General features: G+C 67.0%; 45 protein-coding genes, 1 tRNA gene, 1 other RNA gene and 3 pseudogenes. 30 read left to right on the plus strand and 20 right to left on the minus strand.

From position 1 onward, the window contains the following. The 4 genes from ACLP4W_RS15300 to ACLP4W_RS15315 all read right to left on the minus strand — a co-directional run. A partial coding sequence (locus ACLP4W_RS15300) for a cutinase family protein (protein ID WP_442387263.1) occupies positions 1-544 on the minus strand: 544 nt, incomplete at its 3' end. Next, complete coding sequence (locus ACLP4W_RS15305) at positions 541-1,608, minus strand: NAD(P)H-dependent amine dehydrogenase family protein (protein ID WP_442387265.1); 1,068 nt, start codon at positions 1,606-1,608, stop codon at positions 541-543. The genes ACLP4W_RS15300 and ACLP4W_RS15305, both read right to left, overlap by 4 nt. Before the next feature lie 116 nt (positions 1,609-1,724). Beyond that, complete coding sequence (locus ACLP4W_RS15310; RefSeq protein ID WP_442387267.1) at positions 1,725-2,897, minus strand: hypothetical protein; 1,173 nt, start codon at positions 2,895-2,897, stop codon at positions 1,725-1,727. Continuing rightward, a complete protein-coding gene (locus ACLP4W_RS15315) occupies positions 2,894-4,225 on the minus strand; it encodes a hypothetical protein (protein ID WP_442387269.1) in 1,332 nt (443 codons plus the stop codon). The genes ACLP4W_RS15310 and ACLP4W_RS15315 overlap by 4 nt, the downstream gene beginning before the upstream one ends. Positions 4,226-4,395: 170 nt before the next feature. Here ACLP4W_RS15315 and ACLP4W_RS15320 point away from each other — a divergent pair, with 170 nt between their 5' ends. Further along, positions 4,396-4,743, plus strand: a complete 348-nt coding sequence (locus ACLP4W_RS15320; protein WP_442387342.1) for a hypothetical protein — start codon at positions 4,396-4,398, stop codon at positions 4,741-4,743. A gap of 3 nt (positions 4,744-4,746) precedes the next feature. Here the strand turns inward: ACLP4W_RS15320 and ACLP4W_RS15325 are convergent, their stop codons facing one another. The 3 genes from ACLP4W_RS15325 to ACLP4W_RS15335 form a co-directional block, all read right to left on the minus strand. Further along, positions 4,747-6,117 (minus strand): CHAT domain-containing protein, encoded by a 1,371-nt coding sequence (locus tag ACLP4W_RS15325; RefSeq protein WP_442387270.1) that lies wholly within the window; start codon positions 6,115-6,117, stop codon positions 4,747-4,749. Continuing rightward, entirely contained in the window at positions 6,114-7,853 is a 1,740-nt protein-coding gene (locus tag ACLP4W_RS15330; RefSeq protein ID WP_442387272.1) for a hypothetical protein, read from the minus strand. Before ACLP4W_RS15330 ends, ACLP4W_RS15325 begins: the two co-directional genes overlap by 4 nt. A 95-nt stretch (positions 7,854-7,948) precedes the next feature. Beyond that, positions 7,949-8,428, minus strand: a complete 480-nt coding sequence (locus tag ACLP4W_RS15335) for a lipoprotein LpqH (protein WP_442387274.1) — start codon at positions 8,426-8,428, stop codon at positions 7,949-7,951. A gap of 147 nt (positions 8,429-8,575) precedes the next feature. Between ACLP4W_RS15335 and ACLP4W_RS15340 the strand changes: the two genes are divergently transcribed. Both ACLP4W_RS15340 and ACLP4W_RS15345 read left to right on the plus strand, forming a co-directional pair. Next, entirely contained in the window at positions 8,576-8,953 is a 378-nt protein-coding gene (locus ACLP4W_RS15340) for a hypothetical protein (RefSeq protein ID WP_442387276.1), read from the plus strand. Between the two features lie 39 nt (positions 8,954-8,992). After that, complete coding sequence (locus ACLP4W_RS15345; RefSeq protein ID WP_442387278.1) at positions 8,993-9,739, plus strand: enoyl-CoA hydratase/isomerase family protein; 747 nt, start codon at positions 8,993-8,995, stop codon at positions 9,737-9,739. Positions 9,740-9,761: 22 nt separating this feature from the next. Here the strand turns inward: ACLP4W_RS15345 and ACLP4W_RS15350 are convergent, their stop codons facing one another. Both ACLP4W_RS15350 and ACLP4W_RS15355 read right to left on the minus strand, forming a co-directional pair. Then, positions 9,762-10,541, minus strand: a complete 780-nt coding sequence (locus ACLP4W_RS15350; protein WP_442387280.1) for a hypothetical protein — start codon at positions 10,539-10,541, stop codon at positions 9,762-9,764. A gap of 96 nt (positions 10,542-10,637) precedes the next feature. Beyond that, positions 10,638-10,726, minus strand: a tRNA-Ser gene (locus tag ACLP4W_RS15355). A gap of 69 nt (positions 10,727-10,795) precedes the next feature. On the opposite strand from ACLP4W_RS15355, the gene ffs reads away from it, so the two are divergent. From ffs to ACLP4W_RS15370, 3 genes are all read left to right on the plus strand, one after another. Continuing rightward, positions 10,796-10,890, plus strand: an RNA gene (ffs, locus tag ACLP4W_RS15360) — signal recognition particle sRNA small type. 46 nt (positions 10,891-10,936) lie between these two features. Then, positions 10,937-12,229 (plus strand): aminotransferase class I/II-fold pyridoxal phosphate-dependent enzyme, encoded by a 1,293-nt coding sequence (locus tag ACLP4W_RS15365; protein ID WP_442387282.1) that lies wholly within the window; start codon positions 10,937-10,939, stop codon positions 12,227-12,229. A 165-nt stretch (positions 12,230-12,394) separates the two neighbouring features. Beyond that, positions 12,395-14,200, plus strand: a complete 1,806-nt coding sequence (locus ACLP4W_RS15370) for a DNA polymerase III subunits gamma/tau (RefSeq protein ID WP_442387284.1) — start codon at positions 12,395-12,397, stop codon at positions 14,198-14,200. Positions 14,201-14,204: 4 nt separating this feature from the next. On the opposite strand, the gene ACLP4W_RS15375 is transcribed toward ACLP4W_RS15370, so the two are convergent. After that, the gene (locus ACLP4W_RS15375) at positions 14,205-15,515 is read right to left on the minus strand and encodes a class I SAM-dependent methyltransferase (protein WP_442387286.1); all 1,311 of its coding nucleotides are present in this window, start codon (positions 15,513-15,515) and stop codon (positions 14,205-14,207) included. Next, positions 15,512-16,900: an FAD-binding oxidoreductase gene (locus ACLP4W_RS15380; protein ID WP_442387288.1), complete on the minus strand. Its 1,389-nt coding sequence runs from the start codon at positions 16,898-16,900 to the stop codon at positions 15,512-15,514. The genes ACLP4W_RS15375 and ACLP4W_RS15380 overlap by 4 nt, the downstream gene beginning before the upstream one ends. An 82-nt stretch (positions 16,901-16,982) precedes the next feature. On the opposite strand from ACLP4W_RS15380, the gene ACLP4W_RS15385 reads away from it, so the two are divergent. Further along, positions 16,983-17,420, plus strand: coding sequence for an SRPBCC family protein (locus ACLP4W_RS15385; protein WP_442387290.1), 438 nt, complete (start codon positions 16,983-16,985; stop codon positions 17,418-17,420). Positions 17,421-17,425: 5 nt separating this feature from the next. Here ACLP4W_RS15385 and ACLP4W_RS15390 read toward each other — a convergent pair whose 3' ends face one another. Further along, positions 17,426-18,187, minus strand: coding sequence for an Rv3717 family N-acetylmuramoyl-L-alanine amidase (locus ACLP4W_RS15390; protein ID WP_442387292.1), 762 nt, complete (start codon positions 18,185-18,187; stop codon positions 17,426-17,428). Positions 18,188-18,285: 98 nt separating this feature from the next. Here ACLP4W_RS15390 and ACLP4W_RS15395 point away from each other — a divergent pair, with 98 nt between their 5' ends. From ACLP4W_RS15395 to ACLP4W_RS15405, 3 genes are all read left to right on the plus strand, one after another. Then, the gene (locus ACLP4W_RS15395; protein ID WP_442387294.1) at positions 18,286-18,636 is read left to right on the plus strand and encodes a YbaB/EbfC family nucleoid-associated protein; all 351 of its coding nucleotides are present in this window, start codon (positions 18,286-18,288) and stop codon (positions 18,634-18,636) included. Between the two features lie 13 nt (positions 18,637-18,649). Further along, positions 18,650-19,261, plus strand: coding sequence for a recombination mediator RecR (gene recR, locus ACLP4W_RS15400; protein WP_442387295.1), 612 nt, complete (start codon positions 18,650-18,652; stop codon positions 19,259-19,261). 124 nt (positions 19,262-19,385) lie between these two features. After that, a complete protein-coding gene (locus ACLP4W_RS15405; protein ID WP_442387343.1) occupies positions 19,386-20,216 on the plus strand; it encodes a DUF559 domain-containing protein in 831 nt (276 codons plus the stop codon). Here ACLP4W_RS15405 and ACLP4W_RS15410 read toward each other — a convergent pair. Then, the gene (locus ACLP4W_RS15410) at positions 20,213-20,929 is read right to left on the minus strand and encodes a type 1 glutamine amidotransferase (RefSeq protein WP_442387297.1); all 717 of its coding nucleotides are present in this window, start codon (positions 20,927-20,929) and stop codon (positions 20,213-20,215) included. The two genes, ACLP4W_RS15405 and ACLP4W_RS15410, sit on opposite strands and share 4 nt — an antisense overlap. Next, positions 20,922-22,151, minus strand: coding sequence for a MurT ligase domain-containing protein (locus ACLP4W_RS15415; protein WP_442387299.1), 1,230 nt, complete (start codon positions 22,149-22,151; stop codon positions 20,922-20,924). Before ACLP4W_RS15415 ends, ACLP4W_RS15410 begins: the two co-directional genes overlap by 8 nt. A 106-nt stretch (positions 22,152-22,257) precedes the next feature. Between ACLP4W_RS15415 and ACLP4W_RS15420 the strand changes: the two genes are divergently transcribed. Genes ACLP4W_RS15420 through ACLP4W_RS15430 form a run of 3 tightly spaced genes read left to right on the plus strand, consistent with a single transcriptional unit; the run spans position 22,258 to position 24,307 of the window. Continuing rightward, the gene (locus ACLP4W_RS15420) at positions 22,258-23,250 is read left to right on the plus strand and encodes a DEDDh family exonuclease (protein ID WP_442387301.1); all 993 of its coding nucleotides are present in this window, start codon (positions 22,258-22,260) and stop codon (positions 23,248-23,250) included. A gap of 44 nt (positions 23,251-23,294) precedes the next feature. Further along, the gene (locus ACLP4W_RS15425; protein WP_442387302.1) at positions 23,295-23,744 is read left to right on the plus strand and encodes a hypothetical protein; all 450 of its coding nucleotides are present in this window, start codon (positions 23,295-23,297) and stop codon (positions 23,742-23,744) included. Then, entirely contained in the window at positions 23,744-24,307 is a 564-nt protein-coding gene (locus ACLP4W_RS15430; protein WP_442387304.1) for a TetR/AcrR family transcriptional regulator, read from the plus strand. Before ACLP4W_RS15425 ends, ACLP4W_RS15430 begins: the two co-directional genes overlap by 1 nt. Here the strand turns inward: ACLP4W_RS15430 and leuA are convergent. After that, entirely contained in the window at positions 24,304-26,160 is a 1,857-nt protein-coding gene (gene leuA / locus ACLP4W_RS15435) for a 2-isopropylmalate synthase (protein ID WP_442387306.1), read from the minus strand. The genes ACLP4W_RS15430 and leuA overlap by 4 nt on opposite strands. A 32-nt stretch (positions 26,161-26,192) precedes the next feature. Next, positions 26,193-26,462 (minus strand): helix-turn-helix domain-containing protein, encoded by a 270-nt coding sequence (locus ACLP4W_RS15440; protein WP_442387308.1) that lies wholly within the window; start codon positions 26,460-26,462, stop codon positions 26,193-26,195. Between the two features lie 276 nt (positions 26,463-26,738). Between ACLP4W_RS15440 and ACLP4W_RS15445 the strand changes: the two genes are divergently transcribed. The 14 genes from ACLP4W_RS15445 to egtE all read left to right on the plus strand — a co-directional run bounded on the left by ACLP4W_RS15445 (position 26,739) and on the right by egtE (position 41,291). Beyond that, positions 26,739-27,734 (plus strand): hypothetical protein, encoded by a 996-nt coding sequence (locus ACLP4W_RS15445; RefSeq protein WP_442387309.1) that lies wholly within the window; start codon positions 26,739-26,741, stop codon positions 27,732-27,734. Between the two features lie 23 nt (positions 27,735-27,757). Next, a complete protein-coding gene (locus ACLP4W_RS15450) occupies positions 27,758-28,513 on the plus strand; it encodes a hypothetical protein (RefSeq protein ID WP_442387311.1) in 756 nt (251 codons plus the stop codon). Positions 28,514-28,737: 224 nt separating this feature from the next. Then, entirely contained in the window at positions 28,738-30,003 is a 1,266-nt protein-coding gene (locus ACLP4W_RS15455; protein ID WP_442387313.1) for an aspartate kinase, read from the plus strand. Further along, positions 30,004-31,050, plus strand: coding sequence for an aspartate-semialdehyde dehydrogenase (locus ACLP4W_RS15460; protein WP_442387315.1), 1,047 nt, complete (start codon positions 30,004-30,006; stop codon positions 31,048-31,050). Between the two features lie 7 nt (positions 31,051-31,057). Continuing rightward, positions 31,058-32,197 (plus strand): DUF4185 domain-containing protein, encoded by a 1,140-nt coding sequence (locus ACLP4W_RS15465; RefSeq protein WP_442387316.1) that lies wholly within the window; start codon positions 31,058-31,060, stop codon positions 32,195-32,197. A gap of 107 nt (positions 32,198-32,304) precedes the next feature. Then, positions 32,305-32,709, plus strand: a complete 405-nt coding sequence (locus ACLP4W_RS15470) for a hypothetical protein (RefSeq protein ID WP_442387345.1) — start codon at positions 32,305-32,307, stop codon at positions 32,707-32,709. A gap of 210 nt (positions 32,710-32,919) precedes the next feature. Continuing rightward, positions 32,920-33,351, plus strand: coding sequence for a hypothetical protein (locus tag ACLP4W_RS15475; protein ID WP_442387318.1), 432 nt, complete (start codon positions 32,920-32,922; stop codon positions 33,349-33,351). 183 nt (positions 33,352-33,534) lie between these two features. Beyond that, a complete protein-coding gene (locus tag ACLP4W_RS15480; RefSeq protein ID WP_442387320.1) occupies positions 33,535-34,986 on the plus strand; it encodes a catalase in 1,452 nt (483 codons plus the stop codon). Between the two features lie 98 nt (positions 34,987-35,084). After that, positions 35,085-35,732 carry a sensor domain-containing protein gene (locus ACLP4W_RS15485; RefSeq protein WP_442387322.1) on the plus strand — a complete coding sequence of 216 codons (648 nt, stop codon included), beginning with the start codon at positions 35,085-35,087 and terminating at the stop codon, positions 35,730-35,732. A 157-nt stretch (positions 35,733-35,889) separates the two neighbouring features. Beyond that, positions 35,890-37,170 (plus strand): ergothioneine biosynthesis glutamate--cysteine ligase EgtA, encoded by a 1,281-nt coding sequence (egtA, locus tag ACLP4W_RS15490; protein ID WP_442387324.1) that lies wholly within the window; start codon positions 35,890-35,892, stop codon positions 37,168-37,170. Next, positions 37,167-38,480 (plus strand): ergothioneine biosynthesis protein EgtB, encoded by a 1,314-nt coding sequence (gene egtB / locus ACLP4W_RS15495; protein ID WP_442387326.1) that lies wholly within the window; start codon positions 37,167-37,169, stop codon positions 38,478-38,480. The genes egtA and egtB overlap by 4 nt, the downstream gene beginning before the upstream one ends. Then, positions 38,480-39,187 (plus strand): ergothioneine biosynthesis protein EgtC, encoded by a 708-nt coding sequence (egtC, locus tag ACLP4W_RS15500; RefSeq protein ID WP_442387328.1) that lies wholly within the window; start codon positions 38,480-38,482, stop codon positions 39,185-39,187. The genes egtB and egtC overlap by 1 nt, the downstream gene beginning before the upstream one ends. Further along, complete coding sequence (gene egtD / locus ACLP4W_RS15505) at positions 39,187-40,152, plus strand: L-histidine N(alpha)-methyltransferase (RefSeq protein WP_442387330.1); 966 nt, start codon at positions 39,187-39,189, stop codon at positions 40,150-40,152. The genes egtC and egtD overlap by 1 nt, the downstream gene beginning before the upstream one ends. Next, entirely contained in the window at positions 40,149-41,291 is a 1,143-nt protein-coding gene (gene egtE / locus ACLP4W_RS15510; protein ID WP_442387332.1) for an ergothioneine biosynthesis PLP-dependent enzyme EgtE, read from the plus strand. Before egtD ends, egtE begins: the two co-directional genes overlap by 4 nt. Positions 41,292-41,395: 104 nt before the next feature. Here the strand turns inward: egtE and ACLP4W_RS15515 are convergent. After that, positions 41,396-41,482 (minus strand): annotated as a pseudogene (locus tag ACLP4W_RS15515) (SAM-dependent methyltransferase); the annotation flags it as partial. 99 nt (positions 41,483-41,581) lie between these two features. Here ACLP4W_RS15515 and ACLP4W_RS15520 point away from each other — a divergent pair. The 3 genes from ACLP4W_RS15520 (at position 41,582) to ACLP4W_RS15530 (ending at position 43,325) form a co-directional block, all read left to right on the plus strand. After that, positions 41,582-41,965 carry a hypothetical protein gene (locus ACLP4W_RS15520; RefSeq protein WP_442387334.1) on the plus strand — a complete coding sequence of 128 codons (384 nt, stop codon included), beginning with the start codon at positions 41,582-41,584 and terminating at the stop codon, positions 41,963-41,965. Between the two features lie 104 nt (positions 41,966-42,069). Beyond that, on the plus strand, positions 42,070-42,309 hold the full coding sequence (locus tag ACLP4W_RS15525; RefSeq protein WP_442387336.1) for a hypothetical protein: 240 nt from the start codon (positions 42,070-42,072) through the stop codon (positions 42,307-42,309). Positions 42,310-42,512: 203 nt separating this feature from the next. After that, positions 42,513-43,325 carry a PE-PPE domain-containing protein gene (locus ACLP4W_RS15530; protein WP_442387338.1) on the plus strand — a complete coding sequence of 271 codons (813 nt, stop codon included), beginning with the start codon at positions 42,513-42,515 and terminating at the stop codon, positions 43,323-43,325. 151 nt (positions 43,326-43,476) lie between these two features. Here ACLP4W_RS15530 and ACLP4W_RS15535 read toward each other — a convergent pair whose 3' ends face one another. The 3 genes and pseudogenes from ACLP4W_RS15535 to ACLP4W_RS15545 all read right to left on the minus strand — a co-directional run. After that, positions 43,477-43,776, minus strand: a complete 300-nt coding sequence (locus ACLP4W_RS15535; RefSeq protein ID WP_442387340.1) for a DUF732 domain-containing protein — start codon at positions 43,774-43,776, stop codon at positions 43,477-43,479. A 134-nt stretch (positions 43,777-43,910) separates the two neighbouring features. Continuing rightward, positions 43,911-44,273 (minus strand): annotated as a pseudogene (locus tag ACLP4W_RS15540) (class I SAM-dependent methyltransferase); the annotation flags it as partial. Between the two features lie 18 nt (positions 44,274-44,291). Then, positions 44,292-45,013 (minus strand): annotated as a pseudogene (locus tag ACLP4W_RS15545) (glutamate--cysteine ligase); the annotation flags it as partial.

Consider the following 45,013-nt stretch of genomic DNA (forward strand, 5'->3'; position numbering starts at 1 on the left):
CCGGATCGCCGTCGGCGCACAGGTCAATGGTCTTCGAGCTGTACGGCGGACCGATCGGCGGAAAAACGGCGCCCGACAAGTTACTCGCGAGTGGACTCGTCGGATTACCGAAGACGGCGATCGCCGCCACGTGATCAATTGCCTGTGGCGGCAGGGCCGGCGCAGCCAGATCGATGACACCCGCGCCCTGAGAAAATCCACCAAGCACCATTTGGGTGTTGGGACAGCGCCCCATCATGTCCCCCACGTGAGCGACCACATCGTCGGCGCCGGTTTGGGCACTCGACGCGAAAGCCGCTGTCGCCGGATAGTTGACAGAGTAGACGTCCATTGAGCGCCCGGAGATCTGTGATCCGAGCGAGTCGATGAATGCTTGGCCCACTTTGCCGACGCCAGAGGGCTGGCCGGTGCCGCGAGCGAACGTCACCTCGACGGCAGGGCACGGATCGGCATGAGCGGAGGGAATGCCGGTCGGCCCGCTCAACGCCGCCGACGTCGTTGCGATCGCAGCGCCAAGGAAGCGAATGATGCGGTGTGCACTCACCGCTCAATGCTGACATATGCGTGCCCCCGGGGGAGTGTCAGCGGCAGATCGGCGTAGGTGACGATGCCGGGCGCCGCGGCGACGACGGCCGCGATCGCGTTGATGGTGGGCATCGCTGTCATGATGTGGCCGAGCACCATGAAGTCGGCGATCGTCTCCGCCTGGAAATACGGCGGCGGCAGGAAGCCGACCTTGGTCGTCACCGATGGCTGCCCGTCGACCTGGATGACCCAGCCGTCCTGGTCGATCTTCCAATCGGGCTCGAGCGTCTGCCCTTTGCGCCACCGGACGTTGAGGTCGATCACGGTTTTTCCGCCGACGATGCCCTGCCAGCTCACGAAGACGCCCGCGACGCATCCCGCCGCTATCGTCCACGACCCGAGGTCGAGATCGGCTGTGGTTTGGGCGAACTCGGCAACCGAGCGCACCTCGTCGAGCTCGACACCGAGCGCGTCGGCCACCAGCCGGACGGCCTCGCCGAAGATGGCCGTCCCCTTCGCCGCCATCTGCTGCAGCTCCGGGTGGTCGATCGGCTGGCCGAAGCCCACCGGCTTCTCGGTGTCCGGCGAGTCGTAGAACGTGGTGTCCGCGGCCTCGTTGACGCTGACCTTGTCGATTCGGTTGCACACCATCGCCGACACGATGGCCAACAGCTCGGCGAACCCGGGGCTGACGCCGGACCCGAAGATCGTCGAGCCGCCCTTCTCGCAGGCTTCCAGGATCCGGTCGCGGCCCTCGCCCAGGTTGTGCCCCGTGATGAACGACGCCGTCGTCACCACGTTGACGCCCGCGGACAGGATGCGGACCAACTCGTCGACGTTGATCCACATCGGGTTGTAGACCACGCAGTCCGGTTTCAGGGCGAGCAGCGCGTCGACATCGTTGGTGGCCGTTACGCCTAGTGGCCGAATGCCGACCAGTTCGCCGACGTCGCGGCCGACCTTATCCGGCGACCAGGCATAACACCCCACCAGTTCAAGGGCGGGATTGTCGGCGATCGATTGCAATGAGCTTTTGCCGACGTTCCCGGTGTTCCACTGAACGACTCGATAGTTGTTTGGCACTCGCTCAGCATAGGGAATCGTGCCCGCCCGAGCGACGGTGAATTTCACGACGCAACACGCCGACTTCGTGTCGTCAGATGCACAGTCGCCGGACCTTCGAGAAGATCACGAGAAGATCAGTAGTCGGATTCGGCGGCCAAAACCTCGGCCAGGAAGGCGTCGTCCGCCGGCCGGTCTAACCGGGCCCGTGCCCAGCGGCGAACCCGCACCCGCGTTTCGGAGGTTTCGGTCACCCCCGATATTTGAGCGCCGATGATCAGCGAGGTCGCCGACCAATCGTGGTCCCAGGCCGCCGATTCCGTCACTGGCCGTTGCTGGGCGTCGACCAGGGAGATGGTTGCGCGGCCGTCGGCGTCCAGGGTGCCGGCGGCGCTGATGACCCCGGACCGCAGTCGCACCGCGACGCCGGTGGCCGGATCCGGTCCGATGACAGCCGCCCGCACGACGGCGACCACCCCCGTAACAGCCAGTTCGACGCTCCACTCGACGGTGTTCTCGGCGGCATCGAATATTGCGGGGGGAACCGCGCTCCAGTTGATGGACGCGACACCACGGGCGATCGGAACCGCACCGCGTGGACCCGCGTCTGCGCCGGCGGCCAGCGCGTAGTCGTCACGATGTCCGCTCGGCATCTCGAGGACCTCGCTTGAATCATCGAGAGCGGCAAACAGTTCCGGCCATCCGGCTTCATCGAGGCCCTCGAGGCCGAGTTCGTCGGCAAGTCCGGAACCGGCCCGCACCAAATCGAGCACGCGCGGATCGCCACCGCGGACATGCCTGATCAGGGCCGGGGCGTGCGGCGCGAGCAACTCCGTGACATCCGAATCCAGGGTGTCGTCGGTGAAGAAGCCTTGCGCGCCGACGGTCAGCAATGCGACCTCGACGTCGAGCAGTGCGCGGTCGAGGCCGGCGATACCGTCCTGCTGGCTGGCGGGCCACCATCGCCTCAGCCAATGGCCTATGGCCAGCCTCCGGAGCGGCGCCACCGATCCCGGCGCAATGTCGACGCCGGCGAGCTCGACGCTGGGCGGTTGGTCGGCCGCGCGGTCCGCGGCCACGAACGCAGACGTCACGGCAACGTGTCCGGCCTCCCCGACAACGCGCCAAAGCCAGTCGGCGCGTGACAGATCGGTGAAGGTGATGTGGGTCGCCGCGTCGGCGGGTGGATCGTCGACCGTCCAGGACAGCACGGCGCCACTGACCTCCAGCACGGCGACCAGTGGCGTCGCAGCGAGGGGCTCGTCGGTGGGGCCGGTTGTCCATAGACCGGAATCGGCGACCAATCTCATCCGGCCACCTGCAATTCCAGCATCGCCTTGATTCGTTGCCGGTGGTCGAGGCTCACCGACCGCGCCACCCCTTCGAGCAGGGACCGCACGTCATCGACGTCGTCGCAGGGCTCCTGCCACACGTCGCGTCCGTGCAGCCGCGCCCACAGCCGGCTCAGGTAGGGCTGTGCATACGCCGCGAGGTCGTCGACGACTTGCCGTTGGCGTGGATGGATCGGGCCGCCCTCGGCGAGATAGCGCCGAGCGTGCAGGACATAAGCCTCCTTGCGCAGCCGGGCCTGGATCTGCGCCGCCAATGCGTAGCGGCTCGAGAGGGATCGGTCCAGTGGTGCCAGCTCGACCGCGACCTCGATGCCGGCTACCAGCGTGGCCTGTTTGTCCTCGGACAACAGCCCCCAGGGCGCACACGCCCGGTCGACTTCCTCTTCGCACAGCAGCGGGATGTCGGGCAATGCGTCGCGGTCCAGGCCGCGGCGCAGCGTCGCGCGCACCCGGTCGGCCACGCTGCGGTCCAGCGGACGATCGCTGTCCGAGGCGCCGGTAATCTTCGGCTGCCGTTGCGGCTCAACCGAACTCAAACCCAGCTCGACGATTGACCACGGTAGCTCGGCCGCCTCAAAGTGGGCAAGTGCGCCCAGGTTGTACGGCGTAGCGTCGGCGATCACGGCTGACCAGACCCGCTGCCGGGCCGCCGCCGTGCGGTGGCTGTTGGCGGGCCCAAGCACTGTGCTCAGCTCGGCCAGGAATAGGCCGGTTTTAATGGCCGAGGCTCTTTCCGACGCCCGCACGTCACGCCAGCTGCGGTCGAGCTGATCGGTGAGCCTGGCTACGACGTCAGGATTTGCGAAGTATTGGTGCAGTACCTCGATGGCGGTGCGGTCGCGGCCCTGGTGAATGTCGTTGAGCACAGCGGCCGCCGTCTCGCGATCTTGCGGCGCCGGTTGGCCTTTCGTCACCGCGAGCTCGAAGCAAACCGGAAAGTACAGTTCCTGGGCATTTCCGGTGCGAATCCGCTGCCTGCGGCGCTCGAGTTTCAGGGTCTCGAACCATGCTGCGGCAGAGCGTAATTCGGGTGCGTTTCCGACGATGAGGTCGTGCATCCCGGTGGCGGTTTCAGGGGCGACGACCGGGGCCGAATACTGTGGGTTCGTCCGCAACCTCAACACCAACGGGTCGATGATCCGTTTGACGGTGCGGCTCAAAGGGCCGCCGTCATCGCTGCTGAGCACCTCGACGCCGGGACCGATCGCCCGCCACGCCCGGTCGATCACCGACCGGCGTGGGTGGCCCACCGCGACAACGGTCGCCACCCGCGAATCCGCGCTCATCTGCCCAGGATAGGGGCTTTTCAAAAATATCGGCAGCCGAAAAGTTGGGTTCGGTAGCCGGCCCTCGGCTAGAGCCTTGTGCCATGAAGAAGCTGACCATGCCGCTGCTGGGCGCCGGAATCGTATTGATCGCAACCGCCGCCGCCTACCTTGCTTTTCACGAGCCGTGGATCGCCGGTGTCGCCGGTGTCGCGGTTGCGCTGGTGCTCGTTGGCCGGCTCCCGTTCGCTCGGCGTCAGAGCGCGGGCGGCCGTACCGTCGGCGTCGGCACCGTGCGCACCATCGGCGACGATCAGCCCGGAGCCGCCGGCGGCGACCGCCAGATTTTCATTGAGGTGGTGGCCGTGTCCGGGGAGACGTTCATCGGCAAATTGGCCCGTTGTGACGCCGATCTGGATGCGTCGGTGCTGCGCCCCGGGCTCGTCGTTCTGGTGGCATTCGATCCCGCTGCGCGCGAGGAGCTTTCGCTGCCGGACGACGTGCTGGCTGTGCACGCGTCGTGGCTGGCCGCAATCTGAGTGCTAGCGCGCGCCGTCGACCGCGAACGTGACCAGGGCAGCCCAATACAGCGGACTGGCTGTGACGACGCCGTCACGCCAGCGCCGCATCTGCGCACGCTGCCAACGATTTATCGCGCATCCCGCGTCGTCGGCTTCGTGTGCGCGATCGACGGCGGCCACCACATCGGCCATCGGATCGGCCGGTTCACCGGCCGCCGCGGCAAACTGTCGATAGGCCGCGGTGGTGGGCAGCGACCATAAGGTGGCGGTCACCACCTGTGCGCCGCACAGGATCGTCGCCGCCACCAGACCGGTCGCCTCGTCGAATCGATAGTCCCCGCCCGATCCGCAAGCCAGCAGGGCAACGCGCGGTGGCATCGGCAACCGCAATGACATCAGGTCCGATGCGGTCAGCGGGCGGTGGTCACCTATTGCGTCGGCATCTCCTGGGATTTCCGCCGAGCAGGCCAGGTGGAGGGCGGCCCGATCGGCCCGGCTCGCGTGGTCGGCGTCGCCGTCGGCCGAACTCGCGTGGCCGACGTACATCAGCCTGCTCGGACATTGCGCCAGCTGCCCGGCCAGCCAGTTGCGGTCGGCATCCGGGCGGCGGAACAGCTCGACCACACCGTCGACATCCGGTAGCACCGGTCGGCGTTGCATCAGCTCGGTGTAATGGCGAGCCAACGGCGTCTGCGGGGAAGGCCTGCCGAGCACCGATCCGAGGTTGGAGTCCGGGCGCTGACCCGGCACTCGGGGATCGAGGACCAGGAGTGGCGGGTGGTCTCGCCCGGTGTCCCAGCCGGCCGGCGTGCGCGGTGCGTGCACGATGTTCGGCGGCACCGCCATCAGCACGTCGACCAACTCCATCAGCCGATAGCCATCGGTGTGGTCACTGATATCGGCCAGCTGCCAAGGGATTTTGGCCGCCACTCGGCCGCTGGTGGTGATGGCATCCTGGCGTGCGCGCACCAATTCCTCTTTGCTCGGTCCTGATTTCGGCATCGCCAGCAGTCCCCAGGGCACACGTGCCAGTCGTGCGCTGGGCGAGACGAACAGCACCGCGCGTGGCGATGCCATGCACTCCGTCAACAGCTGCCACCCCGGACGCTCGATCAGCAGCACACCGAGGATGTAGGCGACCGTGAGTTCGGTGGCCGGCGCCGCGAAAGGACCTCGGGTCAGTGCCCGCTCGATGGCGTCTCGCCCGCTCTCGGGGCCGTGCGGCTCGGGCAGGGCATCGGCCAGTTCCTGTAAGGCGGCGAGCAGGATCGGTTCCTCCACCACCCAGGTGACGGTTCTCGAGGGCTGCCCGACGATCCGCAGACTGGCGTAGGTGGCGATGCCGACGTCGGCGTACCGCAGGACCAGAGTCAGCCGGTCCGCCTCGCTCATGGCCAGGTGGACCAGGAGGGTTCTGCGGCCGTGACGGAGCGGCCGTACCGTTCGAAAGCCAGCGCGCGATAGTGGCTCATGATCGGTGCGGCATCCGGCTGCATCTGCAATGGCGGCAACGGGCCAAGCCGGGTCAGCTTGCTGCCTGCCGGCGCTGACGGCCCGGCTGCGGCCATGGCGGGGGCGAGTTCCGGCCCGGTGTCGATGAGCACCGGTGCGGTCGCCGTCGATGCCCATTCGCCGATTCTCGGTTGCTGTGGTTCGGTACTGAAGGTTCCTCGTGCGCTGTGATATTCGACCAGCTCGCTGACCAGTTCGGTGTTGTCCCATTCCCATGCGACGGCGAAGGCGCCGGCCAGCATCGGGGCCGAAACGCTGGCCGCCCAGCGCGATCTCGCGTCGGCGTCGGCGATCGAATACCGCACCGAGTCGACCGCCAGCGCGGCCGGCACCTTGAGCTCGGCGGCCTGTTCGAGTTTGGTCATCGCGCGCCAGTATTCCGGAGTGCCGACCTCGCCCAGGAGGATACCGAGTCCCTCGGCCTGACGTGCCTCGGTTTCCTGCAGCGTCTCGTCGGGATCACCCGAACTGTCGAAACCGAGGTCCGCCAGAGCATCCGCGCGCCAAACGGTGCCAAGGTGATTGTCGAGTCGGGCGTACTGCAGCCAACTGCTGCGCGGCGACGAGTCGAGCAATTCCCGGGCTTGGGCGATCAGCTCCACCGCTTCGGCGAAACGGCCGCAGAAGATCGGAATCCAGCTGCGCTGCAACAGGATGCGGTGCAGATGCAGCGGCTTGCCCAGTTCACGCCAGTGCCGCTCGGCATGCTCCCAGCACTGGTCGGCCGCTTCCAATGCACCCGATGCCAGGCGGGTGAGTCCCAAATACAGCCAACAGCGCGCGACGTCGTGGGCCCGCGCGTGTCGAGAGATGACCGGATTGGCCTCCGAGACCAGCCGCTCGGTGCCCGCGTGGTCGCCTACCGACCAGCACGCCGCGGCGCGTTCCAATTGTGTTCTGGCCGTGGCCAGTTCCCACCCGTTTGCCTGCGCCCTGGCTCCCGCGCGACGTAACCAGGGCTCGGCTTCCGACAATCGGCCCGTCTCGACGCAGAATCTGCCGTATGCGGTGGCCGCGGCCACCAGCAGATGGTCGGCGAACTCGCTGGCACCGCTGAGCTGGTCGATGCCGTCAAGCACCCGCTCCCACAGCGGAACCGATCGCACCTGCAAGTCGTCGTCGCAGAGCGCGGTCGCGCATAGGATTTGGGCATGGGTGCGCAGGTATGCGTGCTCGTCGGCGAGGTCGTCGAAACCCTCGTCGGAGTCGGTGTCGCCCAGCACCGCCAGTGCCACCGCGGCGCCGGCGTGATCGCCACGCGTTGCCGCCAGACCCGTTTCGAGGAACTGTGCTCGTCGCGAGTATCGACAGATCATGTGTGCGATCTCGTCGTCGGACATGAGCACCTGCTCGGCGGCTTCCGGCATTGTGCCGACGGCGATCCCCGAGTAGATGGTCAAGCAGTCGCGGATGCGCCGGATAGACTCTCGCACTCCGTCATTCGCTCCGCGAGCAAGGTAGATCTCGCCGAGCTGGGCAAGAACCTCCAGCATGAGATCGTCACGATCTTCCCGTTCGATCTGCGGTATCAGGGACAGCAACAGATCGCGGGCCCGTGTTTCGTCGGCGGCGAACGCCAAACGACGCGCGTTCGCCAACTCGCCGGGGATCGACACGGCTGCATCATAAGTCCGCTGTCGTGGGCGTGGCGAGGAACCGGAGCGGCGGACGTGTGAGTGAAGGCACGTCCGCCGCCCCGGAGTCCGATCGATCAACCGCAAGCCACCTTGATGTTGAAGTCCTTGGTGATCATCCCGGCCATTGGGTTCTTCAGGTCGGCCCCCTGTGCCTGACCGGTGATGGTGTAGGTCTTGCCGTCCACCGCCACGTTGGCCGAGCCGACCTTCGCGCCCATGCCGTTGCTGACCGACAATGCGTTGCCGTCGACGACAAGCGCCAGCGATTCGACCTGCGGAGTGGCCTCATCGGTCATCACCACGGCCAGCGCCTGGCGCCCGCCCGCGGACCCACTGCCGATGTCGATCTTGCCGCCGGTCTTGACGCAGGTCACCGACGCCGGGTCGAGGCCCTGTAGGTCCGTACCACCCACCTTGACCTGCGTGCCGCCGCCGGTGGCGACGCTGGGCGCCGTGCTCGACGCCGGGCCGGCCGTGTGGCCGCCACTGGAGCAGGCCACCAGCGCCGACGCACAGCCAAGGGTTCCGATCGCTGCCGCGATAAGACGTTTCACTGCATTTCCTTCCTTCGTGCGCCGCCCCATTGGCGTCGCCATGGGCGCAAGTACAGACCCGTCGCGGCGCTACCGATCCCAAATTTGGTTTCGACCCGGTAGGCTGCCAAGACCCAGGCGGTCACGGTCCATGAAGGGAGACAGGCTATGGCAGGCGTGCAATGGGTGGAAAAGCCTGAGGCCCACGACTTTCCGGCGGCGGCGGACTACCTCGCCATGCTCGCGGACGCGCAAACCGTCAAGAAGCTGACGAAAAAGTTGAAAGCCGGCTCCGTCACGCACAAGAAGGCCAAGGATATCCTCCGAGCAGCGCAGCTGAGGCTGCTGGACGTCGACAACCCGCACGTGGCCACGGATCTATCCAAGATCAAAAAGGGGCAACCGCTGTCGCCCATCCTGCTGGTGCGCGGCGACTTCACCAAGGGTGTTCCGCTCCAGATCGCCGACGGCTACCACCGGGTATGCGCGAGCTATCACACCGACGAGAACACCGACATCCCGGTCATCATCGTGTCGTTGAGCTGAAGACTTGGCTTGCCGGGCTCGGTGCTGGAATGTGTCACTGTGATTGAGATCCATACCGTCGGAGCGGTACAAGTACTGACCATTTCCGCGGGGCGCGTTAACGCCCTGGATGTCCAGCTGCTCGAAGAGCTGACCTATGCGGTCGGCGAGGTGCAGAGCTCGGGTGCCGACGCGCTCGTCGTCACCGGCGCGGGCCGCGTGTTCAGCGCCGGGGTAGACCTCAACCGCGTAGTGGAAGGCGGTGCCGGCTACACCGATCGGCTGGTCCCGGCGCTATCCGAGGCGTTCGAGGCGCTGTTCTGCTATCCGGGGCCGACCGTGGCCGCGATCAACGGCGCCGCCATCGCGGGCGGGTGCGTGCTGGCGTGCGCCTGCGACCGGCGTCTGATCGGCCCCGATGCGCAGATCGGGGCGTCCGAGGTCCGCGTGGGAGTGGCGTTTCCGGTCGCCGCGCTCGAGGTCATGCGCTACGCGTGCTCAGGCCATGCCGAGGAAGTGTTGCTCGGCGGCCGGGCCTACCGCGGGGTCGAGGCCGTCGCGCGCGGACTTGCGCACCGCGTCGTCGCCGAAGATCTTCTCGAGGCGGCGGTGGCGGAGGCGTCAGACCTCGGCGGCATCCCGGTCGATGCCTACCGCCACACGAAAGCCCAGCTGCGGGCGCCCACCGTGGCGCGGATCCGCGACGCCGGCGGTATTGACGACGAGGTCCGCGAACTGTGGGGCGCGGCCAGCACGCAGCAGCGCATCGCCGCCTACGTCGAGGGCCTGCGGCGCCGCGACAGCTGATTTCACACCGTCGCGCCGCGAGTCATTCCTCGACCGCAACCCCGCCGCCGGTGCGCCTGCGCCGCAGCCGATGCGACCCCTTGCCGGTTGGGCGGCGGTTTTGCAAACCGGCCCGGGAGTCTTCGGTGGCCTCGGGTTCGGGTTCGGCCCCTTCGGGGCTTTCGGCGGTCACCGCGACGGGCTCTTCGGCCCGCTCCGCCTCTTCGGCTTCTTCTGCGTCGCCGGCTTCGGGTTCGGTGCCTTCAGCTTCGGCGACCTCGGCGTCTTCGGTCTCGGCTTCGGCTTCTTCGGTTTCTTCAGCGTCCGCCTCGTCGCTCTTCTTGCGGCGAAGACGCCGCTGCTTGGGCTCCTTCGCCTTGATCGGTTTCGGCGGTGGCGGCGGCAACTCGGCGACGAACGACAGATAAAACGCGAAGAACCCGAGTACCGCGATCGCTGCGGCGGCGCCGTAAATCCCGAACAGCCACTGTCCAGCGGCATCGAGGCTGAGCCAGATCTCGCTGATCGCCGTGCCGATGATCAGCACGCCGGCCAGCACATGGGCCACGATCGACCAGACCCGCAGGGATAGGGCCAGCTGCGGGATCCCCAACTCTGGCTTGCGGGTGCGCAGCAGGGTGAACACCACGGGCAGAGCGGCCAGGGCCACCAGCGCGCCCGTCACGATCCGAAGCGCCGTCCCCAGCGAATGCGTGGTATCGCCCATCAACTCGAGCCAGCGGGGCAGCACGAAATAGAAGTAGAGGACGCCGGCACTGATCGAAAACAACAAGTGCCACGGTATGGCGACCTTGCGCCCCATACGCCTCCCTCATGCTGTGAGCCCACGCCAGCCTAAAGGCAGCTCAAACCGAATCCAAACATCCTCGGCCGCGGTCTCCAGACCGATCGCGAACGATGGCGGAGGATGCGGGATTTGAACCCGCGAGGGCTGTTAACCCAACCCGCGTTCCAGGCGAGCGCCATAGGCCACTAGGCGAATCCTCCGTGGCCATGGTAGCGGCTGGGTTGTGCCGCGGCCGCCACAGCGTGCTTTGAGCCAGGTATACACTCGCCGATGGACCCCGCGCGGCGTCTATCCTGTGAACTCCCCCAGGGCCGGAAGGCAGCAAGGGTCAATGGGCTCTGTCGGGTGCGCGGGGTCCCCCCACGTCGTGACCCCGAATCCCACGGCGTTCGACAGCGAAAGGGCCCATGGTGTCGTTCGATTCCCTCAGCCCTGAAGAGCTAGCGGCGGCGCACGCCCGCAACCAGCAGGATTACGCGGAGCTGCAAGCCAAGAAGCTGGCTTTGGACCTGACCCGCGGCAAACCGTCCCCCGAGCAGCTCGACCTGTCCAACCAGCTGCTGAGCCTGCCCGGAGACGATTACCGCGACGCCGAGGGCACCGATACCCGCAACTACGGCGGCCTGCACGGCCTGCCCGGACTGCGTGCCATCTTCGCCGAGCTGCTCGGTATCCCGGTGCCCAACCTGATCGCCGGGAACAACTCCAGCCTGGAGCTGATGCACGACCACGTCGCCTTCTCGATGTTGTACGGCGGCGTGGACTCGCAACGGCCCTGGAAGGACGAACCCAGCGTCAAGTTCCTCTGCCCCGTCCCCGGCTACGACCGGCACTTCGCCATCACGGAGACCATGGGCATCGAGATGATCCCGGTCCCGACGCTGCAGGACGGACCGGACGTCGACCTGATCGAAGAGCTCGTCGCCGTCGACCCCGCGATCAAGGGGATGTGGGCGGTGCCGGTGTTCGGCAATCCCACGGGCGTCACCTATTCATGGGAAACGGCTCGCCGGCTCGTCCAGATGCGGACGGCAGCGCCCGACTTCCGGCTGTTCTGGGACAACGCGTATGCGGTGCACACCCTGACGCACGACTTCATCCGCCAGGTGGACGTGCTCGGGCTGGCCGCTGCGGCCGGCAACCCCAACCGGCCGCATGTCTTCGCGTCCACCTCCAAGATCACCTTTGCCGGCGCCGGGGTCAGCTTTCTGGGCGGATCGCTGGGCAACATCGCCTGGTACCTGCAATACGCGGGGAAGAAGTCGATCGGCCCGGACAAGATCAACCAGCTACGGCATGCGCGCTTCTTCGGCGACGCCGACGGGGTGCGCCTGCACATGCTGCGCCACCAGCAGATACTGGCGCCAAAATTCGCCCTGGCGCTCGAAATTCTGGATCAGCGGCTGAGCGATTCCAAGATCGCCTCCTGGACGGAGCCCAAGGGCGGTTACTTCATCAGCCTCGACGCGTTGCCCGGCACCGCGCGGCGGACCGTCGCCCTGGCCAAGGACGCCGGCATCGCGGTCACCGAGGCGGGCGCGTCGTTCCCGTACCGGAAAGACCCGGACGACAAGAACATCCGGATCGCGCCCACCTTCCCGTCGCTCCCGGACCTGCGCGACGCGGTCGACGGCCTGGCGACCTGCGCGCTGCTGGCGGCTACGGAGTCGATGCTCCCCTCGTCGGCACCGAGTCTGCGCTGAGCGCGAGAAATTTGGCTGGATCACGCCGTACGTACAGTCTCGACGCCCTGATTGCAGGCTCGACGCCCACACCGACGATCGTCACCACGCGTGGCCTGATTGCCCGGTTCCTCGGCGGCCCCTCCGGGATCCGCATCGTCACCGAGCGTCGGTAGCCTGCTGACCGTGGCCCTCTACCGCAAGTACCGACCGGCAACCTTCGCCGAGGTGGTGGGTCAGGAGCACGTCACCGAGCCGCTGTCCATTGCCCTGGAAGCGGGTCGGATCAACCACGCGTATCTGTTCTCCGGGCCGCGCGGCTGCGGAAAGACCTCGTCGGCGCGCATCCTGGCGCGGTCGTTGAACTGTGAGCAGGGACCGACGGCCAACCCGTGCGGGGTTTGCGAGTCCTGCATCGCGCTGGCGCCCAACGCGCCCGGCAGCATCGACGTGGTGGAGCTGGACGCCGCAAGCCACGGCGGCGTGGACGACACTCGCGAGCTGCGGGACCGCGCGTTCTACGCTCCGGCTCAGTCGCGCTACCGGGTGTTCATCGTCGACGAAGCGCACATGGTGACCACCGCGGGCTTCAACGCGCTGCTCAAGATCGTGGAGGAACCGCCCGAACACCTCATCTTCATCTTCGCCACCACCGAACCGGAGAAGGTGCTGCCGACGATTCGGTCGCGCACCCATCACTACCCGTTTCGGCTGCTGCCGCCACGCACCATGCGGGCATTGATCGGGCGGATCTGCGAGCAAGAGGGCGTCGTCGTCGACGATGCGGTGTATCCGCTGGTGATCCGCGCGGGCGGTGGTTCGCCACGTGACACCCTCTCGGTGCTGGATCAATTGGTGGCCGGGGCCGAGGACGCTCACCTGACCTATCAGCGCGCGCTGGGGCTGCTGGGTGTCACCGACGTCGCACTGATCGACGACGCCGTGGATGCCCTCGCCGCTTCGGATGCCGCCGCGTTGTTCGGTGCTGTCGAATCGGTGATCGACGCCGGTCACGACCCACGCCGCTTTGCCACCGATCTGCTGGAGCGGTTCCGCGATCTCATTGTGCTGCAAGCGGTTCCGGACGCCGCCAGCCGCGGTGTGGTGGATGCGCCGGAGGACGTGCTGGACCGGATGCGCGAGCAAGCGGCCCGGATCGGGCCGGCGACCCTGACCCGGTACGCCGAGGTGGTGCAGGCAGGGCTGGGTGAGATGCGCGGTGCGACGGCGCCGCGCCTGCTGCTCGAAGTGGTCTGCGCGCGGCTGCTGCTGCCCTCGGCCAGCGACGCCGAGTCCGCGCTGCTGCACCGCATCGAGCGGATCGAGACCCGGCTGACCATGTCGATCCCCGCGTCCGAGGGCGCAGCACCGCCGCCCCGGCCCACGGCTGCCGAGCCGGTGACTGCCCCCGTCCGGCCCCGCAAGGCGGCCGCTGAGTCTGCTTCCAAGCCCGAGCCGAAACGCGAGCCCGAACCGCCTCCCGAGCCGGCCCCCGAACCGGCCCCTGAATCAGTTTCTGCCCCCGGCGAACTCAACGCGGCCGCGGTGCGAACGATGTGGCCGACGGTGCGGGACAAGGTGCGCCAGCGCAGCCGCACCACCGAGGTGATGCTGGCCGGCGCTACCGTCCGTGCCGTCGAGGGCAACACGTTGGTGCTGACTCATGCATCGGCGCCGCTGGCCAAGCGGTTGTCCGAACAGCGCAACGCCGACGTCATCGCCGAAGCGCTCAAAGACGCGCTGGGGGTGGACTGGCGGGTGCGGTGCGAGGCCGGCGCACCGGAGCCGACGGCGACCGACCCGCCGCCCGCCCGGCAGGAAGCGCCCGCGGACGAATCCGCCGATGTGGATTCGGCTCAGCAAGACGAAGAGGAACACATGCTTGCCGAAGCGGGCCGCAGCGAGCCGTCGGCGCCGCGGCGCGACCCCGAAGAGGTTGCACTCGAGCTGCTGCAGAACGAGTTGGGCGCCCGCCGCATCGACAACGGCTAGCCGATTACGGCTGCCACCACGGTCGCAGCGGCAGGTTGTCGTCGCCTCGCGCGTCGACCTTGGCTGCCAGTACGTGATGCAGCTGAAGGTTGTTCTGCTCGAAGGCCACCCTTGAGGCCGCCATGTACAAGCCCCACACCTTGGCGGTCGCCAAGCCGACCTCGGCGACGGCCTCATCCCAGTGCTCGACGAGGTTGCGGCACCAGTCGCGCAGCGTCATCGCGTAGTGATGCCGGAAGTTCTCCTCGTGCAACACTTCCAGACCGACGTCCTGGATGGCGAAGACGATGCGACCCGAGCCGGTCAGCTCCCCGTCCGGAAAGACGTAGCGGTCGGTGAATCCACCCCCAAAGGAGGTCGATCTGTTGTCGTGGCGGGTGATGCAGTGGTTGAGCAGCAGACCGCCGGTGCGCAGCTTGGACTTGAGGAAGCCGAAGTAGCCGGGGTAATTCTTGACGCCGATGTGCTCGGTCAACCCGATGGAAGAAACGGCGTCGAATCCCGTCTCGCCCACGTCGCGGTAGTCGGAGTGCCGGACTTCGGCGAGGCCCGTCAGCTCTTCGTCTTCAATCGCTTGCTGTGCCCACTTCGCCTGCTCGGCCGACAGGGTGGCACCGATCGCCCGGACACCGCGTCGCGCCGCGTAGCGGACCATGCCTCCCCAGCCGCAGCCGACGTCGAGCAGCCGGTCGCCCCGCTGTAGCCGCAGCTTCTCGAAAATCAGCCGGTACTTGTTCTCCTGGGCCTCTTCCAGCGTGGCGTCTGCGCTGGGGTAGGCCGCGCAGGTGTAGGTCATCGACGGGCCGAGCACCCATTCATAGAAGGCGTTGGAGACGTCGTAGTGGTGGTGGATGGCCTCGGCGTCACGGGTCTTGCTGTGCGTCACGCCGGCGGCGATTCGGCGCCACCGTGGCGGCGTCTCCTCCGGCGGAGGAGCGATCGGCAGCAATCGCCCAAACCCGATTGAGCGGACGACGTTGGCGAACACCAGGGCCGACGGACGCTTGAATTGAACCCGGTCGGTCAGTGTCTTGAGCAACTGGTACGGATCGCCGGGATGCACGCCGTACGTCTGCAGGTCGCCCGACACGTATGCGCGGGCAAGGCCGAGTTCGCCGGGGGCCGTGGCCAGGTAGGTGGCGCCGCGGGGAGTCCGAAGATCCAGGCCCAGTACGGCATCCTCGCTGCCGGCGGAGCTGCCGTCGTACGCGGTGAACCTCAGCGGCTGGCGCCCGGTCGCGGTGAAGATCTCCAGAATCTCCGCCATGCTCAGTTTGCGGGGGGTGGTGCGATTGGGTTCTTTGGTCGTCGTCATCGCCGTTGCACCGCCTTTGCGTAGAGGTCGAGGAGACGCGAATCGGGATCGTAGGTTTTTTTGACCGTCTGGTAGGCCTCGCCGCCGTAGAGCTCGTCGAATTCCTCGCGGGTGTAGAACGAGTCCGAGTACAGCGACTTGTGCCCGTCGAGCTCGCTCACCTTGGCCTCGATCATCCGGTTGATTGCGCCCTCGGTGGCACCCCCCGGCACCGAGGACCAGAACCCGACATTGACGTAGGTGTGATCCGGCCGCATCGGATACAGCGGCCAGCCGTCGTGACCGCGTAGCCGCAGCGGGCACAACCAGATTGGTGTGATGGGCACGTTGTCCAGGAACCACTCCAAGAACTCGCCGGTGCGTTCCACCGGAACCTCGATGTCCTGCACCACCCGCTCGCGTGCCGCAAGACCGCGGCGCCTCTCGATGCGGCCGGAGACTCCGAAACGCCGGTCCATCGCGACCAGCTTCGAGTAGACGCTGCTGCGTCGGTAGCGGCGCGGCCACCAGCGCCGTAGCCTCGGGTTCTGCACACCGAAGGCGCGAGAGCACCAGAACCAATCGGTGTCCCAGCGCCAGAAGTAGTCGTGAATCGTCAGCCGGTCGTCTTTGGTGGCTTCCACACCGGCAGAGTTGTGCTGAATTGACCGGTAATAGATCTTCTTGCCGGTGTAGTCGCTGACCGGTCCCGGGGTTGCGGTCCGCCTGCCAACGCACAGGTAGCTTTCGTTGGCGCTGAAAACGACTCCGTCCAGATAGTCCACCGGGGTGCCGCCCTGTCCGCCGGTATCGATGATGCGTTCCATCGCGGCGACCAGCTCGGGCAGCGAGCGGAATCGGACGTGCCGCAGCGCCACGAACGGCGCGACGGGCTCCAGCTCGATTCGAAGCCGAGTTGAATATCCCAGTGTCCCATAGGAATTGGGAAAGGCGCGGAACAGGTCGGAGTGCTGGCCGCGGGATGCGGTCAGCAATTTGCCAGCGCCGGTGAGGATATCCATCTCCAGCACCGACTCATGCGGCAGACCGTTGCGAAACGACGCCGACTCGATACCCAAGCCGCTGACCGCGCCGCCGAGGGTGATGGTCTTCAGCTGCGGCACCACCCGCGGTGAAAGGCCGTAGGGCAGGGTCGCGGCCACCAGGTCCTCGTAGCTGCACATGCCGGCCACGTCGGCGGTGCGGGTTTCGGGATCGACACCGAGGACGCCGGTCAGCCCCGAGGTATCCAGGCCGCGCGCATTGCGTTTGGCGCGGGCGCGGAACAGATTTGAGGTGGATTTGGCGAGCCGAACGCTGGACGTTGCGGGGATGGATCGATAACTCGCCATCAACCGGTCAACGCCCGCTGTGTGAGCCGAGAGTGCAGATCCACGGACAGGCATCACATATACCCTAGTCTTCTAAAACAGCCTGTGCACCCGCGCGCGGGCGGCATCACAAAGACATCGGAAGAGGGGTCGCACCGTGGGACAGGTGAGCGCAGCCAGCACAATCTTGGTTAATGCCGACCCCGCCGCCACACTTGCTGCGGTCGCCGACTATCAGACGGTGCGCCCCAAGATCCTGTCCCCGCAGTACAGCGAATACCAGGTGCTGCAGGGCGGCCAGGGCCAGGGCACGGTTGCCAAATGGAAGCTGCAGGCCACCAAGTCCCGCGTTCGCGATGTGCAGGTCAACGTGGACGTCGCCGGCCACACTGTGATCGAGAAGGACGCGAACTCGTCCATGGTCACCAACTGGACGGTGGCTCCCGCCGGACCCGGGTCCAGTGTCACGGTGAAGACCGCCTGGAATGGCGCCGGCGGCGTCAAGGGCTTCTTCGAAAAAACCTTTGCGCCCTTGGGGCTCAGGAAGATTCAGGCCGAGGTCCTGGCGAACCTGAAGAAGGAACTGGAGAGCTAGCCCGCCTAGCGCACCTGGCCCTGGGTGGCCAGGAAGCCCGCGACACCGCGAACCAGTGCGTCGGCGTATTTTTGCTTGCCGTCGGCTGACTCCATCAGCGCCGAATCCACGGGGTTCTTCATGTTGCCGCACTCGACGAGGATCGACGGATACTGCGCGAGGTTGAGGCCGGTGAGGTCCGAACGCCCGTACAGACCGTTCTGGCCGATGTAGTTAGAGGGCGGAATGCCGGAGGCCTGCAACTGGTCGCGCATGATTTGGGCGTACTGCACCGAGGGTCCGGCCTGCACCTGGTTCAGCGGTGGGGCCGAGTAGTTGACGTGAAAGCCCCTGCCGGACGGTGGGCCGCCGTCGGCGTGGATGCTTAGGACCGCATTGGGGTGCATCGAGTTGGCCATGTCGGCGCGCGCATCGACGCAGGGTCCCAGCCCGGTGTCGTTGCCGCGTGACATGGCTGTCCGGACGCCGAGGGCGTTGAGCGCGGCGCGAACCCGCAGCGCGGTGTCCCAGGTGAATGTGTGCTCCATATAGCCGCTGTTGGTCGACGTGCCAGTGGTTTGGCAGTCCTTGGTGCCGCCGCGCCCGGTGGGCACCTGACGGCCGATGGAAGCGTCGTTGGAGCCGTTGTGGCCGGGATCGATGAACACAACCATCCCGGCGATGTTGGAAGGGGTTGCGGTCGCTGTGGGGATGATCAGCGTCGACGCGGCAACCAGCGTGCCGACCAGCGTTTTGATTCCGACACGCCTGCTCACTCGTTGGTCCACGGCGCAAAGGTAACCACGCGCGGTCTACGCTGGGTGTTTCGAATCGCCCGACATCCACAGGCGAAACCAAGTCGAGACCAAGATGCGAGGTGATCGTCATGCAACCCGGAGGCGACATGTCGGCGCTGCTCGCCCAGGCGCAGCAGATGCAGCAAAAGCTACTGGAAGCCCAGCACCAGCTCGCCAACGCTGAGGTGCACGGTCAAGCGGGTGGGGGTTTGGTCAAGGTCGTCGTCAAAGGCAGCGGCGAGGTCGTCGCGGTCGAGATCGATCCCAAGGTCGTCGACCCGGGGGACGTCGAGACCTTGCAGGACCTGATCGTCGGTGCAATGGCCGACGCTTCCAAGCAAGTCACCAGGATGGCGCAGGAGCAGCTGGGGTCGCTGGCCGGTGGCATGGGCGCTCCACCGGCCCAACCGCCGGCGCCAACACAAATGCCGGGACTCTGACTTCTGTACCAACATGTTTGAGGGACCCGTCCAGGATCTGATCGACGAACTCGGCAAGCTGCCGGGTATCGGACCCAAGAGCGCGCAGCGCATCGCCTTTCACCTGTTGTCGGTCGAGCCGCCGGACATCGACCGGCTGACCGCCGTGCTGGCGAAGGTCCGCGACGGCGTGCGATTCTGCGCGGTGTGCGGCAACGTCTCCGACGACGAGCGTTGCCGCATCTGCGCCGATCCGCGCCGGGACGGCTCGCAGGTGTGCGTCGTCGAGGAGCCGAAGGATATCCAGGCCGTCGAGCGCACCCGCGAATTCCGCGGCCGCTACCACGTCCTGGGCGGTGCGCTTGATCCGCTGTCCGGAGTCGGCCCCGATCAGCTGCGCATCCGCGAGCTACTCAGCCGCATCGGTGAGCGCGTCGACGACGTCGACATCACTGAGGTGATCATCGCCACCGATCCCAATACGGAGGGGGAGGCGACCGCCACCTACTTGGTTCGGATGCTGCGCGACATCCCCGGCCTGACGGTGACGCGGATCGCGTCCGGGCTGCCGATGGGCGGCGACTTGGAATTCGCCGACGAGCTGACGCTGGGCCGCGCGCTCACCGGCCGTCGGGCCATGGTCTGACCTGGTCCTCTGGTTCGTTCGCCGCATTTCGCCGAGCCTGTAATTTTGCAGGGCCCTACTCGCACTTCTTCTGCAGATTTACAGCCTCGACGATTTGTCGGTCTCTGGTGCCAGCATTCCGGGCATGGCCGAGGTGTTCATCGGTAGCGGGGATGTGACGCGGCACGAGCTGCAACGGTGGTACCGCCCCGTCTATCCGGGTGTTTACGCCCCTAAGCGGCACAACCTCTCGCTGCGCGACCGCATTACCGGTGCCTGGGTGTGGTCCGGACGCCGAGCGGTTATTGCCGGCATTGCCGCCTCCGCGCTGCATGGAGCGCAATGGGTCGACGAAGAGATCCCGATCGAGCTGATTTGGTCCAGCACCAGGCCGCCCACCGGAGTCGTCGCCCGGGACGAGGCTTTGAGCGGCGACGAAATGACCCGCGTAGCTGGACTACCGGTCACCACCCCTGCCCGCACGGCATATGACCTCGGACGCCATCTGTCACGGGCTGAGTCAATCGCCCGACTTGACGCCCTCATGTGGGCGACCCCGTTCTCGGCGGAGGACGTGCTGCTGTTGGCCAAGCGACACCCCGGCGCTCGCGGGCTGCGTCGGTTGCGTGGGGCCCTTGCCCTCGTCGATCGCGGCGCCGCATCGCCGAAGGAGACCTGGCTGCGGCTGTTGTTGATCGACGCCGGGCTACCCACGCCGACCACTCAGATACCCGTGAACGAAAACTGGCGACTGGTCGGCGTCCTCGACATGGGCTGGGAGAGATACAAGGTGGCGGTCGAGTACGACGGTGACCATCACCGCACGGACCGCCGCCGCTACGTCCGGGACCAACAGCGGCTGCGCAAGCTGGAAGGACTGGGCTGGATCGTCGTCCGGGTGATCGCCGAGGACAAGCCGGAGGATGTCGTGACCCGGGTGCGGAACGCACTGCGGGCGAGGGGCTGGCGCTCCTAGCGGGCCGCCAGCCGCTCGCGGCGCAGCAATTCCACCTCGGGCAGCTCCAGCGGCGACAGCTCACCCACCACCTTGCTCAGCAGCAGATCGGCCAGCTCGGGGTTGCGGGCCAGGCACGGTCCGTGCATGTAGGTAGCGACGATGGTGCCCTGAACCGCGCCGTCGAAGCCATTGCCGGGGGGGTCGGCCCGATTACCCGCCCCCTTGACCACCGCGCCCAACGGCGACGCCGCGGGGCCCAGGACGGTGCCGCCCCGGTGGTTTTCGAATCCGGTGAGGCGTTGGGTCAAGCCGGGCAGCAACGGCTTGCTGACCAACTCGCCGATGGTGCGCGCGTCCTGCGGTGACGTGGTCGCATCCAGCATGCCCACACCGTCGACCCGTTCCCCCGACGACGTCTGGTACCAATGCCCCAGCACCTGGACGGCCGCACAGATCGCCAGCACGGGCGCTGCCCGCTCGGCCGCGCGCTGCAGGCCCGGGTACCGGAGCAGGTGCCTGGTGGCGAGCCGCTGCGCATAGTCCTCGGCGCCGCCCAGCGTGTAAAGGTCCAGCGACTCCGGTACCGGATCGGCCAACGTGATCTCGACGATCTCGGCGGCGACGCCCCGCAACCGCAACCGTTGGCGCAGCACCAGAGCGTTGCCCCCGTCGCCGTAGGTACCCATCACGTCGGGCAACACCAGCCCGATCCGCACTTTGGAGTCAGCCATGGCGTGCCAACGCTCGCTGCAACTGAAGGAACGCGGTGTAGTTGGCGACGACCTCCACCCGCCCGGGCGGACAGGACGCGATGGCGGCCATGGTGTCGTGCACCAGGGTGTGCTCAACGCCCGCGTACCCGAGGCGCACCGCGAGGTCGGTGCCTCGTTCGCCCGCGGCCACCACTGCCGTTTTTTCGAAGTGTTCGAAGCGGACGTCCCACAGCCACGACAGGTCCTCGCCGTCGGGCACCTGGCCGTTGACCGAGATGACCACGCCGGCCGCGTGCTTGTCCACCATCGACAGCGCCTCCTGCCAGCCCGCCGGGTTCTTGGCCAGCAGGATCCGCGCTTCATGCTCGCCGATACGGACGGTCCGGTATCGTCCGGCGACCTCGTCGACCTGACAGACGGCCGCGACGGCTGAAGCCGGGTCGGCGCCCAACGCGACGGCGGCGGCCACGGCTTGGGCGGCGTTGCCGCGATTCACCGCGCCCGGCAGTGCCAACCGCATCGGCAAGGCCAACCCGTCGGGCCCGTGCAGGATGTCGTCGTCGAACCACCAGTGCGGGCTGGGCCGCTTGAATTCGGCGCCTGTGCTATACCAATGGCCCTTGTCACGGACGATGACCTCGCCGCTGCGCGGGCAGCTGACCGAGTCGTTCGCCCACGCGCCGCCCGCGGCCACCCACACCACGTTCGGGCTGTCATAAGCCGCCGAGGTCATCAGCACGTCGTCGCAATTGGCGACGACGACCGCCTTCGGGTGCCGGGCCAGGCCGGCCCGCAGCGCGCGTTCGATCACGTTGATCTCGCCGACCCGGTCCAGCTGGTCGCGCGACAGGTTGAGCAGCACAAGGACACTGGGCGCGACGGCATCTGAGACGTGCGGCACGTGCATCTCGTCGACTTCGAGGACGGCCAGCTCGGCGTCACGGTTCGCGGCCAGCGCGGCCACCAGGCCGGCGTCCATGTTGGCGCCCTCGGCGTTGGTGGCCACCGACCCGAGCGTCCTCAGCGCGGCCGCGGTCATCCGGGTGGTCGTCGACTTGCCGTTGGTGCCGGTGAGGATGACGGTGCGCCGGCCCGCTCCGAGCTGACGCAGGATGGAGCGGTCCAGGGTCATCGCCACCAGGCCGCCGATCATCGCCCCGGCTCCGCGCCCGGTGATCCGCGACGCCCACCGCGCGGTCGCCCCTGCGGCGAGGGCCAGACGTCCGCGGGCGGTGATCACCCGCGCAGTTTAAGGGCGATCGCAGCGGGTCGCCCCATCCAACCCAAGTGCCGACACGATGCCAAAGCGACCAGGTGATGTCGGCCCGACGTGCAATCCTCAGTTCATGAACCGGGTGTCCTGGGGGCGGCCGGCCAGCGAGCCGGGCGGGGGTTGGGCCGTCATCGACGTCGAGACCTCGGGCTTTCGGCCGGGTCAGGCGCGCATCATCAGCGTTGCCGCGCTCGGCCTCGACGCCGACGGTCGGGTCGAGCAATCGGTGGTCAGCCTGCTCAACCCCGGGGTCGACCCCGGTCCCACCCACGTGCACGGCCTGACCGCCGCCATGCTCGAGGACCAGCCGCAGTTCGGCGACATCGTCGGGGACCTGGTCGAGGTGCTGCGCGGCCGCACGCTGGTGGCGCACAACGTCGCCTTCGACTACGCGTTCCTGGCCGCGGAAGCCGAGCTCGCCGAGGCCGAGCTGCCCGTCGACAACGTGATGTGCACGGTCGAGCTGGCGCGGCGGCTGGACCTCGGGGTGGACAATCTGCGGCTGGAGACGCTCGCCGCGCACTGGGGCGTGATCCAGGAGCGGCCGCACGACGCCTTTGACGACGCGTTGGTGTTGACCGGCGTGCTGGAGTCGGCGCTCGAGCGGGCACGCGAACGCGACATCTGGCTGCCGGTGCATCCGGTGACCCGCCGCCAATGGCCCAACGGCCGGGTGACCCACGACGAGCTGAGGCCGTTGAAGGTGCTGGCTTCGCGGATGTCTTGCCCGTATCTCAACCCCGGCCCATACGTTCGTGGCAGGCCGCTGGTCCAGGGCATGCGGGTGGCCCTGGCCGCAGAGGTGGCACGCACCCATGACGAACTCGTGGAGCGGATCCTGCACGCCGGGCTGGCCTACAGCGACGTTGTCGACCTGGAGACGTCATTGGTGGTCTGCAACGAGGCCGCCCCCGAGCAGGGCAAGGGTTATCACGCCCTGCAGCTGGGGGTGCCGGTGGTGTCCGACGCGCAATTCATCGACGACATCGGGGCCGTCGTCGGCGGCACCGGCATGGAGGAATTCACCGACGCCACCACCGTTGAGCAGCAGCTCGCGCTGTTCTGAGCGACCCCTTGCGTCACTACGGTCGTAGTACTAACGTCACGTGCATGACAACCACTACAGATGTAGTACACCGACGTTCCTGGCGGGCCACCTACCGTCGGCACGGCTACTTCTTCCGCCAGGCGGCCATGCTGACCATCTCGCTGGGCGTCGTCATGCACACCTACCGGGTGATCTTCGGAGACGCGCGCACGCTGCAACACGTGGTGACGGTGACGACGGACAGGATCCTGCTCGTCCCGATGACTTATGCAGCCATCACCGGCATCCTGGTTTACCGGCGCGTACAGTTCGCCAGCAAACGCCATCGGGCGCTCTTCACCGCATCGGTCGTCTACATCGCCGGCAGCGTGCCGCTGCATGTTTACCTCGACTATGTGATCAGGGACGTTTCGTTCGTCACGTGGTTCCCGATGTGGTTCAGCTACCTGTTACTGATCGCCGTTTACCCGGTGTTCCTGACGATGTTCTGGCGGCTGCGCTACAAAGACTGATGCCGTCGAACCCGAAACGCCGTGCGCAGATCCTCGACGCCGCGATCGGCATCCTCGCCGATGTGGGCGTCGGGGGTCTGACGCATCGCCAGGTCGATGACCGGGCGGACTTGCCCGCCGGCACCACGTCGAATTACTTCCGCACGCGCCAGGCCCTGCTCGAGGCGACGGCGGCCCGGACCGTCGATCTGCACTGGCAGCGCGTCGAGGCTCTGCGGGCCGCGATCGGGTCGCTGACTCGCGACGGCGTCCGAGCGCTCGTGACGCGGATGCTGTCCGACCCCGACGAGCAGGCGCGCCGCTACACGCTGGCTCGGTTCGAGCTGTTCATGGAGGGCACACGCCGGCCCGAGCTGCAGCCGTTCCTCAAGGACCTGCAGGCCGCCGCGGTGAAGTCCGCCACGCTCATCTTCGAGGCGGCGGGCTTCACCCCGACTCCCCAACAGATGGATGAGCTGAGCCGCCTGCTCAACGGCTACGTGTTCAGCAAGCTCACGATGCCAACCGACGACGACCCCGCCGGCCTGGTCGACCGGTTGCTAGGCACGTTCTTCGAGGCCTAGCGAGATGCCCGGTTGACCGCCGACACCACGGCCCGAAGCGACGCGGTGGTAATGGACGGCGCGATGCCCACGCCCCAAACGGTCCGCCCGGCGACCGAAGCCTCCACATATGCCGCGGCCTGCGCGTCGTCGCCGGCACTCATCGCGTGCTCCGAGTAATCCAGGACGGCCACCTCGAATCCGACGGTTCCCAGCGCGTGGACGAACGCGGCCAGCGGGCCGTTGCCGACACCGCTGATCTCGGTTTCCACTCCGTCGATCTTGACGGCCACGGTGACGCTGGTGATGCCGCCGTCTTCCTCAGAGGCATCCACCCGCTGCCTGATCCGCTCCAGCGGCCGCACCGGGGCGAGGTACTCGTCGTAGAACGCGTCCCACATCTCCTTCGGCGAGACCTCACCGCCCTCACCCTCGGTGATCTTCTGAATCACCTGGGAGAACTCGATCTGCAGCCGCCGCGGCAGCGCCAGGCCGTGGTCGGACTTCATGATGTAGGCCACCCCGCCCTTGCCGGACTGCGAGTTGACCCGGATAACCGCCTCGTAGGTGCGCCCGACGTCCTTGGGGTCGATCGGCAGATACGGCACCTGCCACAGCATGTCCTCGACATCGGTGTCCGCAGCGTCCGCGTCGATCTTCATCTGGTCCAGGCCCTTGTTGATGGCGTCCTGATGGCTGCCCGAGAACGCGGTGTAGACCAGGTCCCCGCCGTAGGGGTGCCGTTCGTGCACCGGCAGCTGGTTGCAGTACTCCACGGTGCGGCGGATCTCGTCGATGTTCGAGAAGTCGATCTGCGGGTCCACGCCGCGGGAGAACAGGTTGAGCCCCAGCGTCACCAGGCACACGTTGCCGGTGCGCTCCCCGTTGCCGAACAGGCAGCCCTCGATCCGGTCGGCGCCGGCCTGATACCCCAATTCGGCTGCGGCGACGGCGGTTCCGCGGTCGTTGTGCGGATGCAGGCTCAGGATGACGGACTCCCGGTTGGCCAGATTGCGGCTCATCCACTCGATCGAGTCGGCGTAGACGTTGGGTGTGGCCATCTCCACGGTGGCGGGCAGGTTGAAAATGATCGGGTTCTCCGGCGTCGGTGCAATGATTTCGCCGACGGCGTCGCACACCTGCTTGGCGTACTCGAGTTCGGTGCCGGTGTAGGACTCCGGCGAATACTCGAACCGCCACTGCGTGCCCGGGTGCTTGGCGGCCTCCTCGACGCACTTGCGCGCGCCGTCGGTCGCGATGGCCTGGACCGCGGCCCGGTCGGCGCGGAAAACCACGCGGCGCTGCAGGATCGACGTCGAGTTGTAGAAGTGCACGATGGCCCGCGGCGCGCCGTCGCACGCCTCGAAGGTGCGCTCGATCAGCTCCGGCCGGCACTGGGTCAGCACCTGGATCGTGACGTCGTCGGGAATGGCGCGGTCGGCGATGATCTCGCGGACGAAGTCGAAGTCGGTCTGGCTGGCCGACGGGAATCCGACCTCGATCTCCTTGTAGCCCATGCGCACCAGCAGGTCGAACATGCGGCGCTTGCGGGCCGGGCTCATCGGGTCGATCAGCGCCTGGTTGCCGTCCCGCAGATCCACCGCGCACCACAGCGGGGCGCGGGTGATGACCCGGTCGGGCCAGGTGCGGTCGGCCATGCGGATGGGCTCGACTTCCTCGGCGAAGGGCCGATACCGGTTGACCGGCATGGACGTGCCGCGCTGGGGATTCCACACGGGTTGGTCGGGCCTGGGCGGGCCGGCGGGTTTTATGACGGTTCGCGCAGACGTGTATGAGTCGGGGCTGGAAGCCTCAGGAAAGTTGGTCACGGTAGTTGCTCCGGGGTTATCAGAAGGAACCTCAGACCGGCGCATCGCGAACGCCCGCGACGGGAAGCCGGTCTGGATCAGACCCCGTCGCGGCGTCCGAGGAGGAGCACCCGCTGCACGTTCCGTACTCTACCGCGATCGGCTGCGGTGCCAAAACCGCAGGCCGTTTGGTGTGACCGGCTACCCAACTCGCGCGATCGACGGGAGGAAAAAGACGGTTCGCGTTTCCACCGATACACCGTCGAGCCGCTGATGCCGCTCTCGGCTGCAATCGCGGCGGCCTTTTCCCCGGAGCGCAGCCTCCGCAGCACCTGGTTGCGCGACGTCGCGGTGTCAGCGTCGTGCATGGGTCCTCCGTCACCTGCCCGGGCAATGGCCATCAACGGTTGCCAAGCGTTGCGGCACAACGCCGCGGTTGGCAACCTGCTGGTCCGCTCACCGGGCCGGAATCTGTCGGGTCGAGAATCGGTGCTGCCGAATTCGAGTAATCCACTACGCATGTGCCGCTCCCGAAACGAGAGCAACCTGGCACCTGGAAATCATCCCGAATCGGGCACTACAGCAGCGAAAGAGGGCTCCCGCTCATGTCCGCGTCAACACCGCTTCTAGCCGGACGCTCCCAGGTGGACAGTGTTGCGCTCGACCGCATCACCTATACCGCACAGCACCAGGCGCCAGCGCCTATCCCGTGGCCCGACGGGCTGGCGCCCGTCGGGGTTCCCTATGGCCGGGCCGCCGACCAGCCGCTGCCGGCCGCCGATGTCATCGTGGTGACCTGGACGGCGGCCGAGGGCGAGGCTCTCGCTGACGTGCTGACCCCGGGATTGTCGAGTACGACTTGGAAACCCTACGCCCACCGATGGAGCAGTTACGAGCCCCAGCTCACATCGCGTTCGCCGGCCCGGGAGGCCGGATGCATGGCGCACGTCGCCCAAATCAAAATCGGCAAGGTCAACGTCTTGGCGGTGAAGTCCGAGCTGCACCTGGCGACCGACGGGATTTCGGCGCCGATTGTGGCGCTATGGCAGCAGATGGTGAGCGAGGCCAAGCCAAAGCTGGTCATCACGACCGGGACGGCCGGGGGCATCGGGGCGACTACCCAACTTGGTGATGTTTTCGTCGTCACCAACGCAAAGTTCAACTGCACCAAAGATTTCAAGAACAAGCCCTGGGCCCAGCAGCTCTTCAGCGGGTCGATGATCAACGGGGGTCGGTACACGGCGGACTTCGGGGCGCTCGTGGCCCCCAACGCCGCGCGGCTGCAGCCCGTGGCGACGCGCCCGCCCACCCTGACCTTTGGCGGGGCCAAGGGCGGCGTGGAAACCATGGATTACTTCGGTTTCGCTGACACCAAAGACTCCTTCGGTGTCGTTCGCGACTACCCCGACGCCCGAACCGAAGAGATGGATGACGCCACCCTGCCGCTGGCCCTCAGCGATCTGGCGGACCCGCCGTCATGGTGCTCGATCCGCAACGCGAGCGACCCCCAGGTCTCCTCAGATCTCGGCGACCTCGCAGCTGAGGAGCGCTGGGCCAACGAGATCTACAACAAGTACGGCTACTGGACCAGCGTCGGGTCGGCTATCGCCACCTGGGCTGTTATCGCCGACCTCAGCTGAAAAGGAAGTGAAAGGAAACCAATATGTCCAGCACTGTGTCCACTAGGTACAAGCTCGGCAAGAAGCGGCCCGTCGTCGACAAGCGGACGCTGCGCTTCTCGAAATATCTGACGCTGCCGGCGCCGCCGGACAGCGTGACCTACTACGAGAAGGTCGCCAACTGGCCGATGTACTACAACGACCAGTACGGCGATTGCACCTGCGCCGCGGCGGCTCACATGATCCAGAATTGGACGGCCAATGCCTCGACCCAGGTAGCGCCGCCGGCACCGACGGTGCTCGCGTTCTATGAGCACTTCGTGGGCTCGCCTCCGCCGCCCGACGCAGGGTGCGACATGCTCAGCGTCCTCAGGTACTGGCGGCAATCCGGGCTCGACAAGCATGAGGTCACGGCATTCGCCGCCCTCGATCTGAAGAACCAGTCGCAAGCCCAGAGCGCGATCTATCTGCTCGGCAGCATCTACATCGGTGTGGCACTCCCGGACTTCGCGGTCCAGGGCGACATGCTGACCGTCCCGTGGGTGGTGCCGCCCGGGGGGCCGGTGGGCGACGCTGCCCCTAACCCCGACAACGGGCACTGCATCCCGGCCGTGGGGTATGACGAAAACCAGCTGTGGATCGTCACCTGGGGTGAGGTGAAGTCGATGGCCTGGGACTTCTACAACGCCTACGCCGACGAGGCCTTCGCCGTCCTCAGCCATGACTTCATCGGCAGGTCGGGCGTGTCGCCGGACGGTTTCAACTTGCAGGCGTTGAAGGCCGACCTGGCCAAGCTTTGACCCCCTTGTTCCGCGCGGGCGCGCGCGGCCTCGGCAGCTACCGTCGGCGTGGATACGCCTAGGAACCGCCCAGCCGGGGCCCGCCGCGCTTAGCTCCTAATCGACCGTCGAGTGATCGGCGGGTGCTAACCGGTCACCGGGGGACGGATCAGTCAGCGGTAAACACCAGGCGCCGTCACACGTATTCTGTTGTCGACCTACACCCCCGGACCGAAAGCACAACAATGGCGCTCGTCGTACAGAAATACGGCGGCTCATCGGTGGCCGACGCCGACCGGATCCGCCGCGTCGCGGAGCGCATCGTCGCAACCAAAAGACAGGGAAACGACGTCGTCGTGGTGGTGTCCGCGATGGGCGACACCACCGACGACCTGCTGGACCTGGCTCAGCAGGTGTGCCCGGCCCCGCCGCCGCGGGAACTCGACATGCTGCTGACCGCCGGTGAACGCATCTCAAATGCGTTAGTGGCCATGGCGATCGAATCGCTCGGCGCGCAGGCCCGGTCGTTCACCGGTTCGCAAGCCGGCGTGATCACCACCGGCACCCACGGCAACGCGAAAATCATCGACGTCACGCCGGGGCGGCTGCAGGCCGCGCTCGACGAGGGGCGCATCGTCTTGGTCGCCGGATTCCAGGGTGTCAGCCAGGACACCCGCGACGTGACCACACTGGGCCGCGGTGGCTCGGACACCACCGCCGTGGCCCTGGCCGCGGCTCTTCGCGCCGACGTCTGCGAGATCTACACCGACGTGGACGGCATCTTCACCGCGGATCCAAGGATCGTGCACAACGCCCGCCGGTTGGACAGGGTGACGTTCGAGGAGATGCTCGAGCTGGCGGCATGCGGCGCCAAGGTGCTGATGCTGCGCTGTGTCGAATACGCCCGCCGCTACAACATGCCGGTGCACGTCCGCTCGTCGTACTCGGACAAACCTGGCACCGTCGTCATCGGATCGATCAAGGACATAGCCATGGAAGACCCCATCCTGACCGGTGTCGCGCACGACCGCAGCGAGGCCAAGGTGACCATTGTCGGGCTGCCCGACAACCCCGGGTATGCGGCCAAGGTCTTCCGGGCCGTCGCCGAAGCCGACGTGAACATCGACATGGTGCTGCAGAACATCTCCAAGGTCGAGGACGGCAAGACGGACATCACCTTCACCTGCTCGCGCGACAGCGGGCCCACCGCGGTGGCCAAGCTGGATGCACTGCGCGACGAGATCGGGTTCACCCAGCTTCTTTATGACGACCACATCGGGAAGGTGTCGCTGGTTGGGGCGGGCATGCGCAGCCACCCCGGGGTGACCGCGACCTTCTGCGAGGCGCTGGCCACCGTGGGCGTCAACATCGAGCTGATCTCCACCTCCGAGATCCGCATCTCGGTGCTGTGCCGCGACACCGAACTAGACAAGGCCGTCGTTGCGTTGCATGAGGCGTTCGGGCTCGGCGGTGTGGAGGAGGCGACGGTGTATGGGGGGACGGGGCGGTAGATGGTTGCAATAGGGATAGTGGGGGCCACCGGTCAGGTGGGCGAGGTGATGCGCACGCTGCTCGACGAGCGCGACTTCCCGGCCACCACCGTGAGGTTCTTTGCGTCGGCCCGTTCACAGGGCCGCAAGCTGGCCTTTCGCGGTCAGGAGATCGAGGTCGAGGACGCCGAGACGGCGGACCCGAGCGGCCTGGACATCGCGTTGTTCTCCGCCGGCTCGGCGATGTCTCGCGTGCACGCGCCACGGTTCGCCGCGGCCGGGGTGACGGTGATCGACAACTCGTCGGCGTGGCGGAAGGACCCGGACGTGCCGTTGGTGGTGTCCGAGGTGAACTTCTCGCGGGATGTCGCCGCCGGCGCCCGGTCTCTCAAGAAAGGGATCATCGCCAACCCGAACTGCACCACCATGGCCGCGATGCCGGTGCTCAAGGTGCTGCATGACGAAGCCCAGCTGGTGCGGTTCGTGTGCTCGACCTATCAAGCGGTATCCGGCAGCGGGCTGGCCGGTGTCGCGGAGCTGGCCACACAGGCGCGTGCCGTGGTCGGCGACGCGGAGCGGCTGGTGTACGACGGCGGTGCGCTGGACTTCCCGGCGCCGAAGACCTACGTGGCGCCGATCGCGTTCAACGTGGTGCCGCTGGCCGGATCGCTGGTGGACGACGGTTCGGGGGAGACCGACGAGGACCAGAAGCTGCGGTTCGAGAGCCGCAAGATCCTGGGCATCCCCGAGCTGCTGGTCAGCGGCACCTGTGTGCGGGTTCCGGTGTTCACCGGGCACTCGCTGTCGATCAACGCCGAATTCGCCCGGCCGTTGTCGCCCGAGCGGGCACGAGAGCTGCTCGACGGCGCACCGGGTGTCAAGGTGGTCGATGTGCCGACGCCGCTCGCGGCCGCTGGCGTCGACGAATCGCTGGTCGGCCGCATCCGGCACGACCCGGGGGCGCCCGACGGGCGCGGCCTGGCGCTGTTCGTCTCGGGTGACAACCTGCGCAAGGGAGCGGCGCTGAACACCATCCAGATCGCCGAGCTGCTATCCGCTGAACGGTGATCCGCGGGTGAGTTCCGCCTGGGTCGTGCGGTGCTCTCTGTTGGTTGTTTGGTGCTTTATTGCGCCGCAATGCGTTTGGACCGCATACGCCGACCCGCCGGCGCCGGTGCCCGAGCCGATCCTGCAGCCCCTGGCACCGGGTCAGGTGCTGCGGATCGGCCCCACGGCCGGCACCGGAACCCCCACCGGCGACTACGGCATCGGCGGCACCGACCTCTGCGAGTTCGTCGAGTTCCCCACCGAACTGCTGCAGGTCTGCGGTGACAGCTTCGCCGGTCAGGGTGTCGGGTTCGGCGGCTGGCATTCGCCGGTCGCGCTGCACGTCGACACCGCGTCGGTCGACGACCCCGCCGGGGTTCGGTACACCGGAGTCACCGGAATCGGCAAACCGCTGCTGGCCGACCCGACGCCGCCCGGGGATTCCCAGCTGCCCGCCGGGGTGGTGCAGATCAACCGGCGCAACTATCTGATGGTGACCACCACCCGCAACCTGGTGCCGCAGTACTCGCGGCTGGTGACACCGGAGCCGGCGCACCCCAGCTGGCAGACCGTTGCCGGGTCCCGGCGCGACGCTGCCTACCAAAACGGGTCGCAGTCGCAGATCAGCGGGTACTACGACCCGATCCCCACTCCCGATTCGCCGAGTGGCTGGGTCTACATCGTGGCCAACAGTTTCACCCGCCGTGATCCGGTGTTGCTGTACCGGGCCACGCCGCAAACGTTCACCGACCGGTCCCGGTGGCAGGGCTGGGCATCTGGACCCAGGGGCGGGTGGAACAAGCCGCCGACGCCGCTGTGGCCCGACCAGGTGGGCGAGATGTCCATCCGGCAGATCGACGGCAAGGCGGTGCTGTCGTATTTCAACTCCAGCACGGGCAACATGGAGGTCCGAGTGGCCAACGACCCGACGTCGCTGGGCACCGCGCCCGTGACGACGGTGGTGCAACACGACGAGTGGCCCGATCCGGCGGAAAGTCTGCCGCCCCCGTACGACAATCGGCTCGCACAGCCGTATGGCGGCTACATCTCGCCCGGGTCCACCCTCGATGAGCTGCGGATATTCGTCAGCCAGTGGGACACCCGAGCCAGGGCAACCGCGCCGTACCGGGTAATCCAGTTCGCCGTGAACCCGTTCAAGCCGGATTAGCTCCTGCCCCTGCGGTGCCGACGCGGTTTTGCCAGGTAAGAGAGGGTTTCAGCTCACAGCCGGTACTTAACTAGCGCATAGCGGTAACTATTGTTAACCCAGGCATCATTCGTCTCATGAGTGAAACATCTGACACCCCAACCGTGCGGACCTCTACCGCAACTGCACCGGCGCCCGTCTCGACAGGGCCAGCGCCATACCGGACCCCCAGGGTCTTCCAAGCCGCGGCCTGGGTCGCGATCGTCGCCGGGATCGTGTTCATCGTCTCGGTCATCTTCTTCACCGGCTTCGCGCTCGGACGCCACGCCGGTCACCACGGCGGCTTCCACCACAAGCACCACGCGATGATGATGCATCCGCACCGATTCGGCGGCCCGGGTGGTCCCGGCGGTCCGGGTGGTCCGGGTGGCGGGCCTGCGGCAATCCCGCAGGGTGCACCCGCGTCCGTGGCGCCCAGCGCCCCCGGACCCAGCCAGATTCCGTCATCCGTCTTGCCGTCCCGGACGCCGTAGGCATCCGAGGGGGACGTCCGAGAGTCAACCTGCTCACGGGGTGATAGGAGGACCCCGGCGGGCTATCAAGCCACAACTAGCAGCCCGGCGCTCACCCGAGCGCCGGGCTGCGCGTCGTCTCGACGGCACGTGCCTTCAGGCGCAATTCACAGCAACTTTTGTCGCCGGAAACTGTTATCGCGGTCGGGCACGAAGGGCAATATTCAAGGCATGAGCGAAACACCTGAACATTCAACGCAGCCGACGTCCGTCGCCGCGGCTCCGCCGCCACCGCCACCGCCACGCGAGCCGGCTAAACCCCCCAGGCTCTACGTGGCAGCGGCATGGGTGGTGATCGTCGCCGGGATCGTTTTCATCCTCTCGACCATCTTCTTCGCCGGCGCCGTGGCTGTGGGAATTGGCGAGCACTGCTACTACCGCCACCACCACGGCATGATGTTCAGACCCGGGGGACCCGGCGGCCCCTGGGGCCCGGGTCCGTGGCAGTACGGCGGTCCATGGGGCCCGGGCATGGCCCCCTCATTCGGTCCGCCGCCGGGCTTCGGTCCGGGTGGGCCGGGTGGTCCGGGTGGCCCCAGCCAGACGCCGACGACCAGTGCTCCGGCGCCGGCCCCGAACGCTCCCGGTACTCCGCGCCCATAGTGGGTAACCGTTAGCGGTGTGCCCCTCTTTTCTTGATCTGTTCCAGAAAATGGGCATACCGAGGGTGCCCTTCGCGTGGCGCGGCAGTGCACTTAAAGTGGTCGACGCCGAACCCGATTCGATTTCGATGGCGCCGGACGTTGGATAGCCGTGAAGTGAGCCCAGTTGACGAGGAGAGGCGAAATGACGGAGCGCTGCACCACGACCGACGCCGGCATCGCTGCGCCCAGTGACGAACAGTCGTTGACGATCGGTCCCGACGGTCCGATCCTGCTGCAGGACCACTATCTGATCGAGCAGATGGCGATGTTCAACCGGGAACGCATCCCGGAACGCCAACCGCACGCAAAAGGCGGTGGCGCGTTCGGTCACTTCGAGGTGACCAATGACGTCAGCAAATTCACCAGGGCCGCGGTGTTCCAGCCGGGCACCAAAACCGAGACGCTGATCAGGTTTTCCACCGTCGCCGGCGAGCGTGGCAGCCCAGACACCTGGCGGGATCCCCGCGGGTTCGCGTTGAAGTTCTACACGACCGAGGGCAACTTCGACATGGTCGGCAACAACACGCCGGTGTTCTTCATGCGCGACCCGCTGAAGTTCCAGCACTTCATCCGGTCCCAGAAGCGGATGCAGGCAACGAACTTGCGCGACAACAACATGCAGTGGGACTTCTGGACGCTTTCGCCGGAGTCCGCACACCAGGTGACCTGGCTGATGGGCGATCGAGGGATCCCCAAGAACTGGCGGCACATGAACGGCTACAGCAGCCACACCTACAGCTGGATCAATGCCGCCGGCGAGATCTTCTGGGTGAAGTACCACTTCATCACCGATCAGGGCATCGAATTCCTGACCCAGGAGGACGCCGACCGGCTGGCCGGCGAGGACGGCGACTACCACCAGCGGGACCTCTATGAGGCGATCGAGTGCGGCGATCACCCGAGCTGGACCCTCAAGATGCAGATCATGCCGTTCGAGGAGGCCAAGAACTACCGGTTCAACCCGTTCGACCTGACGAAGGTGTGGCCGCACGGCGACTATCCGTTGATCGATGTCGGCAAGTTGACCCTGGACCGCAACGTCACCGACTACCACACCGAGATCGAACAAGCCGCCTTCGAACCGAACAACATCGTGCCGGGCACCGGGTTGAGCCCGGACAAGATGCTGCTGGCTCGCGGGTTCTCCTACGCAGACGCCCACCGCGCGCGGCTGGGCACCAATTACAAGCAGATCCCGGTCAATACGCCGCACACGGAGGTGAACAGCTACTCCAAAGACGGGGCGATGCGGATGAAGAACGTCTCCGATCCCGTGTATGCGCCCAACTCCTACGGTGGCCCGCAGGCCGACCCGGCGCGCGCCGCCGAGGTGCGCTGGCACGCCGACGGACAGATGATCCGCGCCGCGTACGCACTGCACGCCGAGGACGACGACTGGGGGCAGGCCGGCACCATGGTCCGCGAGGTTCTCGACGATGCGGCCAGGGAACGATTGGCCCACAACATCATTGGTCACGTCTCCAAGGGCGTTAAGGAGCCGGTGCTGTCGCGGGTGTTCGAGTACTGGCGCAACGTCGACGCCGATCTCGGCAAGTTGGTCGAGGAAGGGGTCCGGGCCAACCTGGGCCAGTAGGGGCGTCCAGCGTCTAGTTGTCGCGACATTTAGCCGCATTCCGGCCAACAACTCGACGTTCGCTGCAAACCGCCGCCCTGGCATGATCGAGATCCATGATGCGGATCACCACTGCGTCGGTAAGCATCGGTCTGGCCATCGCGGGAGGGCTCGCAATCCCCGTCGCACAAGCACACCCGTCGGACCCGGGGGTGGTGTCCTACGCGGTCCTCGGCAAGGGATCGGTCGGCAATGTCGTCGGCGCACCGATGGGGTGGGAGTCGGTGTCCACCGAGCCGTTCCAGAACTATTCGGTCGACCTCCCGGTGTGCAACAACTGGGCGGACATCGGGTTGCCAGAGGTGTACGGCGACCCGGACCTGGCGTCGTTCAACGAGGCCACCACCCAGACGTCGGCCACCGACCAGACCCACTACGTCAAGCAGGCCGTCGGGGTCTTTGCTGGCAACGACGCCGCGGGCCGGGCCCTTCATCGGGTCGTGGACCGGACGGTCGGTTGCTCGGGACAGACCACCGCGATGCACCTGGATAACGGGACCACCCAGGTGTGGTCGTTTGACGGCGGGCCGGCGACCGGTACCGATGCGAATTGGACGAAGCAGGAAGCGGGCACCGACCGTCGCTGCTTTGTTCAAACCCGGCTGCGCGAAAACGTGTTGCTGCAGGCCAAGGTCTGCCAGTCTGGCAACGCGGGTCCCGCGGTCAACGTCCTGGCCGGGGCTATGCAGAACGCGCTGGGTCAGTAGCGTGGATTCGGGTACTCGCTTGGCCGGTGGGTGGAAATCCTGTCGGAACGGGAATATGTCGGGGCGATCTGCAAGATGAAGTAGTGGCGGATACCGCTTCTGTTAGCTGCGCGATGAGCGGTCCGCGAGTGAGGCTCGGGCCCGAAGGGATCGTGATATGACGTTCGCCGCTATCAGCGCCGCAGCCTCGCAGCCGGATACCCCCGAACCCGAGATGGCCGACTCGTCGGCGGCCGCGCAGTACATCGCCGACAGCTGCCTGGTGGATGCCCCGCTGGAAGGTGTCGGTCTGGAGCTGGAGGGGCACTGCCACGACCCGGCCGACCCGCACCGCAGGCCGGGCTGGGACGAAATCAGCGGGGTTCTCGACTTGCTCCCCACCCTGCCCGGCGGGAGCCGGGTGACCGTGGAACCGGGCGGCGCCGTCGAACTGTCCGGTCCGCCCATCGACGGTGCCGTGCCCGCGATCGACGCGATGAGCCGCGACCAGGCCGTGCTGCGGTCGGCCTTCGCCGACGCCGGCCTGGGTTTGGTTTTCCTCGGGGCGGATCCGTTGCGGCCGCCCAAGCGCATCAACCCGGGCGCGCGGTACCGCGCCATGGAACAGTTCTTCGGCGCCAGTCGCTCCGGCGAGGCGGGGGCGGCGATGATGACGTCCACCGCATCGATTCAGGTCAATCTGGATGCCGGCCCGCAGGACGGTTGGGCGGCGCGGGTACGGCTGGCGCACGCCCTGGGGCCCACGATGATCGCGATTGCCGCCAACTCTCCGATGCTGAGCGGCGAGTTCACCGGTTGGGTCTCCACCCGGCAGAGGGTGTGGGGCCAGATGGACTCGGCACGTTGCGGGCCCATCCTCGGTGCCAGCGGCGACGACCCCGGCACCGACTGGGCGCGCTATGCGCTCAAGGCTCCGGTGATGCTGGTGCACAACCCGGACGCCGTGGCGGTCACGCATTGGGTGCCCTTTGCCGACTGGGTGGACGGCCGGGTGTTGCTCGGCGATCGCCGACCGACCATCGCCGACCTGGAATACCACCTGACCACACTGTTCCCCCCGGTGCGCCCGAGGCAGTGGCTGGAAATCCGCTACCTCGACAGCGTGCCGGACGCTTTTTGGCCCGCCGTGGTGTTCACGCTGGTGGCCCTGCTCGATGACCCGGCCGCCGCCGACGTGGCGGCCGAGGCCGTCGAACCGGTGGCCACCGCCTGGGACACCGCGGCCCAGGCCGGTCTGCGGGATCGGCGGCTGTACGCGGCGGCCAACAAATGCGTGGCCGTCGCTGCCGAGAAGGCGCCGGCGGAGCTCGACGAAGCGATGCAGCTGTTGGCCCGCGGCGTCGAGCAGGGCCGATGTCCCGGGGACGACTTTTCCGACCAAGTGATCGAGCATGGGATCGCGCCCGTGGTCGCGAGCTTGGCGCAAGGGGGGCTGTGACTTCCCGGGAGAGGCTTGCCGACGATTTGGCGCGGGCGCGGACGCGGACGCTGCGGCTGGTCGATTTCGACGACGCCGAACTGTGCCGCCAGTACGACCCGTTGATGAGCCCGCTGGTGTGGGATCTCGCGCACATCGGTCAGCAGGAAGAGCTGTGGCTCTTGCGGGACGGTGACCCGGGCCGGCCCGGGATTTTGCCGCCGGCCGTCGAGGGCCTCTACGACGCCTTCGAACACTCCCGGGCCAGCCGCGTCGACTTACCACTGCTGTCCCCCGAGCGGGCGCGGTCGTATTGCCGGACGGTGCGGTCCGCGGCGCTGGACACCCTGGATGCCCTGCCCGACGGCCCCGCCGGTGACCGGGCGGCTTTCGTCTACGGGATGGTGGTCAGCCACGAGAACCAGCACAACGAAACCATGCTGCAGGCATTGAACCTGCGCACCGGCGCGCCGCTGCTCGACACATCCGCCTTGCCCGCGGGCCGGTCGGGACTGGCCGGCACGTCGCTGCTGATCCCCGGCGGCCCGTTCGTGCTGGGAGTGGACGCGGCACGCGAACCGTACTCGCTCGACAACGAACGTCCGGCCCACGTCGTTGAGGTGGCGGCGTTCCGGATCGGCCGGGTTCCCGTCACCAACGGCGCATGGCAACAGTTCATCGACGACGGCGGCTACGACCGGTCGCGCTGGTGGTCGCAGCGCGGCTGGCAGCACCGGCAGAGCGCGGGTCTGACCGCGCCGCAGTTCTGGAACTCCGACGGGCGAACACGCACCCGGTTCGGCCACGTCGAAGACATTCCCGCCGATGAGCCCGTCCAGCATGTCACCTACTTCGAGGCCGAGGCCTACGCCGCGTGGGCCGGGGCGCGGCTGCCCACCGAGACGGAATGGGAGAAGGCCTGCGCGTGGGACCCGGCGACGAACGCCCGGCGGCGCTACCCCTGGGGAGCGCAGCAGCCGTCGGATTCCCTTGCCAACCTGGGTGGCACGGCATTGCGTCCGGCGCCCGTCGGCGCTTACCCGGCTGGCGCTTCGGCCTACGGGGTCGAGCAGATGCTGGGTGACGTCTGGGAGTGGACCACCTCACCGCTGCGGCCCTGGCCGGGGTTCGTCCCGATGATCTACGAGCGGTACTCGCAGCCCTTCTTCGATGGCGACTACCGGGTGCTGCGGGGTGGGTCGTGGGCCGTGGAGCCGGCCATCCTACGGCCCAGCTTCCGCAATTGGGATCACCCGTTCCGTCGTCAGATCTTCTCCGGTGTCCGGTTGGCGTGGGACGTGGAGGACGGCCGAGCCGAGGGCTTCGCCTGATGTGCCGTCACCTCGGCTGGCTCGGCGCTGACGTCGCGATCTCCTCGCTGGTGCTGGATCCGCCGCACGGTCTGCGGGTGCAGTCATATGCTCCGCGCCGGCAAAAGTACGGCCTGATGAACGCCGACGGTTGGGGCGTCGGCTTTTTCGACGGAGCGGTGCCACGGCGCTGGCGTAGCCCGGCACCGCTGTGGGGTGACCCGTCGTTCGACTCGGTCGCGCCGGCGCTGCACAGCCACTGCGTGGTGGCCGCAGTGCGCTCGGCGACCGTCGGCATGCCGATCGAAGTCAGTGCGACGGCACCGTTCACCGACGGTCAGTGGTTGTTGTCGCACAACGGGGTTGTCGACCGTGCCTTGCTGCCTCCGACTTCATCGGCCGAATCAGTCTGCGACAGCGCGATACTCGCGGCGAACATCTTCGCGCGTGGGCTGGACGCGCTGGGCGACACCATCCTAGAAATCGGCACCGCCGATCCCGATGCTCGGCTCAATGTGCTGGCCGCCAACGGGTCTCGGCTTTTGGCCACGACCTGGGGAGACACGTTGTCCATCCTGCGCAGCGACGATGGGGTGGTGCTGGCCAGCGAGCCGTATGACGACGCGCCCGGCTGGGAGGACGTCCCGGACCGCCACCTCGTCGAAGTCTCTGTGGAGGGTGTCACGTTTACTTCCCTGGACCCTCCTGGACCCCCGAAAGGATCTTGATGACGCTGACGCTGTCCAACCACCTCGCCGCCGACTCGGCGTATCACGCATTGCGTCGCGATGTGTTCGACGGCCTGCAGAAGGCGCCGAAGTCGTTGCCGCCCAAGTGGTTCTACGACGATGTGGGCAGCGATCTGTTCGACCAGATCACCCGGTTGCCCGAGTACTACCCGACCCGCGCGGAGGCCGAGATCCTGCGCAGCCGGTCGGCCGAAGTGGCATCGGCCAGCGAGGCCGACACCCTGGTCGAACTCGGCGCCGGGACGTCGGAAAAGACCCGGCAGCTGCTGGACGCGCTGCGCGACCGTGGATCGCTGCGGGGATTCGTGCCGTTCGACGTCGACGCCAACATGCTGTCGGCGACCGCGATCGCCGTCCAGCGCGAATACCCGGGAATCGAAATCAAAGCCGTCTGTGGGGATTTCGAGGAACACCTGGCCGAAATTCCCGGCGGCGGGCGACGGTTGTTCGTGTTCTTGGGGTCGACGATCGGCAACCTCACGCCCGAGCCACGTGCGGAGTTCCTCGCGACCTTAGCCGAGGTGATGCGCCCGGGGGACAGCCTGCTGCTGGGCACCGACCTGGTCAAGGACACCGGACGGCTGGTGAGCGCCTACGACGACGCCGCCCGGGTGACGGCAGCGTTCAACCGCAACGTGCTGGCGGTGATCAACCGGGAACTCGATGCCGATTTCGACGTCGACGCCTACCGGCACGTGGCCCGCTGGAACGGCGACGAGGAACGCATCGAAATGTGGCTGCGGTCCGACCGTCACCAGCGGGTGCGCCTCGGCGCGCTGGACCTGACTGTCGAGTTCGCGCCGGACGAGGAAATGCTCACCGAGGTGTCGTGCAAGTTCCACCCGGACGGAGTGGGTGCCGAGCTGGCCACCGCCGGACTGCGTCGCATTCGATGGTGGACCGACCGTGCGGGCGACTTCGGGCTGTCGTTGGCCGTGAAGTGAGCGATAGCGATTCGCTGGCCGACCGTTGGCGGGCGGCCCGTCCGCCGGTGGCCGGCCTGCACCTGGACAGCGCGGCCTGCTCGCGCCAGAGTTTCGCGGTGATCGACGCGACCGCCCAGCACGCACGCAACGAGGCCGAAGTCGGCGGGTATGTCGCGGCCGAGGCGGCTACACCCGTGCTTGACGCCGGCCGTGTCGCGTTCGCCGCGCTGTGCGGCATGCCGGACGCCGAAGTGGTGTTCACTACCGGCTCGCTGAACGCGCTGGACCTGCTGCTGGGGGGCTGGCCGGCGCAGAGCCGGACGGTGGCCTGCCTGCCCGGCGAATACGGTCCCAACCTTGCCATGATGGCCGCTCACGGATTCGAGCGTCAGCTGTTGCCGACCCTCGACGACGGCCGGGTGGCGCTCGACGACGCGGCGCTTCTCTTGGACGAGGACCCGCCCGATCTGGTGCATCTGACCCCGGTCGCGAGCCATAGCGGTGTGGTGCAACCGCTGCCGATGATCGCGCAACTATGCCGCGAATTGGGGCTGCCGCTGATCGTGGACGCCGCCCAGGCGCTGGGCCAGGTTGACTGCGCGGTGGGTGCGGACGTGACCTATTCGTCGTCGCGCAAGTGGATCGCCGGACCGCGCGGGGTAGGCGTCCTGGCGGTGCGGCCCGACCTGATGGAGCGGCTGCGTCCTCGGTTGGCGTCGCCGGCGTGGGCGGCGCCGTTCAGCGTGGCCCAGCAACTCGAATTCGGCGAGGCCAATGTCGCTGCGCGCGTGGGTTTTTCGGTAGCGTTGGGGGAGCATTTGGAGTACGGACCCCAAGCGGTGCGGTCACGCCTGGCTGAGCTGGGAGGCCTTGCGCGGAGCATGCTGTCCGAAGTGCCCGGGTGGGCGGTGTTCGAAGAGGTCGAAGAGCCGAGCGCGATCACGACTTTGGCGCCGGTCGACGGCGCCGACCCCGCGGCCGTGCGTGCGTGGTTGCTCGCCGAGCGTCGGATCTTGACCACATTCGTCGGGGTGCAGCGCGCTCCGCTGGAGCTGTCGGCGCCGTTGCTGCGGATTTCACCGCACGTGGACACCACGGCAGAGGATCTGACCGCCTACGCCGAAGCGCTGGCGACCGCGACCGCGGCAGCCACCTAACCCGCCGCGTCGAGCTGGGGCACCGCCCGCTTGCGGGGAACACACCAGCGTGGCCGTGCTGGCCGAGCGTCGCGATTGCGTGACGCTCGGGGCGGGGGCGGGCCTCAGCCGGCCTTGTGCGCCGTGAGCAGGTAGGCCGGCAACTTCATCCGGCCCTTTTCGTCGCGGTCGTGCGGCGGAAACTCGAACGGCATATTCGGGCGCGTACGTTTTCCCGCGAGGCTCACGGGGAGGCCCCGAAACACGCTGTTACCAGCTACAATTGGCAGTGACAACGGAGGTAAAAACCGATGACGAGAAGCGTTGAAGCGCAACGGGTTCTGGACAGCCTGGATGACGAGCTGGCTGCCGCCGGGAAAGCGATTGGTAGTGAGCTGGTTTGGTCTGCCGCCGAGGTGGAGATCCTCGATATGATCGCGGCGCATGTGGACCGCCGGGCGGATCTGGCGAAGCGGTACGCGTCGGCGGCGGTGAAGGACGCCAGGTTGAAGATCGCGTTGTCGACCGAGCTGCGTTTGCTTGAGCAGTCGCTGACTCGATTGCTCAAGACGATAGAGGCTGGGATCCCGACTTCCGAAGACGCTAAGCCGCTTTCGGTGACCTCTCGTAAGGCGCAGCACGCGGCGCGTACCAGGTGGAAGCGGGTCAGGATGGCGGAAGGTCAGGGCGGCTAGTGGCTCGCAGGGTTCCTGGCCCAATAGCCAGCGCCGAGAACACAGCTCAGGCCCCGCCGGGCACGTATCGGGTTGTGCTGCGGGCACAGTGTTTTGAGCGTGCCATGAATGAGTCTCTTTGTCGTGGCCGCTGGCCGGGGTTGATGGATGTCAACGACCCGGAGGCGGAGGTGGCCGAGGTGGAGCTAGCGGCACGGATCGCGGAGCTGATGGATGAGCGTTGCGGCCCACCAGTGTTCGCGCAGGGCTATCAGATGCCGAAGGGCAGCGTCCCGCCGGGATCGTTTCCGCGTGGGCAGCACGGCTACGTTGTGACTAGTGACGACCGAATTTCGATCCGATGAGAAGGGACGCGGAACATGTTACTTAGCTTCATTCCCGGCGCTGGCAAGCAGCCGAGACCAAAGGCCGACGAGACGCCCCGGAGGAACACGCGGCCCAGTCACGCACCGATGTTCACCTCCACCCACGCCGAGCCGCAGCCGGGCGTGGCCCCGGCGGAAGATCTCACCGAGGACTTGGGTGAACCTGACACTCGCGAGCCGAAATGACAACACCAGTAACCATTTTCATGGTCGACGGGACACACAACCTTCTGGATTGGCTCACCCAGCCAGGGTTTCCGGAAGTTGATAATCCGCTGATCGGGACGACGCTGCCGCCGCTGCTGGACCCGACGTACCTTACGCAGGTACAGATTTCATATCCGGCGGCTGACTTCCCGATGACCACAAGTATTGATGCCGGTGTCACCGCGCTCAGCGATGCCATCCTGGCGCTGGGCGGGGCACCGTTCATGCTGTGCGGCTACTCGCAGGGCGCGGGTGTCTGCAGTCAGGTTCTGAAGGCGATGCAATCCGGCTCGCTCACAAGCGTTTACGACGACTGCATCGGGGCTGTCATGTTCGGCGACATCTGCCGCGAGGCCGGGTCTATCGCTTCGTGGCTGACTGATCCTGGGGGGCATGGGATTTGGACGGGGCAGCTCAACACCGACACCCCGGCCTGGTGGATGGATTGCGCGATCCCGCTCGACGCAGCTTGCACCGTGAGGGATGACGTGCTGTACGAGGTCGACCTCGGGACGTTCTTCGCGACGTTCATCGGCTCCTTTCCCGGCTCCGGCGACCGGATCCGCTTCCTGCTGGATAACCTGGGAAGTGGTGTGCAGATGGACGTTTCGGCGTTTGGTGACTGCGCGACGTGGTGTGCTGCGGTGGCCGGGCTGATCCCGTTCCCGACGTGGATGATCAACACGGTGACGCACGGCCTGTACTACAACACATGCCCGGAGGGGTCAACGTCGACTTACGCCGAGCTGGCAGCCAACTGGATCAACGCGACCGCAGCAGCGGCGTAGGGACCGAGATTGCCGGGGCTGAGCGCCACGCTGAGCCACGAACAGGCCCCCGGCGGGTGGATAAATGCCGGGGGCCTGTCCTGTGGGGATCCTAGGGCTAGCGCACCTCCGGGCACAGGTCGTTGAGCGCGGCCCGCCACGCCACCGAAACCTAATGGCCCAGTGGGCTGTTCGTGTCCAGCCGATCAAACAGCCCGACCGTGGTCTGAATTCCGTTGGCGCGGTTCACCTTTACCGCATCGCACACCTGGTATCCGGCGTTGAGCGCTTGGCGGTCGCGGCTGTCCGGCATCCCGGCCTGGTGCAGCTCGTCCAGGTAGTGCGCCTGCGGTGACCACGGGACCAGCTCCCACTGGGAGTGGCCCTGGTCCCACCAGACACCGAACAGGCCGACCGCCGCGATTGCGGCCAGTCCGGCAGCCAGTGGCCGGATCACCTCGGCTGCGCTCATGCCTGCCCACCATCGGGCGGTACTCATATAGCGGCGGGTCGAGGTAGCCCTCGGAGGCTGTCACGTCAGCTAGGCGTGCCTCCAAGGTTTGCTGGGAAAGGCGCTGGTCAGAGGCTGGACCCTTCGGGTAGAAGTAGGGTGCTGTCGACCACCGTGTTAAAACGGCCGGCTGATCCCGTTGGGTAGCCGGTGAAATCGGTGATGTCCGCCTGCACGAAGCTGGCAGTGGTCAGGCCGCGTTCGGCGGCCGCCTTGGTCGTCGCCGCGACGGCGGTCGGCGTGAGATCGATGCCGACCACGGTGTAGCCCTGCGCGGCCAGCGCCAACGACAACTCGGCATGCCCGCAGCCGGCGTCGAGCACGTCGCTGCGAAACTTTCCGGCCGCGACCAGGGCGGCCAATTCCGGCTGCGGCTCACCGATGTTCCGTGGCGGCGGACCCTCGAATTCGCCCTGCTCACGGTACGCACTGTCCCAGTCCATTATTTCGGATGACATGGTTTCCCCTTCGCGCTGTTACTCAGTCCAGGTATGCACCGGTTCGTTGGAGTGCATGTGTTCGCAGTACCGCCGCAGCATTTCGGCCAGTGCCGCGGGCCGGGTCATCCCGCCGTCCTCCAGCGTGCGCACGGTGGAGACCTGCCAGCTCGCTCCGTTGCGGCCGGTCCTGGCACGGCCTTCGATGACACCCAGGAACCGGTCACGCACGTCGGCGTCGACACCCCACCGGCGCAGTCCTTCATGGGCAATCGGCAGCAACGTGTGGAGCACCAGTTCCTGCGCCGTCACCTCGCCCAGACCGGGCCAATTCAGCCGCGCGTCGATGCCGCTGCGGGCTGCCTCGAGGAAATTCGCTTGTGCGGCAGCGAAACTCATCCGGTTCCAGAGCGGGTTTTCCTCTTCGGACATGCTGCGCAGCATGCCGTAATAGAAGGCTGAATTCCCCAGCATGTCGACGACGGTTGGCCCCGCCGGCAATACGCGGTTCTCCAACCGCAGATGCGGGCGCCCGGCGACAACGTCGTACACCGGCCGGTTCCACCGGTAAACGGTGCCGTTGTGCAGGCGCAATTCGGCAAGGTGCGGGGTGCGTCCGGCGGCCAGCTCGGCGACCGGGTCTTCGTCGGATACCTCGGGCAGCAGGGACGGGAAGTAGCGGATGTTCTCGTTGAACAGGTCGAGGATGGAGGTGATCCACCGTTCGCCGAACCACACCCGCGGTCGCACGCCCTGGGTCT

This window comes from Mycobacterium sp., assembly GCF_052145595.1.
In the GTDB taxonomy this organism is placed as follows: Bacteria; Actinomycetota; Actinomycetes; order Mycobacteriales; family Mycobacteriaceae; genus Mycobacterium.

Excerpts from the sequence above, each read along its gene's own strand:
- ACLP4W_RS15310 (WP_442387267.1), bottom strand. The coding sequence starts at position 2,897 with ATGAGATTGGTCGCCGATTCCGGTCTATGGACAACCGGCCCCACCGAC.
- ACLP4W_RS15315 (WP_442387269.1), bottom strand. The coding sequence starts at position 4,225 with ATGAGCGCGGATTCGCGGGTGGCGACCGTTGTCGCGGTGGGCCACCCA.
- ACLP4W_RS15325 (WP_442387270.1), bottom strand. The coding sequence starts at position 6,117 with ATGAGCGAGGCGGACCGGCTGACTCTGGTCCTGCGGTACGCCGACGTC.
- ACLP4W_RS15340 (WP_442387276.1), top strand. The coding sequence starts at position 8,576 with ATGGCAGGCGTGCAATGGGTGGAAAAGCCTGAGGCCCACGACTTTCCG.
- ACLP4W_RS15350 (WP_442387280.1), bottom strand. The coding sequence starts at position 10,541 with ATGGGGCGCAAGGTCGCCATACCGTGGCACTTGTTGTTTTCGATCAGT.
- ACLP4W_RS15375 (WP_442387286.1), bottom strand. The coding sequence starts at position 15,515 with ATGACGACGACCAAAGAACCCAATCGCACCACCCCCCGCAAACTGAGC.
- ACLP4W_RS15380 (WP_442387288.1), bottom strand. The coding sequence starts at position 16,900 with ATGCCTGTCCGTGGATCTGCACTCTCGGCTCACACAGCGGGCGTTGAC.
- ACLP4W_RS15395 (WP_442387294.1), top strand. The coding sequence starts at position 18,286 with ATGCAACCCGGAGGCGACATGTCGGCGCTGCTCGCCCAGGCGCAGCAG.
- recR (WP_442387295.1), top strand. The coding sequence starts at position 18,650 with ATGTTTGAGGGACCCGTCCAGGATCTGATCGACGAACTCGGCAAGCTG.
- ACLP4W_RS15405 (WP_442387343.1), top strand. The coding sequence starts at position 19,386 with ATGGCCGAGGTGTTCATCGGTAGCGGGGATGTGACGCGGCACGAGCTG.
- ACLP4W_RS15410 (WP_442387297.1), bottom strand. The coding sequence starts at position 20,929 with ATGGCTGACTCCAAAGTGCGGATCGGGCTGGTGTTGCCCGACGTGATG.
- ACLP4W_RS15420 (WP_442387301.1), top strand. The coding sequence starts at position 22,258 with ATGAACCGGGTGTCCTGGGGGCGGCCGGCCAGCGAGCCGGGCGGGGGT.
- ACLP4W_RS15425 (WP_442387302.1), top strand. The coding sequence starts at position 23,295 with ATGACAACCACTACAGATGTAGTACACCGACGTTCCTGGCGGGCCACC.
- ACLP4W_RS15430 (WP_442387304.1), top strand. The coding sequence starts at position 23,744 with ATGCCGTCGAACCCGAAACGCCGTGCGCAGATCCTCGACGCCGCGATC.
- leuA (WP_442387306.1), bottom strand. The coding sequence starts at position 26,160 with ATGCGCCGGTCTGAGGTTCCTTCTGATAACCCCGGAGCAACTACCGTG.
- ACLP4W_RS15440 (WP_442387308.1), bottom strand. The coding sequence starts at position 26,462 with ATGCACGACGCTGACACCGCGACGTCGCGCAACCAGGTGCTGCGGAGG.
- ACLP4W_RS15450 (WP_442387311.1), top strand. The coding sequence starts at position 27,758 with ATGTCCAGCACTGTGTCCACTAGGTACAAGCTCGGCAAGAAGCGGCCC.
- ACLP4W_RS15455 (WP_442387313.1), top strand. The coding sequence starts at position 28,738 with ATGGCGCTCGTCGTACAGAAATACGGCGGCTCATCGGTGGCCGACGCC.
- ACLP4W_RS15460 (WP_442387315.1), top strand. The coding sequence starts at position 30,004 with ATGGTTGCAATAGGGATAGTGGGGGCCACCGGTCAGGTGGGCGAGGTG.
- ACLP4W_RS15475 (WP_442387318.1), top strand. The coding sequence starts at position 32,920 with ATGAGCGAAACACCTGAACATTCAACGCAGCCGACGTCCGTCGCCGCG.
- ACLP4W_RS15480 (WP_442387320.1), top strand. The coding sequence starts at position 33,535 with ATGACGGAGCGCTGCACCACGACCGACGCCGGCATCGCTGCGCCCAGT.
- ACLP4W_RS15485 (WP_442387322.1), top strand. The coding sequence starts at position 35,085 with ATGCGGATCACCACTGCGTCGGTAAGCATCGGTCTGGCCATCGCGGGA.
- egtA (WP_442387324.1), top strand. The coding sequence starts at position 35,890 with ATGACGTTCGCCGCTATCAGCGCCGCAGCCTCGCAGCCGGATACCCCC.
- egtC (WP_442387328.1), top strand. The coding sequence starts at position 38,480 with ATGTGCCGTCACCTCGGCTGGCTCGGCGCTGACGTCGCGATCTCCTCG.
- egtD (WP_442387330.1), top strand. The coding sequence starts at position 39,187 with ATGACGCTGACGCTGTCCAACCACCTCGCCGCCGACTCGGCGTATCAC.
- ACLP4W_RS15520 (WP_442387334.1), top strand. The coding sequence starts at position 41,582 with ATGACGAGAAGCGTTGAAGCGCAACGGGTTCTGGACAGCCTGGATGAC.
- ACLP4W_RS15525 (WP_442387336.1), top strand. The coding sequence starts at position 42,070 with ATGAATGAGTCTCTTTGTCGTGGCCGCTGGCCGGGGTTGATGGATGTC.
- ACLP4W_RS15530 (WP_442387338.1), top strand. The coding sequence starts at position 42,513 with ATGACAACACCAGTAACCATTTTCATGGTCGACGGGACACACAACCTT.
- ACLP4W_RS15535 (WP_442387340.1), bottom strand. The coding sequence starts at position 43,776 with ATGAGCGCAGCCGAGGTGATCCGGCCACTGGCTGCCGGACTGGCCGCA.